The organism is Anaerotruncus massiliensis (ex Togo et al. 2026) (genome assembly GCF_900199635.1).
Classification (GTDB): domain Bacteria; phylum Bacillota; class Clostridia; order Oscillospirales; family Ruminococcaceae; genus Anaerotruncus; species Anaerotruncus massiliensis.
This window is the reverse complement of sequence record NZ_LT962687.1, coordinates 2,897,975-2,953,319: the sequence shown is the minus strand read 5'-3', so window position 1 is coordinate 2,953,319 and position 55,345 is coordinate 2,897,975. Positions and strand designations below refer to the sequence as shown.

58 protein-coding genes and 2 tRNA genes are annotated in these 55,345 nt (G+C 61.6%); 24 read left to right on the top strand and 36 right to left on the bottom strand.

All coding sequences use genetic code 11. From position 1 onward, the window contains the following. Positions 1–630: 630 nt before the first annotated feature. The 6 genes from C1A13_RS14715 to C1A13_RS14200 all read right to left on the bottom strand — a co-directional run bounded on the left by C1A13_RS14715 (position 631) and on the right by C1A13_RS14200 (position 6,046). A complete protein-coding gene (locus tag C1A13_RS14715) occupies positions 631–2,667 on the bottom strand; it encodes a hypothetical protein (protein ID WP_146021738.1) in 2,037 nt (678 codons plus the stop codon). After that, positions 2,654–3,136, bottom strand: coding sequence for a hypothetical protein (locus tag C1A13_RS14710; RefSeq protein ID WP_146021737.1), 483 nt, complete (start codon positions 3,134–3,136; stop codon positions 2,654–2,656). Before C1A13_RS14710 ends, C1A13_RS14715 begins: the two co-directional genes overlap by 14 nt. Positions 3,137–3,138: 2 nt before the next feature. Next, the gene (locus C1A13_RS14215) at positions 3,139–4,098 is read right to left on the bottom strand and encodes a hypothetical protein (protein WP_242970884.1); all 960 of its coding nucleotides are present in this window, start codon (positions 4,096–4,098) and stop codon (positions 3,139–3,141) included. 285 nt (positions 4,099–4,383) lie between these two features. Beyond that, on the bottom strand, positions 4,384–5,001 hold the full coding sequence (locus tag C1A13_RS14210; RefSeq protein WP_242970883.1) for a KilA-N domain-containing protein: 618 nt from the start codon (positions 4,999–5,001) through the stop codon (positions 4,384–4,386). 62 nt (positions 5,002–5,063) lie between these two features. Beyond that, on the bottom strand, positions 5,064–5,699 hold the full coding sequence (locus tag C1A13_RS14205) for a recombinase family protein (protein WP_101553082.1): 636 nt from the start codon (positions 5,697–5,699) through the stop codon (positions 5,064–5,066). Positions 5,700–5,957: 258 nt separating this feature from the next. Then, positions 5,958–6,046 (bottom strand) — tRNA-Ser (locus tag C1A13_RS14200). A 213-nt stretch (positions 6,047–6,259) separates the two neighbouring features. On the opposite strand from C1A13_RS14200, the gene C1A13_RS14195 reads away from it, so the two are divergent. Both C1A13_RS14195 and C1A13_RS14190 read left to right on the top strand, forming a co-directional pair. Further along, positions 6,260–7,102 carry a transketolase gene (locus tag C1A13_RS14195; RefSeq protein WP_101553081.1) on the top strand — a complete coding sequence of 281 codons (843 nt, stop codon included), beginning with the start codon at positions 6,260–6,262 and terminating at the stop codon, positions 7,100–7,102. Positions 7,103–7,104: 2 nt separating this feature from the next. Then, on the top strand, positions 7,105–8,052 hold the full coding sequence (locus C1A13_RS14190) for a transketolase family protein (protein WP_101553080.1): 948 nt from the start codon (positions 7,105–7,107) through the stop codon (positions 8,050–8,052). A gap of 531 nt (positions 8,053–8,583) precedes the next feature. Here C1A13_RS14190 and C1A13_RS14185 read toward each other — a convergent pair. Beyond that, positions 8,584–8,820, bottom strand: coding sequence for a helix-turn-helix domain-containing protein (locus tag C1A13_RS14185; RefSeq protein ID WP_101553079.1), 237 nt, complete (start codon positions 8,818–8,820; stop codon positions 8,584–8,586). Between the two features lie 102 nt (positions 8,821–8,922). Here C1A13_RS14185 and C1A13_RS14180 point away from each other — a divergent pair, with 102 nt between their 5' ends. Next, positions 8,923–9,150 carry a helix-turn-helix domain-containing protein gene (locus C1A13_RS14180; RefSeq protein WP_101553078.1) on the top strand — a complete coding sequence of 76 codons (228 nt, stop codon included), beginning with the start codon at positions 8,923–8,925 and terminating at the stop codon, positions 9,148–9,150. Positions 9,151–9,506: 356 nt separating this feature from the next. On the opposite strand, the gene C1A13_RS14175 is transcribed toward C1A13_RS14180, so the two are convergent. From C1A13_RS14175 to C1A13_RS14155, 5 genes are read right to left on the bottom strand one after another with little or no spacing between them, the layout of a single operon-like run. Continuing rightward, positions 9,507–11,261 carry an NADH-dependent [FeFe] hydrogenase, group A6 gene (locus C1A13_RS14175; RefSeq protein ID WP_101553077.1) on the bottom strand — a complete coding sequence of 585 codons (1,755 nt, stop codon included), beginning with the start codon at positions 11,259–11,261 and terminating at the stop codon, positions 9,507–9,509. Positions 11,262–11,280: 19 nt separating this feature from the next. Beyond that, a complete protein-coding gene (locus C1A13_RS14170) occupies positions 11,281–13,068 on the bottom strand; it encodes an NADH-quinone oxidoreductase subunit NuoF (RefSeq protein ID WP_101553076.1) in 1,788 nt (595 codons plus the stop codon). Between the two features lie 18 nt (positions 13,069–13,086). Beyond that, on the bottom strand, positions 13,087–13,467 hold the full coding sequence (locus C1A13_RS14165; RefSeq protein ID WP_101553075.1) for a (2Fe-2S) ferredoxin domain-containing protein: 381 nt from the start codon (positions 13,465–13,467) through the stop codon (positions 13,087–13,089). A 43-nt stretch (positions 13,468–13,510) separates the two neighbouring features. Next, on the bottom strand, positions 13,511–14,065 hold the full coding sequence (locus C1A13_RS14160; protein ID WP_101553074.1) for an ATP-binding protein: 555 nt from the start codon (positions 14,063–14,065) through the stop codon (positions 13,511–13,513). A 4-nt stretch (positions 14,066–14,069) separates the two neighbouring features. Further along, positions 14,070–14,564, bottom strand: coding sequence for an NADH-quinone oxidoreductase subunit NuoE family protein (locus tag C1A13_RS14155; protein ID WP_101553073.1), 495 nt, complete (start codon positions 14,562–14,564; stop codon positions 14,070–14,072). Positions 14,565–14,871: 307 nt separating this feature from the next. On the opposite strand from C1A13_RS14155, the gene C1A13_RS14150 reads away from it, so the two are divergent. From C1A13_RS14150 to C1A13_RS14095, 12 genes are all read left to right on the top strand, one after another. Continuing rightward, on the top strand, positions 14,872–15,228 hold the full coding sequence (locus C1A13_RS14150; protein ID WP_101553072.1) for a DRTGG domain-containing protein: 357 nt from the start codon (positions 14,872–14,874) through the stop codon (positions 15,226–15,228). Continuing rightward, positions 15,221–15,646, top strand: a complete 426-nt coding sequence (locus C1A13_RS14145; protein WP_101553071.1) for an ATP-binding protein — start codon at positions 15,221–15,223, stop codon at positions 15,644–15,646. The genes C1A13_RS14150 and C1A13_RS14145 overlap by 8 nt, the downstream gene beginning before the upstream one ends. 48 nt (positions 15,647–15,694) lie before the next feature. Then, complete coding sequence (locus C1A13_RS14140; RefSeq protein WP_101553070.1) at positions 15,695–17,017, top strand: [Fe-Fe] hydrogenase large subunit C-terminal domain-containing protein; 1,323 nt, start codon at positions 15,695–15,697, stop codon at positions 17,015–17,017. Positions 17,018–17,031: 14 nt separating this feature from the next. Further along, positions 17,032–17,370 (top strand): hypothetical protein, encoded by a 339-nt coding sequence (locus C1A13_RS14135; RefSeq protein ID WP_172439302.1) that lies wholly within the window; start codon positions 17,032–17,034, stop codon positions 17,368–17,370. 34 nt (positions 17,371–17,404) lie between these two features. Next, positions 17,405–18,115: a PHP domain-containing protein gene (locus C1A13_RS14130; protein ID WP_101553068.1), complete on the top strand. Its 711-nt coding sequence runs from the start codon at positions 17,405–17,407 to the stop codon at positions 18,113–18,115. Further along, on the top strand, positions 18,112–18,516 hold the full coding sequence (locus C1A13_RS14125; RefSeq protein ID WP_101553067.1) for a NusG domain II-containing protein: 405 nt from the start codon (positions 18,112–18,114) through the stop codon (positions 18,514–18,516). Before C1A13_RS14130 ends, C1A13_RS14125 begins: the two co-directional genes overlap by 4 nt. A gap of 463 nt (positions 18,517–18,979) precedes the next feature. Beyond that, the gene (locus C1A13_RS14120; RefSeq protein WP_101553066.1) at positions 18,980–19,204 is read left to right on the top strand and encodes a hypothetical protein; all 225 of its coding nucleotides are present in this window, start codon (positions 18,980–18,982) and stop codon (positions 19,202–19,204) included. Next, a complete protein-coding gene (locus tag C1A13_RS14115) occupies positions 19,191–19,415 on the top strand; it encodes a hypothetical protein (RefSeq protein ID WP_101553065.1) in 225 nt (74 codons plus the stop codon). The genes C1A13_RS14120 and C1A13_RS14115 overlap by 14 nt, the downstream gene beginning before the upstream one ends. Positions 19,416–19,441: 26 nt before the next feature. Then, entirely contained in the window at positions 19,442–20,350 is a 909-nt protein-coding gene (locus C1A13_RS14110) for a DMT family transporter (protein WP_101553064.1), read from the top strand. Between the two features lie 12 nt (positions 20,351–20,362). Next, positions 20,363–21,493 carry an AI-2E family transporter gene (locus C1A13_RS14105; RefSeq protein WP_101553063.1) on the top strand — a complete coding sequence of 377 codons (1,131 nt, stop codon included), beginning with the start codon at positions 20,363–20,365 and terminating at the stop codon, positions 21,491–21,493. Positions 21,494–21,635: 142 nt separating this feature from the next. Continuing rightward, positions 21,636–22,016 (top strand): DUF2089 domain-containing protein, encoded by a 381-nt coding sequence (locus C1A13_RS14100; protein ID WP_207654199.1) that lies wholly within the window; start codon positions 21,636–21,638, stop codon positions 22,014–22,016. Further along, positions 22,009–22,443 carry an SHOCT-like domain-containing protein gene (locus C1A13_RS14095; protein WP_101553062.1) on the top strand — a complete coding sequence of 145 codons (435 nt, stop codon included), beginning with the start codon at positions 22,009–22,011 and terminating at the stop codon, positions 22,441–22,443. The genes C1A13_RS14100 and C1A13_RS14095 overlap by 8 nt, the downstream gene beginning before the upstream one ends. A gap of 149 nt (positions 22,444–22,592) precedes the next feature. On the opposite strand, the gene C1A13_RS14090 is transcribed toward C1A13_RS14095, so the two are convergent. From C1A13_RS14090 to C1A13_RS14060, 8 genes are all read right to left on the bottom strand, one after another. Further along, the gene (locus C1A13_RS14090; RefSeq protein WP_101553061.1) at positions 22,593–24,098 is read right to left on the bottom strand and encodes a catalase; all 1,506 of its coding nucleotides are present in this window, start codon (positions 24,096–24,098) and stop codon (positions 22,593–22,595) included. Positions 24,099–24,226: 128 nt separating this feature from the next. Then, positions 24,227–25,765, bottom strand: coding sequence for a serine hydrolase (locus C1A13_RS14085; RefSeq protein ID WP_101553060.1), 1,539 nt, complete (start codon positions 25,763–25,765; stop codon positions 24,227–24,229). 191 nt (positions 25,766–25,956) lie between these two features. Next, positions 25,957–26,670, bottom strand: coding sequence for a DUF4405 domain-containing protein (locus C1A13_RS14080; RefSeq protein WP_242970882.1), 714 nt, complete (start codon positions 26,668–26,670; stop codon positions 25,957–25,959). A 29-nt stretch (positions 26,671–26,699) separates the two neighbouring features. Beyond that, positions 26,700–27,113 (bottom strand): cupin domain-containing protein, encoded by a 414-nt coding sequence (locus C1A13_RS15285; RefSeq protein WP_146021736.1) that lies wholly within the window; start codon positions 27,111–27,113, stop codon positions 26,700–26,702. 81 nt (positions 27,114–27,194) lie between these two features. Beyond that, the gene (locus C1A13_RS15280) at positions 27,195–27,512 is read right to left on the bottom strand and encodes a carboxymuconolactone decarboxylase family protein (RefSeq protein WP_146021735.1); all 318 of its coding nucleotides are present in this window, start codon (positions 27,510–27,512) and stop codon (positions 27,195–27,197) included. Between the two features lie 40 nt (positions 27,513–27,552). Continuing rightward, entirely contained in the window at positions 27,553–28,287 is a 735-nt protein-coding gene (locus C1A13_RS14070; RefSeq protein ID WP_101553058.1) for a flavodoxin, read from the bottom strand. Between the two features lie 54 nt (positions 28,288–28,341). Then, positions 28,342–28,701, bottom strand: a complete 360-nt coding sequence (locus C1A13_RS14065; protein ID WP_101553057.1) for a MerR family transcriptional regulator — start codon at positions 28,699–28,701, stop codon at positions 28,342–28,344. A 95-nt stretch (positions 28,702–28,796) separates the two neighbouring features. Beyond that, positions 28,797–29,687 (bottom strand): LysR family transcriptional regulator, encoded by an 891-nt coding sequence (locus C1A13_RS14060; RefSeq protein WP_101553056.1) that lies wholly within the window; start codon positions 29,685–29,687, stop codon positions 28,797–28,799. A gap of 221 nt (positions 29,688–29,908) precedes the next feature. Between C1A13_RS14060 and C1A13_RS14055 the strand changes: the two genes are divergently transcribed. Continuing rightward, on the top strand, positions 29,909–32,650 hold the full coding sequence (locus C1A13_RS14055) for an AAA domain-containing protein (protein WP_101553055.1): 2,742 nt from the start codon (positions 29,909–29,911) through the stop codon (positions 32,648–32,650). A gap of 94 nt (positions 32,651–32,744) precedes the next feature. Here C1A13_RS14055 and C1A13_RS14050 read toward each other — a convergent pair whose 3' ends face one another. Beyond that, positions 32,745–33,629 carry a LysR family transcriptional regulator gene (locus C1A13_RS14050; RefSeq protein ID WP_101553054.1) on the bottom strand — a complete coding sequence of 295 codons (885 nt, stop codon included), beginning with the start codon at positions 33,627–33,629 and terminating at the stop codon, positions 32,745–32,747. 140 nt (positions 33,630–33,769) lie between these two features. Between C1A13_RS14050 and C1A13_RS14045 the strand changes: the two genes are divergently transcribed. From C1A13_RS14045 to C1A13_RS15165, 3 genes are all read left to right on the top strand, one after another. Further along, positions 33,770–34,042: a hypothetical protein gene (locus tag C1A13_RS14045; RefSeq protein WP_101553053.1), complete on the top strand. Its 273-nt coding sequence runs from the start codon at positions 33,770–33,772 to the stop codon at positions 34,040–34,042. Further along, positions 34,039–34,908: a DUF3737 family protein gene (locus C1A13_RS14040; RefSeq protein ID WP_101553052.1), complete on the top strand. Its 870-nt coding sequence runs from the start codon at positions 34,039–34,041 to the stop codon at positions 34,906–34,908. Before C1A13_RS14045 ends, C1A13_RS14040 begins: the two co-directional genes overlap by 4 nt. A gap of 79 nt (positions 34,909–34,987) precedes the next feature. Next, the gene (locus C1A13_RS15165) at positions 34,988–35,932 is read left to right on the top strand and encodes a cyclophilin-like fold protein (RefSeq protein WP_242970881.1); all 945 of its coding nucleotides are present in this window, start codon (positions 34,988–34,990) and stop codon (positions 35,930–35,932) included. Positions 35,933–36,013: 81 nt separating this feature from the next. Here the strand turns inward: C1A13_RS15165 and C1A13_RS14025 are convergent. From C1A13_RS14025 to C1A13_RS13980, 10 genes are all read right to left on the bottom strand, one after another. Then, positions 36,014–36,100: transfer RNA gene (locus tag C1A13_RS14025), tRNA-Leu, on the bottom strand. A gap of 79 nt (positions 36,101–36,179) precedes the next feature. After that, on the bottom strand, positions 36,180–37,400 hold the full coding sequence (locus tag C1A13_RS14020; RefSeq protein WP_101553051.1) for a cofactor-independent phosphoglycerate mutase: 1,221 nt from the start codon (positions 37,398–37,400) through the stop codon (positions 36,180–36,182). 30 nt (positions 37,401–37,430) lie between these two features. Continuing rightward, entirely contained in the window at positions 37,431–38,924 is a 1,494-nt protein-coding gene (thrC, locus tag C1A13_RS14015) for a threonine synthase (RefSeq protein WP_101553050.1), read from the bottom strand. 468 nt (positions 38,925–39,392) lie between these two features. Beyond that, on the bottom strand, positions 39,393–39,728 hold the full coding sequence (locus C1A13_RS14010) for a branched-chain amino acid transporter permease (protein WP_101553049.1): 336 nt from the start codon (positions 39,726–39,728) through the stop codon (positions 39,393–39,395). Further along, a complete protein-coding gene (locus C1A13_RS14005; protein WP_101553048.1) occupies positions 39,719–40,480 on the bottom strand; it encodes an AzlC family ABC transporter permease in 762 nt (253 codons plus the stop codon). The genes C1A13_RS14010 and C1A13_RS14005 overlap by 10 nt, the downstream gene beginning before the upstream one ends. Positions 40,481–40,616: 136 nt before the next feature. Beyond that, positions 40,617–41,024 carry an RbsD/FucU domain-containing protein gene (locus C1A13_RS14000; RefSeq protein ID WP_101553047.1) on the bottom strand — a complete coding sequence of 136 codons (408 nt, stop codon included), beginning with the start codon at positions 41,022–41,024 and terminating at the stop codon, positions 40,617–40,619. 19 nt (positions 41,025–41,043) lie between these two features. Beyond that, a complete protein-coding gene (locus tag C1A13_RS13995) occupies positions 41,044–41,631 on the bottom strand; it encodes an SIS domain-containing protein (protein ID WP_101553294.1) in 588 nt (195 codons plus the stop codon). A 62-nt stretch (positions 41,632–41,693) separates the two neighbouring features. Continuing rightward, a complete protein-coding gene (gene rbsK, locus C1A13_RS13990) occupies positions 41,694–42,695 on the bottom strand; it encodes a ribokinase (protein WP_101553046.1) in 1,002 nt (333 codons plus the stop codon). Between the two features lie 47 nt (positions 42,696–42,742). Next, entirely contained in the window at positions 42,743–43,759 is a 1,017-nt protein-coding gene (locus C1A13_RS13985; protein WP_172439301.1) for a LacI family DNA-binding transcriptional regulator, read from the bottom strand. Positions 43,760–44,128: 369 nt separating this feature from the next. Then, the gene (locus tag C1A13_RS13980) at positions 44,129–44,998 is read right to left on the bottom strand and encodes a helix-turn-helix transcriptional regulator (RefSeq protein WP_101553044.1); all 870 of its coding nucleotides are present in this window, start codon (positions 44,996–44,998) and stop codon (positions 44,129–44,131) included. Between the two features lie 136 nt (positions 44,999–45,134). Here C1A13_RS13980 and C1A13_RS13975 point away from each other — a divergent pair, with 136 nt between their 5' ends. The 4 genes from C1A13_RS13975 (at position 45,135) to C1A13_RS13960 (ending at position 48,922) form a co-directional block, all read left to right on the top strand. Continuing rightward, positions 45,135–46,247, top strand: coding sequence for an ABC transporter ATP-binding protein (locus C1A13_RS13975; RefSeq protein ID WP_101553043.1), 1,113 nt, complete (start codon positions 45,135–45,137; stop codon positions 46,245–46,247). Positions 46,248–46,323: 76 nt separating this feature from the next. Beyond that, on the top strand, positions 46,324–46,998 hold the full coding sequence (locus tag C1A13_RS13970) for a YesL family protein (protein ID WP_172439300.1): 675 nt from the start codon (positions 46,324–46,326) through the stop codon (positions 46,996–46,998). 171 nt (positions 46,999–47,169) lie between these two features. Beyond that, complete coding sequence (locus C1A13_RS13965; RefSeq protein WP_101553041.1) at positions 47,170–47,874, top strand: hypothetical protein; 705 nt, start codon at positions 47,170–47,172, stop codon at positions 47,872–47,874. Positions 47,875–47,878: 4 nt separating this feature from the next. Further along, complete coding sequence (locus C1A13_RS13960; RefSeq protein WP_101553040.1) at positions 47,879–48,922, top strand: nitrilase-related carbon-nitrogen hydrolase; 1,044 nt, start codon at positions 47,879–47,881, stop codon at positions 48,920–48,922. 244 nt (positions 48,923–49,166) lie between these two features. On the opposite strand, the gene C1A13_RS13955 is transcribed toward C1A13_RS13960, so the two are convergent. Continuing rightward, entirely contained in the window at positions 49,167–49,622 is a 456-nt protein-coding gene (locus tag C1A13_RS13955; RefSeq protein WP_101553039.1) for a nucleoside deaminase, read from the bottom strand. A gap of 5 nt (positions 49,623–49,627) precedes the next feature. Further along, positions 49,628–50,620 carry a CPBP family intramembrane glutamic endopeptidase gene (locus tag C1A13_RS13950; RefSeq protein WP_172439299.1) on the bottom strand — a complete coding sequence of 331 codons (993 nt, stop codon included), beginning with the start codon at positions 50,618–50,620 and terminating at the stop codon, positions 49,628–49,630. 308 nt (positions 50,621–50,928) lie between these two features. Between C1A13_RS13950 and C1A13_RS13945 the strand changes: the two genes are divergently transcribed. Then, a complete protein-coding gene (locus tag C1A13_RS13945; RefSeq protein WP_101553036.1) occupies positions 50,929–52,233 on the top strand; it encodes a cytochrome c biogenesis protein/redoxin in 1,305 nt (434 codons plus the stop codon). A gap of 204 nt (positions 52,234–52,437) precedes the next feature. Here C1A13_RS13945 and C1A13_RS13935 read toward each other — a convergent pair whose 3' ends face one another. The 3 genes from C1A13_RS13935 to C1A13_RS13925 all read right to left on the bottom strand — a co-directional run bounded on the left by C1A13_RS13935 (position 52,438) and on the right by C1A13_RS13925 (position 55,319). Next, entirely contained in the window at positions 52,438–53,604 is a 1,167-nt protein-coding gene (locus C1A13_RS13935) for a CCA tRNA nucleotidyltransferase (protein ID WP_101553032.1), read from the bottom strand. Between the two features lie 252 nt (positions 53,605–53,856). Next, entirely contained in the window at positions 53,857–54,699 is an 843-nt protein-coding gene (locus tag C1A13_RS13930; RefSeq protein WP_101553030.1) for an NYN domain-containing protein, read from the bottom strand. A 194-nt stretch (positions 54,700–54,893) separates the two neighbouring features. Continuing rightward, the gene (locus tag C1A13_RS13925) at positions 54,894–55,319 is read right to left on the bottom strand and encodes an Hsp20/alpha crystallin family protein (protein WP_101553028.1); all 426 of its coding nucleotides are present in this window, start codon (positions 55,317–55,319) and stop codon (positions 54,894–54,896) included. Positions 55,320–55,345: the final 26 nt, after the last annotated feature.

Here is a 55,345-nt window from a genome sequence, read left to right as displayed (position 1 = left end):
CTCCTTATCTGATTTACGATCCGAGTTTTAACCGCCCGCCAGGGTCCTCCCCTTCCCGCGTTTTGCGCTTTATCGATTTGAAGCCGATATTTGTTAAATTATACCATATTATTGTGCTGTCGTATCTGGCAGAATACAGCTAGCCGTGGAAACGCGCGGTTTTTTCCGGCATGGCAACGCTCTTACAAGCGGGACCCGCCGATCATGGGGACCTCCGGAAAAACAGACACGCTGCGTTTCGCCTGCGGGCCGCCGCCCCGCTCGACCAAAAAGAAAAGGCGCCAGCCGCAGGCTGGCGCCTTTTCTTTTTGCGTGAGTGTTCCGTTTGGATTCCCGGTTTCCACTGGGAGGCAACGCCTGGTCGGGGAGGGGATAACCTGCCGCAGAGGCGCCAAATAAAAGCAGCCAGTCTTTCGACTGGCTGCTTTTATTTGCCACTACCATGCAAAATCGATATTTGCTCAAAAGCATTGGGAGTTAATGATTATGCCTTTAAATTGATGCATCTCATATTAAACATAATGAGAAACTACTGCCAAGAGAAATACGCTTAAAAAGGACTTCGAAATTCGCTGACCTAAAGATGAAAAATTTTCAATTCAAAAACTTCCGGAGGGCAAGTCTTTTGCGCTATAATAGTTTGAATGCCTTTCCTTCAATAGTAATTTTATGGTAGCTTGAAATATCCAACTCATTGATGATGTCAATAAGCTCTTGACTGTTTAAAGTAATAGCAACAATAATTTGTAATGATTTGCTAATATCTGCGACTGAAGCAATAAAGCTTTTCATGTCTTCTGACACGATGCTTTGCTGTGCTGGTTCATCAAAGACAATCACACCGGGATGGTTACCATTTTTCTCGATAGACACTTGTAAAAGTGCCATCGTGAAAGCCCAAATAACACGAATACCGTCGCTGGCAGACGAGTCGAATTTCATATCGAAGCCGTCTATAGTTGGAAGAAGTGATGAATCAATAGAGATATCAATCCCCTCAAAACTCGACAAACTGCTGTAATGATACCGCTTGAGATTGTCGATAAAATTCTTTTTTAGTAAAGCTATTTTCTCCGCATCCGACTCAGTAATATCTTTTTTCGGCAACTTACCCCGTTGGTCAAGATATGTATTCCATTCCCTTGACAACTCCCTTAGCCGTTCAGTCAATGTGGTAATGGTGTTTTCTAACTTTGATAGCCGCTCGATGCGATTGGTAATCTCAATCCGCTTGAGCATAATTGCTTCCGATGCTTCTGTATCGGTGGTGGTAAAAATATCTGAACGGAGTGTATATGCCAAACGCCGAAGTGCTTGTAGCCGTGCCTCAAGGTTTTCTTTTTCCCTATGCAACTTATCGCGGGATTCTTTGCGACTTCCCAATGTGAATTCCAGCATTTTTTTTTGTTCCTTGAGGTGTCTGATGTTATCTTCAATGCTCATAAAGCCACTTATGGCTTCTACATTAAGCAAATTATCTTGAATATGCTGTTTACAAACAGGGCATACATCTACTGAAATATCGCCTTCTGTTGCTTCGGAGCCAAATTTTTGAAGCCGTGCTGCATCGTTATTATTGCGTATATCTGAATTTACGATTTCTAAATCAGCATTCAGTCGCTTAATCGCCTCGGTGTGACTTGCTAAGTTTCTCAATATGTCTTGAAGTCGACTTTCAAAAGCGAGTATTTGAGTTTGCGTTTCGGAAAGTTCACTGTTAAGTGCTTCAAAATTATCATGAACGCGAGGCTTTAATCGATGCAAGTCATTGTACTCAGCGGTCAGCACCTGTATTTCGTCTGTAATGGATAACGAACCTGAAACAGTAACAATTATTCTCGAATAATCAGTGTCTGATAAAACCCGTGGATGCATTGGGAGATTTGATATTTCACAAAATTCTGAATAAACAGATTGCTCCATGTCAGAAATCAACTGCTCCCATTCCCGTTCAAGCTGTGCTTTCACAGCGTTAAGTCGATCTCGTTCCTTTTCATTTTTCAAAGTGTCCAAACCTAATACATATTCTACAATCCGTTTTTTAGATTCTCGGATTCCAAATATGGGCATCCCGGAAAGGATGTCGGACCAACCATGTTTTTGCTCAATAAACATAGATGCAAAGACTACCTGAAGGTATAGCTTTCGCTCATTGCCATCTGATGTCCGAACCAGTGGAAGATTCATATGAAGGAATTCTTCGAGAAACGTATGAAAGCCCTTTTCGCTTATTGCGGCATTCTGAATATTAACATAATAATCCTCGGATACTGTCTTGTGATCGCCAATCGAATCGTAACTGCCATAATAAACAGTCATAAGGCGGTTATCTTTGCTTTCTGATTTAATATTCCTGTAAATTGTTCGAGTCTCATTTCCGTTACTGATTTCAAGATAACAGCCAGACTCAGTCACCGTCCATGGCGTACCGTTATCCTCAATAGTTGTTTTAAAAGCAGATGTTAGAACTTTGCTACCAATACCGCCTACACCACCGAGAATTTGTTCAAAGCCAAGGCAATAATAAATAGCTGCTAGAATGGAGCTTTTTCCACAAGTATTATCAAGACTTGCAACAAAATTCAATCCATCTCGAAATGACTCGTCAATCCCGTACACACCGTTGGCTGTGTTAATCTCAACCCTTAGCCTGTTAATTCTCAGCATCTTTAACTCTCCATTTATCGACTATTTCGTTAACTTTAGTTTCTGTTAGCTTTTTTGCAAGCAATTTTAAATTGCTTATTTCAACGACCATGAGATCACCAACAACTGCTATCTGTTCTGCGAGTCTCTGACCACGATCAGTTAGTTTATATTTTGCGGTTTGTTGTCGTTCAATTAATCCATAAGCTATTGCGTATGTAAGGGCTCTGTTAACAGCTGGGTCAAAACGAACAATGGGCACACTGCCTGTCCCTTCGGCAAACTCAATGAGTCTCATCAAATTGACCTGCGAGATTAAGGCAAATGAAATCATATGAAGCTTTATTAGTGAACAAACGTTTCCCCGACCGCAAATGCGCATGATTAAACAAAGCTGGGTGACTTTATAGCTAATACGATAATTAAAAGGAACTGCATCTGGCTTTGCGTCAAAAACAATATTGTCGTATTGTAAAGATATATCCTCCATACTCAATCACTCCTAAACTCCATTGAACAATCAGCCAGCCAGCTTGCCACCAAGTCCTGCTTTAATTCGCCAATTGATGCTTGAGTAAATCTTCTGGAAAAATCCCGTTCTAACTTAGATTGAAAATCGTTGAGAATATTATCAAATAATAAACGATTCATAGCTCTGTCTGTGTTCATGAGCGTTTTTAATGACACTTCACGTTTATAACTTTGTTCAAGCTGAAAAATGTCTTCGTATATTTCCGGGAAATTAATACGCAGACTATTCATTATTTCCAGCCCACTAATATAACAATCAACATAAATACCCACCACCTGGTTAAGCGCTTCATTAGTGTCATCATAGACAAGCATTACCGCCTTGATTTTCCTTCGTATGTTCTCCACTTTTTCAGAATCACATTTTGACCAATCAGGTGTATCCGAATGCTGAATAGCTAAATTGAGTCTCATGTCTGTTAGCGTTGTACGGATAATTCGACTGATTTCTGGTGTGAAGTCCTCCGCTGTTTTAATGACAATACGAAAACTGTCTGCAATGTGTACATAGTCTGTGGGCTTGTCTTTCTTTGCTTTTATCACTTCCTGCCGCTTGGCTTCTGCATGGGCAAGAATTCGAGAGTCCTTATACTCAGGAATATTTAAGTGCCATTCAGTAACGGGGGGAACTCCAAGCGCCCGAAGTCTGTTGGCGTTCTTCATGAGTTTTTCAATGTCAGTTGTTAGCTTCTCCCTTTGATGAGTATAAAGTTCATTATCGGAATAAGGGCGCTCTGGGCAGTAACACTGATGAACGATTCCCTTGTTGGTAAACCCTTCAATCCCGGCATCGCCGCCTTGGACTGCAGGAATAGCGGTGTAGTCGTCGCTTTGATAGCGAAGGCGGTAGCACTGAACACATAGAGTTTCCCATGCATTGCCTGTCATATATCCTTCAATGAAGCTCATGATGTCACTCACCGCAATTCCCCCTTAACAATTTCAATGAAATTGAATTTGTGTAGACTGGCTCATTGGTCAGAGCACAGGCATCTACACAAAATTCCTTGGTTTCTTCCGTGTAGCGTACCTTGATAATACTGAACAACGAATAGACTTTAATTACTACTACCTTTTTATGCATTAAAAATAGTCTATCACCTATCTTCGGAAGATTCTGAACAGTCACATCAAAAATCCTCCTTTACAATTGAAAAAACTTATATTACATTCTATGTGCCTTCCTGTCATTGCTATAGTTAGAAGTTACTCAATTGCCTCTCCCGCTATCCTATCACTCTCATGCTGATACATTCGATACCATCTCACAAGTCTGAGCATATACTCCGGGAACAGCCACGCTCGAAAAGCTTCCGCAATCTCCGGATGTGCTATCGTCCCGCCGCCCCTGCCACGGCTCGATTTAATTCCCAATGCATTTGTCGTATTGACCCAGAGACTCGGCGTCATAGTTGTGCTTGTCTTATGGACTTCCTCTATGAGCTGATCGCAAGCATCTTCCTGGAATCTGGGGTTGTAGATTTTCTCCCACACCCGCAGGTACTCAATTGTGGTACTGCTCCGCAGCCAACTCTGAATCAGGTAACTGGGGCTGGAAGATTTCTTTTCTCTTGCAATCTCAGTTAGTGATACATAAGGGTTCACGCGGATGTCCTCCATCCGCATTTTCTCGCCGAGATGAGAGAGGCGAAAGTCAGGGATATCATCCGTATTAAGCTGTTCAAAAAGCCTTTCAGAAAATTCATCCGCTTCTTCCTGGGTAATGAAGCCTTTTTTCACTGCCCGCCGGAGCACCTTTTCGGTAGATACCTCATAGGTCCACAACGCCTCAATCTGCGTCTCACGATCCGTGATGGCAAACACCCCTCTCCATGTAAAAATGCTTATAGGGATATTATACCAGACGAGTTCCTACAAAGATAGTCTCAGTCTCTCATAGTTTGAGAGAATTCCTGCCTTTTGTACTCTATTTTCAGAACGCCATCTCCTTGAATGAGAATCGTGTCTATGGTTCCTGCAACCATCCATTCATCATAGCTACCCATTTCCAATCTTCTGCACAGCTCCTCCTTGATGCTCTCCTCTGATATAGAGGGGGAGTGCTTGCAGATTCGTTTACCATGCTCCACACGATTTGCACAGCGCCAAGCAACGTCACCTGAAGGGCAGGTGATACGTCGATAGTTGGCACCACACTCCGCGCAAACCAAAAGGCCGCTCAGTACGTTCTGTGAACTGTACCGAGCGGCCCTTCGTTTGCCTGTGTCTTCGTCTATATTACTGCGTCTCCCCTTTTCACCTTGCACCATGAAGAAACTTCCGAAGTCAATAATGTGGCTGATGTACTTTTGATTAGAAAGCAGGTTATTGATTACCGGGCGAGTCCATCGTTCTTTCCCTTGTGGGGAGGGGATACCCTCCTGAAAAAGAAAATCAGCGATACCTTCGAGGCTGTCGCCCTCCAGATATCGCTGATAGATTTGCCGGACTATTTTTGCCTGCTGTGGTTCGACGAAAATGCCGGTAGGTTTCTGCACAAATCCATACGGGATAAAACCCATGATTGATCGACCTTTCTCCTAAATGGTACGAATAAGCATATTATAATGGTCTCCAAATATAATTATCTGCGTGTTTGAAGATTCTCAGAGACTATATAGGCAGACGCTAAATTAAATAATGGTGAAATTCAAAAGTTAAATAAAATGTTTTTACATGTGGCAGAACGTGATCGTTATACTATAGTTTCTCCAGAACAATGTTATAAAATAGCAACAGACCTGTCTTTTATCTTTCAATAAAAAACAGGTCTGTATTGTTGGCGGAAGCGGTGGGATTCGAACCCACGAGACGTTGCCGTCTACCTGATTTCGAGTCAGGCCCGTTATGACCACTTCGATACGCTTCCATAACAGGATATTATTATATCAGATCGCATGTCCGAAGTCAACGCATTTTTCACCTTCCGGGGCGGCCGGCGCGCAAAAAATAGACGCCCGCGCGGGGGAATTCTATTGATTCTTCGGGGAATCTGTATTATGATAAAGGTGCTGTCATTTGGCGGCGCCACGGTGCCGGCGCCGCAAAGATTGGACTTGTATGGTGAAAGGAATGAACGTGAATGGATCAAAAACGCGCGAAGGAACTGGCCATTATCGCGACCAGAATCCGCCTCGCGGGACTGGACGCGGTACATACCGCCGCTTCGGGACACATCGGCGGATCGCTGTCGGTCGCTGATATTCTGGCGGTCCTCTACTTCGAGAAGATGAGGGTGGACCCCAAGGATTCCAAGAATCCCGACCGGGACCGCTTTGTCCTTTCCAAGGGACACTGCACCCCCGCTCTCTACCCCACGCTCGCTCTGCGCGGCTTCTTCCCCGAGGAGGATTTAAAGCTCTTCCGCAGCATTGAGGGCCATATTTCGGGACATGCCGAGATGCGGCACGTCAACGGCGTCGATATGTCCACCGGCTCGCTCGGACAGGGCCTTTCGGTCGCGGTCGGCATGGCGCTGGCGGGCAAGCTCGACAAGAAGGACTACCGCGTCTACGCGGTCATGGGCGACGGCGAGATCGAGGAGGGCCAGATTTGGGAGGCCGGCATGGCCGCGGCCAAATACGGCCTGGACAATCTCTGCGGCGTCATCGACGTCAACGGCCTGCAGATCGACGGCTCCACCTCCGACGTCATGCCCACCGAGCCGCTTGATAAAAAGTGGGAAGCGTTCGGCTGGAACGTGATCAAGATCGACGGGCACGACTACTGCGCGATTTCCGACGCGTTTGACGCGGCGGCGGCCTGCAAGGGCAAGCCCACGATGATCCTGGCCAAGACGGTCAAGGGCAAGGGCGTCTCCTATATGGAGAACAACGCGGGCTGGCATGGCAAGGCGCCCAACGACGAGCAGTATGAGATCGGCCGCGCGGAACTGGAAGCGGCCCTGAAAGGTCTGGAGGGTTAATCATGGGAGAGGTAATTGCAACCCGCGCCGCATACGGCAAGGCGCTTGTGACATTCGGCGGGAGCGATCCCGACCTGATCGTGCTCGACGCCGACCTTGCGGGCGCGACGATGACCAACAGCTTTGCGAAAGCGTATCCGGAGAAGTTTTTTGATATCGGCATCGCCGAGGCGGACATGATGGGCATTGCGGCGGGCCTCGCGACCTGCGGCAAAAAACCGTTTGCCAACTCGTTCGCGATGTTTTCCGCCGGCCGCGCCTATGAGCAGGTGCGCAACTCGATCGCATACCCCCACCTCAACGTCAAGGTGATCGGCTCCCACGGCGGCCTCTCGGTCGGCGAGGACGGCGCCACCCACCAGTGCATCGAGGACTTTGCCCTCATGCGGGTTATCCCCGGCATGACGGTGCTCTGCCCCTGCGACGGCAACGAGATGACCGCCGCCGTCGAGGCGCTCCTCAACTATGATGGCCCGGCCTATATGCGCCTTGGCCGCCTTGCGGTCGAAACCGTAACCGACGCCATCCCCGGCTATCGGTTCGAGATCGGCAAGGGCATCCAGCTCGTGGACGGAAGCGACGTCACGATCATCGCCATCGGCATGATGGTCCAGGAGGCCCTCAAGGCCGCCGACCTGCTTAAGGCCGAGGGCGTCTCCGCCCGCGTGATCGATATGCACACGATCAAGCCCCTCGATACCGAGCTCGTGCTCAAGGCCGCGAAGGAAACCGGCTGCATCGTCACGAGCGAGGAACACAACGTCATCGGCGGCCTCGGCTCCGCCGTCTCCGAGTTCCTCTCGGAGACCTGCCCCACTCCGGTCGTCAAGCACGGCGTCAACGACGTGTTCGGCCGCTCCGGCAAGGCCCCCCTCGTCATGAAGGCCTACGGCCTCACCCCCGAGGGCATCGCCGAAAAAGCCCGCGCCGCGATTGCTTTGAAAAAGTAACAAAAAATAATGAGCCGCCCGTCAGGGCGGCTCTTTTCTTTGCCGCTCGGGGAGCGGCGGAGGTTGTCGGCGGCCAGCCGACAGCGATCCTTAGACTTACCGCTCAGCGAGCGGCACAGTTTGCCGGTAGTCGACCGACAGCGAGTTCCTTTCTTGCTTGCCCAAGAAAGGAACCAAAGAAGGGCACGAGGGGCTTAGGCGGCCTGCCCGGGCTGCGCCCGGAGCGCGCTACGCGCGACGGCCGCTCGCGGGCGCTCCGCCCCGCGGCCCCGGCTTGAGTCCGCTTCGCGGACCCGGCCCTGCGGGCCGGATTCTCTATAAGGATGGCCTGCGGCCAAATCCCTTTGACCCCCGCGCCGCCTCCGGTTGGCCTTCGGCCAAAGTCGGCGGCGCCCCGCCACGGATGAGCGAACAAGCCTACAGCATCCCGCCAGCCGCCTAGCCGCAGGCGCAACGCTTCTGCGGGTGAGCCCCCGGAACGCTTTTACCGGTGCGGCTGGGGAGGCACGGCTACCCCGCTTGGCGCGCGGATTAGCTATTTCGCTTTGGGGCCCGCGGATGGGGCTTTTGGGTGTCCGTCAGGTCCATCAGGTAGTCGGTGCTTGTACCGTAAAAATCCGCCAGCGCGTCAATATGGCTTACCCGAATGCCGCCCCGCCGCTCATACCGGCCATAGGTGCCCTCGGAAACCCCGATGACCTCGGCGATTTTCTTTTGCGTCAGCCCCCGCTCCTTCCGAATCTCCGCCAAATGATGATAAACTTTCATAACGCCCTCCTTATGCCAAATAGGTATAATTTTATGTTATGACATACAGGTATAAATGTCAAGAATAAAATATGACATAATGGCATAAAGGGGGCGGAGGATATGAAAAACTTGCGGTATATCCGGGAACAAAACGGTCTGTCGCAGATCCAGCTCCAGATGAAAACCGGGATTGATCAGGCGATGCTCTCCCGATATGAGAGCGGAGAGCGTACCCCATCGGTAGAAAAGCTCCTAATTCTGTCCCGTTATTTCGGGACAAGCGTGGACTATCTGCTTGATTTGACGGACGAGCCGACCCCATATCCGCCGAAGAAGGCGGAGGGCTGAGTCCTCCGCCGGCGACAGGGGCCGTTCCCCTCCCGTTGGGAGCGTCCGCAACCTGAATTGAGCCTTCAGCTAGTGACCTGTGGGGAGTGACGGTAACCGGCGGGTACTGGCAAGGTACTCCCGGGGGATTCTCAAGGGGACTGGCGGAAGTCCCCTTGAGCGTCCTTCTTTGGGTACTTTCTTTGACGCAAAGAAAGTACCCCGCCCGCCGGGGCGGGACCCGGCAATCCCCGCCGCCGAAGGCGGCACATTCAGAGCGCCTCTATGAGGCGCGAAAAAGCCCTCCGCCCCACTGGGCGGAAAATCTAAGAAAAGCCCCCGAGAGCAGTCGCTCCCGGGGGCTTTTCACGTAAGAATCAGAAGTGGGGCCGCTCCACATAGGTGGTGTGGAGGATGCGGTGCGCGAGGTGGCTGCCGAACTCGCCGAAGTACTCCTCATAAATTTTGAGCAGCTCGGGGTTCTCATGGCTCTTGCGCAGGGGCTTCGCCTCGTCGGCGTCGTAGAGCGCCTTGGCGCGGAGCGACTTGAGATCGACGAAGTTGCGGACGCTCGCGGGCTGGACCGGCTGGCCGCCGCCGTTGACGCAGCCGCCCGGGCATCCCATGATCTCGATGAAGTGGTAGTTCTTCATCCCCGCCCGGACCTGTTCCAGCAGCTTGCGGGCGCAGGCGAGGCTGGACGCGACCGCCACGTTGACCGTCAGGTCGCCGATCTGGTAGCTGGCCTCCTTGATGCCCTCGGTGCCGCGGACCTCCTTGAACTCGACGTCCTGGAGAGGCTTGCCGCCGACCCACTCGGCCGCGGTGCGCAGCGCCGCTTCCATGACGCCGCCGGTGGCGCCGAAGATGACGCCCGCGCCGGTGGATTCGCCCATGGCGGAATCGAAGTCCTCGTCGGGCAGGGCGGTGAAGTCGATGCCCGCGCGGTCGATCATGCGGGCGAGCTCGCGGGTGGTCAGCGAGATATCCACGTCGGGGATGCCGGAACCGGCGGCGTCCTCGTTGTCGCGGCGGACCTCAAACTTCTTGGCGGTGCAGGGCATGATGCCGACCACAAAGATGTCCTTGGGATCCCAGCCCATCTTCTGGGCATACCAGGTCTTCACCGTGGCGCCGAACATCTGCTGCGGCGACTTGCAGGTGGAGAGGTTGGGGATCATGTCGGGGAAGTAATGCTCGCAGTAGTTGACCCAGCCGGGCGAGCAGGAGGTGATCATCGGCAGCACGCCGCCGTTCTGGATGCGCTCCACCAGCTCGTGGGCCTCCTCGACGATGGTCATGTCGGCGGCGAGGTCGGTGTCGAACACCTTTTCAAAGCCCATGCGGCGCAGGGCGGCGACCATCTTTCCGGTGACGTTGGTGCCGATCGGCATGCCGAACGCCTCGCCGAGCGTGGCGCGGATGGAGGGCGCGGTCTGGACGACGACATGCTTGGTCGGGTCATGCAGCGCGCGCCAGACCTCCTTGGTCTGGTCCTTCTCATAGATGGCGCCGGTCGGGCAGACGACGATGCACTGCCCGCAGGAGACGCAGGCCACCTCGCTGAGGTTCTGCTCGAAGGCGCAGGCGATGTGGGTATTGAAGCCGCGCTCGTTGGGGCCGATGACCCCGATGCCCTGCCATTTGGAGCAGGCGGCGACGCAGCGGCGGCAGAGGATGCACTTGTTGTCGTCGCGGACCATGTGGACCGCACTGTCGTCCTTGGGCCACTCGGGGTTGGAGCCCTCATAGCGGTGCTCATCCTCGACCTTGAAGTCGTGGCAGAGCTTCTGCAGCTCGCAGTTTCCGCTGCGCACGCAGGAGAGGCACTCCTTCTTGTGGGTGGAGAGGATGAGTTCGAGGGTGATCTTGCGGGAGGCATAGACCTTTTTGGAGTGGGTGAGGATTTCCATCCCCTCGTTGACCGGGTAGACGCAGGCGGCCACAAGGGATTTGGCGCCCTTGACCTCAACCACGCAGATGCGGCAGGCGCCGATCGCGTTGATCTCCTTGAGATAGCACAGGGTCGGGATTTGGATGCCGGCATAGCGGGCCGCTTCCAGAATGGTGCTGTCTTTCGGCACGGACAAGGGCATACCGTTGATCTTTATATTAACCATTTCTTTTTCCATATCCAGGCACGCTCCTTTCTTACTTTCTCACAATCGCGCCGAACTTACATTTCTCGATGCAGGCGCCGCATTTGATGCACTTGGACTGGTCGATGACGTGCGGGTTCTTGACGGTGCCGGCGATGGCCCCGACCGGGCAGTTGCGCGCGCAGAGGGTGCAGCCCTTGCACTTGTCGGCCACGATCTGGTACTGGAGCAGGTGTTTGCAGACGCCCGCCGGGCAGCGTTTTTCCTTCACGTGGGCCTCGTACTCGTCGCGGAAATACTTCAGCGTCGAGAGCACCGGGTTGGGAGCGGTCTGGCCGAGTCCGCACAGCGCGTTCTCCTTGATGTAGTAGCAGAGCTCCTCCATCTTGTCGAGGTCCTCCATCTTGCCCTCGCCGCGGGTAATGCGGTCGAGCATCTCATAGAGGCGCTTGGTGCCGATGCGGCAGGGGGTGCATTTTCCGCAGCTCTCGTCGACGGTGAACTCGAGGAAGAACTTGGCGATATCCACCATGCAGTTGTCCTCGTCCATGACGATGAGTCCGCCCGAGCCCATCATCGAGCCGATGGCGATGAGGTTGTCGTAGTCGATCTCGGTGTCGATGAGGGAGGCCGGGATGCAGCCGCCGGAGGGGCCGCCCGTCTGGGCCGCCTTGAACTTCTTGCCGTTCGGGCAGCCGCCGCCGATCTCCTCGACGATCTCCCGCAGGGTGGTGCCCATCGGGACCTCGACGAGGCCGGTGTTGTGGATCTTGCCGCCGAGCGCGAAGACCTTGGTGCCCTTCGATTTCTCGGTGCCCATCGAGGCGAACCACTCGGGGCCGTTCAAGATGATCTGGGGGATGTTGGCCCAGGTCTCGACGTTATTCAGGATGGAGGGCTTGCCGAAGAGGCCCTTGACCGCCGGGAAGGGCGGACGGGGGCGCGGCTCGCCGCGGTGGCCCTCGATCGAGGTCATGAGCGCGGTCTCCTCGCCGCAGACGAAGGCGCCGGCGCCCAGGCGGATGTCGATGTCGAAGTCGAAGCCGGTCTCAAAGATGTTCTTGCCCAAAAAGCCCATCTCGCGGGCCTGGTTCAGCGCGATCTCGAGGCGCTTGACCGCGATGGGGTACTCGGCGCGCACATAGATGTAGCCCTGGCTCGCGCCGATCGTATAGCCGGCGATCGCCATCGCCTCGAGCACCGAGTGGGGGTCGCCCTCGAGCACCGAGCGGTCCATGAACGCGCCCGGGTCGCCCTCGTCGGCGTTGCAGCAGACGTATTTCTGTCCGGGGGGCTGGGCCTTGGCGAAGTTCCACTTGAGCCAGGTCGGGAAGCCCGCGCCGCCGCGGCCGCGCAGCCCGGAAACCTTGAGCGTCTCGATGACGTCCTCGGGGGTCATCTCGGTGAGGACCTTGCCCAGCGCCATATAGCCGTCGTAGGCGATGTATTCGTTGATGTCCTCGGGGTCGATCACGCCGCAGTTGCGCAGCGCGACGCGCTTCTGCTTCTTGTAGAAGTCGGTCTCGTCAAGGGATTTGATCTTGTCCTCGACGACCGTCTCGGTGTAGAGCAGGCGCTTGACGATGCGGCCCTTGAGCAGGTGCTCGTCGACGATCTCCTTGACGTCCTCCGGCTTGACGCGGGAGTAGAAGGAGCCCTCGGGATAGACGATGACGACGGGGCCGAGCGCGCAGAGGCCGAAGCAGCCGGTCTTGACGACCTTGACCTCCTCGGTGAGCCCGGTCGCGGCGATTTCCTTTTCAAACTCTTCGATGATCTTTGCCGAGCCGGAGGACGTACAGCCCGTACCTCCGCAGCAAAGCACATGGGAACGATACATGGTGCGCTTCCTCCTTTCTTACAGCTTGCTGCCGGCGACCGCGCCGATGGTGTACTCCTGAACGACCTGCCCGTTGATCAGGTGCTTCTGGACGATCTGGGAAGCCTTTTCAGGGGTCATCTTGACGTAGGTGACCTTCTCCTTGCCGGGCTCGAAGACCTCGACGACCGGCTCGTACTGGCAGATGCCGATGCAGCCCGTCTGGGCGATGGTGACGTTCTGGAGGTTCTTTTTGGCGACCTCCTCGGTGAACGCCTGGAGCACGGGGCGCGCGCCCGCGGCGATGCCGCAGGTGGCCATGCCGACCACGACGCGGGTGTTGCCGCTGTCGTCCGCGCGGATGCCCATGTTGGTTTTGACCTTGTCCCTCAGAGCCTGAAGCTCCGCTAAGCTTTTCATATGTAAGATTCCTCCGTCCACAATGTGGTTGCGCGTCCTGCCGTCAGGACGCCTGCGTGTCTAAAACCTCCTGCGTGTTTTCGTGGATGAACGAGCCGATGAACCCGACCACCGACGGCTCCGAGAGGGGCACGCCGTCGAGCACCTGCCGGAATTCCCGCGTGTCGGCGGTGAACTCCCCCGCCCCGTGGCGGAAGGTGTAGGTGAAATCGATGTCGGGGTTGCACTGCACGAGCGAGGCGACGGTCGCCGCGATGTCGCCGAGCGGCATGCGGTCGATGTGGGTGAGGCCGAAGACCGCCGTCACGGCGGTGCCCCTCCCCGGCTCCGATTCGATCGAGAGGCTTCCCCCCGTCATCTCGGCGCCCATCTTGAGGAACGGCACCCCCAGCCCCACCCTGCGGGTGGTGCGGGTGGTGAAGAACGGGTCGGTGACCCGCCGCACCTGTTCGGGCGTCATGCCGCAGCCGTCGTCCCTCACGGTGATCGTGAGGGTGTCGGCGGCGGGCTGTTCGTCCACCGTGATCTCGATGAGCGAGGCGCCCGCGCGGACCGAATTCTGCGCGATGTCCAGCACGTTCAGCGAAAGCTCCTGCATGGCGTTACTGGTATTTGGCGAGGATGGTGTCGACGTCGTCGACCGTCAGGCGGCCGTAGACCTCGTCGTTGACCATCAGGACCGGCGCAAGGCCGCAGGCGCCCACGCAGCGGCAGGCGTCGAGGCTGAATTTCCCGTCGGGCGTGCACATGCCGGACTGGATGCCGAGCTTCTCCTGGAGCCTCTGGAAGATATCGCCCGAACCCTTGACGTAGCAGGCGGTGCCCAGGCACACGGAGATTTTGTACTGTCCCTTGGGGTTGAGGGTGAACTGGGAATAGAATGTCGCGACCCCGTAGATTTCCTCCAGCGGGATGTCGAGCCCGAGGGAGATCATCTTCTGCACCTCGATCGGAAGGTACCCGTAGATCTCCTGAGCGCCCTGCAAAACCGGCATCAGAGCGCCCTTCTGGCCCTTGTGCTCCTCGATCACCTTCTGCAGCCGCTGTTCCTGCTCAGCGGTGCCGGTGAAGGGGACCACGGTTTTCGTGTTCGCCATCTGTCTTACCTCCTTGGCATTGCCATACGCTCAGGGCGTACGGCACCATTATAGAATTGTTATGATTATAACAGAAAATCATAATGCCGTCCAGATGAATCCCCCTGAATTTTCGCAAAAACGCGGCGTTTTTCATGACAATTCGACAAGCCCTTCCGGACTTTTCCAATTCCCGCCCCCTCCGCAGATTCCACAGCTTTTGGCGGGGGATTTTGGTGGGCCGGTCATTGCGGCCCCGCGCGCAAAATGATATAATATTCAGGTATAGACCGACCGCTTTTCCGATTTCCGAAAGGAGCAATGGCCCATGACAGTCAGCGATATCGCCAGGATTCTCAAGGCCGAGGTCCTCTGCGAGGGGGACTCGATGGAAGCCGAGGTACATACCGCCTGCGGCAGCGACATGATGAGCGACGTGCTCGCCTATGTCAAGGACCAGAGCGTGCTGCTCACAGGGCTCGTCAACTCGCAGGTGGTGCGCACCGCCGAAATGATGGATATGGTCTGCATCGTCTTCGTGCGCGGCAAGCGCCCCGACGAACAGATCCTCTCCCTCGCGCGCCAGCGGGGGATCGCCGTGCTTTCGACCCCCTACCGCATGTTTACCGCCTGCGGGCTGCTTTACGACAACGGCTTGAAGGGTGGCTGTGAAACCGATGTCTGATACGATCAATCTCACCTACGACGTCCCGGGCGACGACTTCACCCGCGCGGGCGAGGCGTCGAGCGACGTCAAGGGGGTCCTCAAAAAGCTGGGCCTCTCCCCGCAGGTGGTGCGCAAGGTCGCCATCGCCATGTACGAGGGGGAGATCAATATGGTGATCCACGGCGGCGGCGGGCAGATCACCGTCGAGGTGACGCCCGACGCGGTCACGATGCGGCTGGCCGACCACGGCCCGGGCATCCGGGACATCTCCCTCGCCATGCAGGAGGGCTGGTCCACCGCGCCCGAGGAGGTGCGCAACCTCGGCTTCGGCGCGGGCATGGGCCTGCCCAACATGAAGAAATACTCCGACGAGATGGAGGTCATCAGCGAGGTCGGCGTCGGCACCACCGTCAACATGAAGGTGTACGTCGCCTGATCCGCGTTCCCCCCGGAGCGGGCAGGATTTATCTGGGAGGCCGTCATGATGGATACCACAAACTTTTTCCACTCGGTGACCCTCGACCGGGACAAGTGCCACGGATGCATCAACTGCGTCAAGCGCTGCCCCACCGAGGCCATCCGCGTGCGCAACGGCAAGGCGAAGATCATCAAGGAGCGGTGCATCGACTGCGGCGAGTGCATCCGGGTCTGCCCGCACCACGCCAAGCAGGCGATCTTCGACCCCATCTCGGTGATGGACAGCTTCGAATATAAGATCGCGCTGCCCGCGCCGAGCCTCTATGGGCAGTTCAACAACCTCGACGACATCGACCTCATACTCGGGGCGCTGACCCTCATGGGGTTCGACGACGTCTACGAGGTCGCGCGCGCCGCGGAGCTCGTGAGCGACGCGACCCGGCGGTACATGATGCGCGAGGACATCAAGCGCCCGGTCATCTCCTCCGCCTGCCCGGCTGTGCTGCGGCTCATCCGGGTGCGCTTCCCCGAGCTCATCGACAACATCCTCCCGCTGCATCCGCCCATCGAGGTGGCCGCGCGGGTGGCCAAGGCGCGCGCCGCCGAAAAGACGGGCCTTCCGCCCGAAAAGATCGGCGCGATCTTCATCTCCCCCTGCCCGGCGAAGGTGACGGCGGTCAAGATGCCGCTGGGCACCGAGAAGAGCGCCGTCGACGCGGTGCTCGCCATCCGGGAGGTCTACCCCAAGCTGATCAGCCTCATGCGCAAGGTGCCCGCCTCGGTCGACATGGCGGGGGCCGGCCGGATGGGCATCGGCTGGGGCAGCAGCGGCGGCGAGGCCGCCGCCGCGCTCAAGGAGCGGTACCTCGCGGCCGACGGCATCGAAAACGTCATCCGTGTGCTCGAGGACCTCGAGGACGAGAAGTTCTACGATCTCGACTTCGTCGAGCTCAACGCCTGCTCGGGCGGCTGTGTCGGCGGGGTGCTCGGGGTGGAAAACCCCTACGTCGCCAAGGCCAAGCTCAAGCGCATCCGCAAATACCGTCCCGTCTCCTGCAACCACCTCGAGGAGGAGAGCCTCGCCCCCTACACCTGGGACGCGCCGGTCGAATACGAGCCGGTGCTCGAACTGGACGCGGACATCCGCACCGCGATGGAAAAGATGAAGATGATGCGGGAGATCGAGGGGCGGCTCTACGGCATGGACTGCGGGTCGTGCGGCGCGCCCTCCTGCAAGGCGCTCGCCGAGGACATCGTGCGCGGCTTCGCCACCGAGGAGGCGTGCATCTTCAAGCTGCGCGAGGAGATCCGCGGGATGGCCGAGGGGCTGCGGCGGCTGTCGAGCGTGATGCCCAAGGTCGCGGCGGAGGAAACCGAAGAAAAGGAATGACCGGGGGGACCAATATGACGGTAAAACAATTGGCCGCACAGGCCGGGCTTAAAATCCTCGCGGGGGAGGGTTCCCTCGGCCGGGAGATCGAAAGCGTCTACAGCTGCGACCTGCTCAGCTTTGTGATGGGGCGCGCCCCCGCGGACAGCGCGTGGGTGACGGTCATGGGCAACGTCAACGCGATGGCGGTGGCGCTGCTGGCCGACGTGGCGTGCGTGGTGCTTGCCGAGGGCGCGGCGTTCGACGACGACGCCAAAAAGAAGGCGGAGCAAAACGACATCGCGGTGCTCTGGTCGGAGAAGCCGGTCTTCGACGCCGCGCTGGACATCCACACCCGCATGGCCGGGGCCTAGCGGGAAGGGCGATTTTGGGAGAGGAGGCGAGCCGATGCGTCCGGTATTCTACGACCTGCATATCCACTCCTGCCTCTCCCCCTGCGGGGACATGGACATGACCCCCAACAACATCCTCAACATGGCGCTCCTGAAGGAGCTCGACCTCATCGCGCTGACCGACCACAACTCCTGCAAAAACTGCCCGGCGCTCATGCGCGCCGCCGAGGGGTCGGGCCTTGCGGTGCTGCCGGGCATGGAGCTGACGACCGCCGAGGAGGTGCACGTCGTCTGCCTCTTTCCCGCGCTGGAGAACGCGATGGATTTCGACGGGTATGTGCACGGCCGCCTGCCCGACATCGATAACGTCCCCGAGATCTTCGGCGCGCAGCAGATCCTCGATCGGCGGGATGAACCCACCGGCATCGAGCAAAAGCTGCTCATCAACGCGACGACGATCGAAATCTCCGACCTGCCCGCGCTCGTCAAGGGGTACGGCGGGTTCTGCTACCCCGCGCACATCGACCGCGCGAGCAACAGCGTGCTCTCCAACCTCGGGTTCATCCCGCCCGAATGTGCCTTCCGCACCCTCGAGGTCGCGGACCCGGAGGCGTTCTTCGCGGACGGAAGGAATCAGGCGTACAAAGAGGGGTACGCTATCGTTACAAGCTCGGACGCGCACTACCTCGAAAACATCTCCGAGCGGGAACACTGCATCCATCTCGACACGGTGGATTTTGAAGGGCTGGCGAAGCGCCTCGCATGAAAATGAAAAAAACCGAATGGATCATCCTCGCGGCGGTGGTCGCCGTGTGCGCCGGACTGGCGCTTTTCTTTTATTGGCCGCGCTCGGGCGACACGGTGGCGGTCGTCTCGGTGGATGGGACGGAATTCTGCCGCATCGACCTCAGCAGGACCGCGCGGCCCTACACCTTCCGCATCGAGGAGGAGACGGGCAGGCCCGTCTCCTTTGAGGTCGCGGACGGGCGGGTGCGCTTTGTCGAGGTCACCTGCCCCGACCACATCTGCGAGCGCACCGGCTGGTGCGGCGCGCCGGGCGAGCGGGCGGTCTGCATGCCCAACCGCACCGCCCTCGTCTGCTATGCGCGCGGGGAGCTGCCGCCCGACGGCGGGGTCCGGTGGATCACCGAATCGGACCACCCCTAGACGACGCGCCTCCCGGACGGGACGGCTGACGGAGCGCGCGGCGGGAACGCGGGCCGGGCGGAAAACCGCGCGGCTTCGCCGCGCGCGCGAAGGCGCCGCCTTCACGGACGCCCCCACAGGGGCGTCGTTTTCCGCCGCCCGGCCTTTTTCGCCGCGCTCAAAATTTGACGTTTGAACCGGCCGCCGGGCGGGAAAGCTAGAGGTAAGCGGTTCCCCCGAGCGCCCCTCCCCGCCGCACCGCCCGCGCCTGCGGTTTCTCCGGGCACCCCGCCTGCGCCAAAAGTTTTCGGAGGGGGTCCGGGGGGCCCTTTTTTCAAAAGGGTCCCCCCAAGCGCTTTGAAGGGGTCTGGGGGGAACCTTCTCAAAAGTTCCCCCCGGTTGAAAAAAGGGACAAACTGTGATAGACTTTCCATAGGGGCGGGGACTGCCCGCCGGGACGACTGTCAAAGAAGGAGGCATTGCCATGGACGCGGTGCAAAGGGTGATCGACTGGGGAATGGAACGGTACCGGGGCTTTTCCGTCCGGGACGTTGGGATCTTCAAGACCTGCCTGCTGTCGATCGGCGCGCTGCTCGGGGTATATTTCGGAAAGCCCCTGAAGAAGCTCGCGCCGGTTTTGTGGGTCGTGGCCGTCGCTTCCTATGCCTATTTGATCTGGAGGATGTTCTTTGCCGATGAACAACAGTGACCCCGACCGCAAGATCATCGATTTCGATAAGATTAAACGCCGGGAGCAGAACCGCCACCGGGCGCGCCGCCGCGCGGGCTGGATCACCGCCGCGGTGATCGCGGGGGCGGTGCTGATCGTTGGCGTTTTTCTGTTTATCCAGTTCCGCGAGGCGGTGGAGGACAAGGGCTTCTGGCAGAACTTCAACTCCGCCGCGGTCGCCGCGCTTTGATTTCCGACGGAAAGAATGGACCGCAGATGAAGAAAAACAGACTGTATACCCTGCTCGCGCTGCTTGTGATCCTCTTCTGGGGGACGACCTTCGTGTCGACCAAAATTTTGCTGACGCGGCTCTCCCCCGTGCAGATCATGCTGCTGCGCTACCTGATCGCCTATGCGGCGCTGCTCGTCATCCATCCGAAATTTCACCGCCCGGAGGGGCTGCGTCAGGAGCTGTGCTGCATCGCCGCGGCGCTCTGCGGCAGCACCCTCTATTTTCTGGCGGAAAACACCGCGCTCTCCTATACGCAGGCATCCAACGTGAGTCTGCTCATTTCGGCCGCGCCCATCCTCACGTCGGTCGTGGCGCACCTCTTCACGCGGGACGAGCGCCTCACCCGCCACGCGTTCTACGGCTTCTTCCTCGCGATGGCGGGCATTTTTCTCGTCGTCTTCAACGGGCGCTTCGTGCTGAAGCTCTCCCCGGCGGGCGACCTGCTCGCCCTGGCGGCCGCCCTCTCGTGGGCGTTTTACACGGTCATCCTGCGCAAGATCGACAGCCGCTACCAGCCGGTCTACATCACCCGGCGCATCTTCTTCTATTCGATCGTCACCATGCTGCCCTGTCTGCTCTTTGACAGCACGCCCTTCGACCCGGCGGTGCTGCGCCTGCCCGAGGTGTGGGGGAACCTGCTCTTTCTCGGGGTGGTGGCCTCCTCCCTCTGCTACGTGCTCTGGTACCATGTGGTCGGGCGGCTCGGCGCGGTGCGCGCCAACAACTTTGTCTATCTCAACCCGCTCGTCACGATGCTCGCGTCGATCGTCGTGCTCCACGAGCGGATCACCCTGCTGATGCTGGCCGGCGCGGTGCTCATCCTGATGGGCGTCATGATCGCCGAGGGGACCTTCCCGCGCAGGAACCAGCCCCAGCCCGCCAATACGCCGTAAGGAGGGCGCGCTTTGGACAAACAGAAGATCAGGGGCTACTGTATCGTCTCGGCGTTTACCGTGGTCCTCTACCTCGCGCTGAGCAATATGGACCGCCTGACGGGGGCGCTGCGCGTCGCGGGCGGCCTGCTGGCCCCCTTTTTTGTCGGCGTGGCCATCGCCTTCATCCTCAACAATGTGATGGTCCTCTTTGAAAAGAAGGTCTTTTACCGGCTCGCGGAGGGGAGGAACCCCCGCTCCGCCCGGATGGTGCGGCCGCTTTCGCTCGTGTCCACCTACCTGGTCACCTTCGCCGCGTTCGGCGTGCTGCTGTGGGTCGTCGTGCCGCAGCTGGCGGCGAGCGTCGTCACGCTCGGCAACAACATCCCCGCCTACCTGGAATCCCTCCGGGTGCTCGGAAACCGGCTGCAGGGGGAGCTCACCCTGCCCGCCGAGGCGCTCGAGCAGATCGCCGCCTGGTTCTCCCAGGCGGCGGACGTGCTGCTCAACTTCCTCGTCGACTTTGTCCCGCGGATGCTCGGGTACGTCGTCTCGTTTGGCGGCGGCATCGTCACCTTCGTCATCGGGATCATCGTTTCCATCCACCTGCTGATGAGCAAGGAAAAGCTCCTCTCCCAGGTCGGCCGCCTCGGGCGCGCCTTCCTGCCCGAGCGGGCCGCCGGATGGCTGGGCGGCGCGGCGCGGGTCTCGGTCGAGACGTTCGGCAACTATGTCTCCGGCCAGCTGCTGGACGCGATGATCGTCGGGATCGTGAGCGTGATCGGCCTTTCGATCTTCCGCTTCCCCTACGCGATGCTGATCGGCGTCGTCATGGGCGTCACCAACATCATCCCCTTCTTCGGGCCGTTTATCGGCGCGGTTCCGGGAGTCTTCCTCCTGCTCATGATCGACCCCCTGCGCGCCCTGTGGTACATCCTCTTCGTGGTCGTCGTTCAGCAGGTCGACGGCAACATCATCGCCCCCAAGGTGATCGGCGGCTCGGTCGGGCTGCCGCCGCTGTGGGTGCTCTTCGCCGTGACGATTGGCGGCGGGCTCTTCGGGGTGGCGGGCATGATCCTCGGGACGCCCGTCTTCGCGATCATCTATATCCTGCTCGGGCGCGCCACCCGCGCCCGGGAGGCGCGGCGAAACGCCGACGGATAACCGACGCTCCCAAAGGGGCCGACGCGTCCCGGCCCCTTTTTGAATCAAAAATAAATAAAATCAAAATAAAACTTAATAATATTAATATTTATATTGACATTATCAAAAAATAGGTTATAATAACATCAAAAGGAGGGATACCATGGCAGGAAGCATACCGACAAAGTGCCCGGCCTGCGGGCAGGAGATGCGCGTCTGCCTGCTGCGCTGCCCGGCCTGCAATACCGAGGTCGCGGGGGATTTCCCGCTCGGGCGGTTCGCGCGGCTGACGGAGGAGCAGCTCCGTTTTCTCGAGACGTTCATCCGTTGTCGGGGAAGCCTCAAGGACGTCGGGACGCGGGTGGGCGTCTCCTATCCCACCGCGCGCAACCGCCTGGACGAATTGATCCGGGCGCTGGGCCTTTCCGAGGAAGCAGACACCGAATCCGCCCGCAGGCTGGAGATCCTGAGCCGGCTCAAGGAGGGCGGGATCACCGCCGAAGAGGCGTTAAACCTGTTGCAGGGAGGAACAAACTATGAATGAAGAACGCAGAATGATTTTAGAGATGCTCCAGGAGGGCGCGATTTCGGTTGAGGAGGCGGAACGCCTGATGGAGGCGCTGCCCGCCGAGGAGTCCCGCCAGCTGACGACCGCCGCGCCCGCCCGCGCGGGCGTGTCCCCCAAGCGGGTGGTCGTGCTCGTGACCGAGAACGGCAAGCAGAAGGTCAACGTGCGCGTCCCCTTCTCGCTCGTGCGGGTCGGGCTCAAGATGGGCAAATCGATCGGCGCGATCAGCCTCAAAAGCGCCAAGGACGACCCGCAGGCGCAGCAGGCGCTTGACATCCTCAACAACATCGACGTCGACGAGCTGCTCGCCAGCATCGACGACGGCGAGATCACCCTGCCCTACGCGATCGTCGACGTGGACGACGAGGATTCGGGCGACCAGGTGCGCGTGGTGCTCGAATAGGCGAAGACGGACGGCACGGATAAACCGGGCGCCGGACCCCCGCGGGGGTCCGGCGCCCGGTTTCATTTCCGCGGCCCCATGGGCCCCGGGGATGGAAAGATACGCCGCGTAATGGCGCGCTTTTCAGGAAATCCGCGCGAGGCGGGCGCTCAGGCGCGGAGCGTGGCCGCGATCAGGCTTTTGTGGTCGCCCTTGGCCAGCTCCTTCACCTTCTCCAGGTCGAGCCCCATGGCGGCGGTGATGCGCTCGCCGTAAGCGGGGTCCGCCCAGTAGCAGTGGACGGCGTGACGGTATTTGACGTTCTCGGTGACCGGCTCGATGTTGCGCGCGGTGTTTTCGATGAGCAGCGCGCGCTTATCCTCCGTCATCACCCTCCACAGGTCGCCGCCCGCCCGGAAGCAGTCGTCGGTGGGGTCGTCCTGCGGGTCGTAGGCGTACATCGCGCCCGAAAGATCGAGCGGCGGCTCCATCACATCCGGCTGGGCCGCCCATTCGCCCTGGCTGTTGGGGGAGTAGGCGGGCGCAGCGCCGTAGTTGCCGTCGGTGCGCATGAACCCGTCCCGGTGGTAGTCGTGGACCTCCACCTTGGGCCGGTTCACCGGGATCTGGTTGTAGTTCACCCCGAGGCGGTAGCGCTGTGCGTCTCCGTAGACGAAAAGCCTGCCCTGGAGGAACTTGTCCGGCGAAAAGCCGATGCCGGGCACCACGTGCGCAGGGGTAAAGGCGGCCTGCTCCACCTCGGCGAAGTAGTTTTCCGGGTTGCGGTTGAGCTCAAGCACGCCCACCTCGTGGAGGGGATATTCGGCATGGCGCCAGATCTTCGTGATGTCGAAGGGGTTCTCGTAGTGCTTGAGGGCCTGCTCCTCGGTCATGATCTGCACGTACATCGTCCAGCGCGGATAGTCGCCCTTCTCGATCGACTCAAAGAGGTCGCGGCCGTGGCTCTCGCGGTCCTTGGCCACCAGCGCCTCCGCTTCCGCGTCGGTCAGGTTTTTGATGCCCTGCTGGGTCTTGAAGTGGAATTTGCACCACACACGCTCGTTCTTCGCGTTGTAGAGGGAGAAGGTGTGCTCCCCGAAGAAGTGCATATGCCGGAAGGTCGCGGGGATGCCCCTGTCCGACATGACGACGGTGGTCTGGTGGAAGGTCTCGGGCAGCAGCGTCCAGAAGTCCCAGTTGTTCTGGGCGGAGCGCAGGCCGGTGCGGGGATCGCGCTTGACGGCGCGGTTGAGGTCGGGGAAGTTGTGAACGTCCCGGAGGAAGAAGGTGGGGGTGTTGTTTCCGACCAGGTCCCAGTTGCCCTCTTCGGTGTAGAACTTGACCGCCACGCCGCGGATATCCCGTTCGGCGTCCGCCGCGCCGCGCTCGCCGGCCACGGTGGAAAACCGGATGAAGAGGTCGGTCTTGGCGCCCGGCTGGAGGACCTTCGCCCGCGTCCATTGGGAGATGTCGTGGGTGACGGTGAGATTGCCGTAGGCGCCCCAGCCCTTGGCGTGCATCCGCCGCTCGGGGATGACCTCCCGGTCGAAATGGGCCAGCTTTTCCAGCAGCCACACATCCTGTAACATTACCGGCCCGCGGGGTCCCGCCGTCAGGGAGTGTTCGTTCTCCGCAACGGGAGCGCCCACCTCGTTGGTCAGCTTTTTATTCTCCATAATATGCACTCCTTCCTTAAATTGATATCGGTTACTATTCCTATGATTTTATCTTATCACAGTTTCTCCCGGGAAACAAGGAAAATTTCTCCTGGCGCAAAAAAAGTCGCTTTTGCGGCCCGGACCGCTCAGAAGGGGCGCGCCCCATAGACGTTGCCCGCCCTGCGGACGAGCTCCTCCATCAGGGCCTCCATCCTGGGGACCGCGGGGTGCGCCTGCAGCCCGTACTCCGCCGTCAGCCTCCCCAGCCGCGGGAAGGCGAGCCAGGTGCTGCCGGCCTCGTCCTCCCACACGGAGATGCGCAGCGGGAGCTCGAGGGAGACGCTCTGGTCGGCCTGCATCAGCGCGGTACCCACGCTGGGGGAGCCAAAGACCAGCACGGTGGTGGGGCGCAGCTCCAATCCCGCCTCGCGGGCGTTCTGCGCGTGGTCGTACTTGGCGAAGAGGGGCACGCCCTTTTCCCGAAGCGCCTCCTCCAGCCGGGACACGGTGTCCGCGGCGGGGAGCTGCCCCTCCAGCAGGAAGAGCTTGTTGTCGTCGTAATTGGTGGAGAGCAGGTCCCCGAAGGCGCCGGCGATCCGCCTGCCCAGGTTGGTAAAATCCACCCCTTCCCGGTTGGCCATCAGGGTCACGCAGACCAGTTCCTCCGAGTGGGTGAACCGGCTGAGGAAGGAGGAGAACCCGGGCGCCGAACCCTTGATGTCCATCAGGCCGCGGTGCTTGTAGAACTGCCAGCCCGCCACCGCCGGGACCTCGCGGCCGTCGGGCAGCTTCCAGGGGGCGTAGACCAGCGCCCGGTTCTCCGGCTTGTGGATCAAAACGGAGCCCGCGAGGCCGATGTCCCAGAAGGAGATGTCCTGCGCGGAGGCCCAGATGTCCGAAAAGCCCCGCAGCGCGGAGGAATCCTGACGGCGGACGGCGGCGCCTTCGCCGTCGTAGCTGGCGGCGGGCTCGGTCGGATCGATGTAGAGCCGGTCGGCCTTGAAAAGCTGGTGGACGTTGTCCGTCCGGCCCACGTCCTCATGCGGGAACCCGTCCAGGTCCTCGGCGAACCCGGTGCGGCGCAGCCCCAGGAAATCGATCTGCCGTTTCGTGACGAAGTCGTGGTAGCTCATGCCGCTGATCCGCTCCACCATCTCGGTGAGGAGGAGGAAGTTGGTCGCGCTCTGCTCCACCCGGGTGCCGGGCCGGAAGGAGAGCGGCCGGCCGGCGACCAGCGCGACCAGCTCGGAAAAGCTCCACCTGCGGTAGGGGCAGAAGCCTTCGGCCCCCCGGATGTCCGGCAGGCCGGCGGCGTGGCGCAGGAGCTGCCTGGCGGTGACGTTCCGCCACGTTTCCGGCAGGTCGGGCAGGTAGTTTCCGGCGGGCGCGTCGAGGTCGAGCGCGCCGTCCTCGAAGAGCTGTATCACCGCCACGGCGGCGAACGCCTGGGAGATGGGGCCGGCGGGCCACATCGTGTTGGCGGAGGCAAGGCGGCGCTGCTTTTCGTCGGAGAGCCCGTAGCCCACCACCCGGGGGATGTAGGGCGCCTGGACGATGGCGAGCGTCAGGCCCGGGATGCCCTGCTCCTCCATAAAGCGCCAAACCATCTCGTCCACGGTCCGGCCCAGGTAAGACGTGTCGGCGCTGCCGCGCATCTTCATGGTCTCATGTTCGCGTGTATTCATCTGGTACCTGCCTTTCTGTTCTGCGCGGGATTGCCGTGCGGTCGTAATGTCCTTTCTGTAACTATTTTAGTTACACTTACCTTTTTTAGAATAGCAGGCCCGAAGGCGTTTGTCAAGGAATCTGCGAAAAAAATCTGCGGAGGACGAAAATGCGGCCCGGAGACTGCCTCCGGACCGCATTTTTTTATCATCTAAGCCGCCTGGCCGGGCGGGGCGCATTTCCGGCGGCCCCGGGCGGGGACCCGGCGGGCCAGCTTCCCCGCGCAGTGGGCCGCGAAGGCCCAGAGGCAGGCCATGGACAGGTAATCGGCAAAAAAGGAGAGGGGGGACTGCGCGTGATCGAAGAACACGAACCGGGCCTCCAGCAGCATATAGGAGAGCAGCCCGTGCCGGGCGAAGGCGGCCGCGCCGTACAGCGCGGTCAGCGCCGCCCCCAGGCGGGCAACCAGGCGGAGCGGCCCTTCCGAAACGCGGACGGGGAGCATCCGCCGAGCCATGCCCAGCACAAGGTCCCAATGCAGCCCCACGTGCAGCGACATCAGGACAAAGCCCCAGTAGGCCCCCAGCAGGTGCATCATTCTTGCGGGGGCGGCGTACCCGGCGATCCCGAGAAAACGAAACGCGTACCGGGAGAGCAATACGCCGCTCGCCAGCTGGACGAGCATCGAGAGCAGGACCAGCAGGTTGACCGCCGTCTGCAAAACGCGCAAGGAGGTGTACCGCCCCCTGCGCAGGCCCGCGTACCATCTCCGGTTGAGCAGGCTGTGAAGGAGGAACAGCAGGAACATGCCCGCCCCGATCCACTCGTGTGCGGCCCGCCCGGTCAGATGGAAGGCCATCAACGGGAACAGGAGGGCCGTCATCAGGAGGTCGACGGCCATTTTGATCATTTGGCGCGGCTTCAAGGGCGTCCCTCCCCCCCGGTGACCGGCCGTTACGCCAGCCCACCGTACTGGGCGCCGTCCACCGGCTCCAGCCATTCGTTTTCCGTTTGCTCCCCGGGGACCTCCACCGCGAGGTGCGAAAACCAGCTGTCCTTCGCCGCGCCGTGCCAGTGCTTGACCCCGGCGGGGATGTTCACCACATCGCCCGCGCGGAGCTCCCGGGCGGGCCTTCCCCACTCCTGGTACCAGCCGCGCCCGCCGGTGCAGAGCAGGATCTGCCCGCCCCCCGCCTTTGCCCGGTGGATGTGCCAGTTGTTGCGGCAGCCCGGCTCAAAGGTGACGCTGGCGATCCCCACCCCCTCGGTGGAGAGCATGCGGAGATAGGACTTCCCGGTGAAATACCGGGCGTAGGCGTCGTTTTCCTCCCCCAGCGGGAAGATCGCGCCGCTGCTGAAATCATTCATACGGAAGACTCCTTTGCAGATCTGTTTTCAGCCCGTGGAGCGTGCTCCATGACGGGCGTTTTCCCGGCCCGGCCGGGCCCTTCAGTCCTTCCAGACCTCCTTCGCCATCCGGAAGGCGGCCCAGGCCCTCGGCCACCCGCAGTAGAAGGCGAGATGGGTGAGCGCCTCGGCGATTTCCGCTCTGGTGATCCCATTTTTCTTCGCCGCGTCCAGATGGTATGCAAACGAAGAATCGATTGTCCCGCCCGCCATCAGCGCCGTCACGGTGATGAGGCTGCGGTCGCGCGGGGAAAGTTGCTCCTCCCGCGCCCACACCTCGCCGAACAGTACGTCGTCGTTGAGCGCGGCGAATTGGGGGGCGAAATCGCCCAGGGCGTCCCGGCCCGCTGTCTGTTTCATAACCGGCCTCCTTATCAAATCAGGGTTTTATCGTGCCTTTTCAGGCCAGTCCGAGCCCGTCCAGCCATTCGGCCACGGCGGCGCCGGGGTCCGCGGCGGCGGAGCTGCCGAGGGAGAGCCCCTCCGCGACGCTGGCGTCCGGTTCCATCGACTGGATGGCGCCGATCGTCCCGGAGAACCCGCTTCCGCCGCTGGTGACAAAGGGCGCGACGGTCTTTCCGGAGAGGTCGTAGCCGTCGAGGAAGGTATAGAGGATCATCGGCATGTCTCCCCACCAGTTGGGATAGCCGAGGTAGATTACATCGTACCCGCTGAGGTCGACGCTGCCGGAGATGGTGGGACGCGCGCCGGCGCGCTGTTCCTCCTGCGCGACGTCGAGCAGGGCGTTATAATCGTCGGTGTAGGGGGTCAGAGGGACCAGCTCGAACAGGTCTGCGCCGGTTTGGGACTGGATTTCGTTGGCCACCGATTCGGTGTTCCCCGACCAGGAAAAGTAGACCACCAGGGATTTCATCCTTTCATCCTCCTTGTTTTCTTCCGCCGCAGCGGTGCTTTCAGATGTTTCCTCCCCGCCCTGCGGGTCCTCCGCCGCGCCCGGGGCCCCGCTTTCCGCCGCGACGGACTCGGGGCCGGAAGGTTCCAAGGAGGCGGCGGGCGCTTCGGCCTGCGGCTGGGAGAGGGCCGCCGGGTCCTCCCCGGCGGCCGCTCCGCCCCCACAGGCGGCGAGAGCGAAGGTCATGGTACAGGCCGCCAGGACGGCAAACCATTTTTTCATGTTGCATGACTCCTTTCTGAATCCCGGGCATCCGGTCAGACCGGCTGCCCGGCGCTATCCGTGTTGTTTTGCTGCCTGCTGGATCTTGTAGCGCAGGTAGTCCAGCCGGTCGAGCTGCTTTTGCTTAAAGTGGAGCTCGTCCATGGCGCAGTCGCGGAGCCGGTTGAGCATCCGCATCCGCTCCTGCTCGGTGTCCCGGCCGGAGAGCAGCAGCCGCATGTAGGTCTCCACCTCCCCGTTGCTGAAGCCCACGTCGTGCAGCGTCATGATCATGCTCAGCCGTTCGAGGTCCCGGCTGTCATACTGCCAGGCGCCCATGACCCTTTTGACCTCGCCGCACAGTCCCCAGCTTTCGTATTCCCGCAGCACCTCAATCGGGATGCGGTAGCGTTCGCTCGCTTCGTTGATCGTCATTCTGCCACCTCTTCACAGCGCTCATTCAAAAAAGAAAGGCGCTCCCTTTCGGGAACACCTTCATTGTAATTGCCCACGCGTGAAATGTCTAATACTTATCTTTTATCACTAGAAATGCTGGAAAGGTATTGCCGGGCGTAGTCGATGAACGCGGCCGTCGCGGGCGCAAACACCTGGTCCTTTTTCCACGCCAGCACCGTGTTGGTTTCCAGCGCGGGGGCGAGGGGGATGAAACGGAGGTTTTGATAGGTGCAGTTGAGCCGAATGCACAGGACGACGCCCATGCCGCTCTCCGCCAGCATCGCCTCGTTATACAGCAGGTTCCCGGTCGCCACGATGTTGATCCGGTCGTAGAGCGGCCCAAACCATTTCCCGAAGGTGCTCTGGACAAAATCCCCCGCCGACGTGATCAGCGGCACGCCCGCCAGGTCCTCCGGGCGGACCGCTTCCCGCTCCGCCAGTTCGGAGTCCGTCCGCACCAATACGCCCCAAATCTCGTTGAGCGGCATGGGGACAAAGTCGTATTTGCGGATATCGACCGGCTCGGTCATCACGCCCAGGTCCAGCAGGCCCCGCTCGATCGAGTCGCGGATGTTGTCGGCGTTGCCGCTGTAAATCTGGTACCGGACGAGCGGGTGCTCCTGCCGGAAGGAACCCATCATGCGGGAAAAGACGCTGGTGCTGAGGAATTCCCCGCTGCCGATGGCGATCTCGCCGGCGAGCTCCTCCGCCTTGTGCCGGAAGTCCCTTTTCGTCTTGTCCGCCAGGGCGACCAGTTCCTGCGCCCTGCGCTTGAGCAGCATGCCGGCCTCCGTCAGGATGATGTTGTGGTTGCTCCGGACAAAGAGCTTGACCCCGAGCTCCTCCTCCAGCTGCATGATCTGGCGGGACAGGGTGGGCTGTGTCACATGGAGCATCTGCGCGGCCCTGGTGATGTTTTCCTCCCGGGCGATGGCCAGGAAGTAGTTCAAAACGCGAAGTTCCACCGCTCTCACCTCCTGCCCCCATGATAGCATACTTTGAAAGCGCCTCCAAGGGGGCGGGGAGGGGAAAACGGGAAGCGCCGACGCTGCAATAACGGCTCGGCGGTAAAAACAGGGGGGATTCCTCATGCGGCGGTACGGGCGGGCTTTACCCGCCGGCGTCTGTGTGATATGATGATTTTACAAATTCTGTATCATCGCCGTGAAAAGGGGTGAGCGGTCAAATGGAAAGAACCGAGCTGTTGCGCTATTTGGATTTCGCCCGCGAGCATGGCGGTCTGCTCGCGGTAACCGGGACCTCCGAACGGGTCTCCAAAATCCATGTGGACGGTTATCAGGCGGGAAAGCTGCGGGGAAGGTTTGCCGGTTCCGGCCGGGAGATGTCCTACCGGTTTGAAAATATCCGCTCCTGTCATTTTGCATCCCCGCAGGAACAGCGGCGGTTCGAGGAGTACCGGACCTGCCTTGACGCGTATGGCGCCGGGATGGAAGAGGTCGAGCGTCTTTTCACGCACTATCAGGAGTATTATAAACAGATTGTCTCGCAACGGAAAGAACAGCCGCACGAGGAGGCGCTTGGAGAACCCAAAACGGATCTGAAAAAGCTGGCGGCGGACCGGCTGGAGACCATTTTTCATCAGGCCTACCTCCAGCCGGAGAGCCTGCTGACGCATTACCTCCTTGCAACGCCCGCGGACCCGCCTGAAACGGCAAAGGAGCAGCCGATCCTATTGCTCAGCCGTTCCAACTTTTCGCAGAAGCAGGCGATCGAGAAGGCGCTGTCCGAACGGATCTCCGTCATTGAAGGACCCCCGGGGACCGGCAAGACGACGACGATTCTGAGCATCCTGGCGAATCTGGTGATCAGCGGAAAGCGCGTCGTCGTTGTTTCAAAAAACAACTCCGCGATCGAAAACATCAAGGAGGAGCTGGACGGCCTGCGATTGCCCCCCTTCTATCTCCGCTTGGGGAACCAGCAGATCATGCGGGAGCTGGATCACACCCTCAGGTCGAGCGTGCAGGAAACGCTTGACGGCGCGTTGGGAATCCCGGAGCGCGCGCCCGACGAAGAAACGCTGCATTCGCTTTATAAGCGGCTGAAGGCGATGGAAGCGGACATCAACCGTCTGGTTGAAATGAAAAACAGGCTGCAGGAAGATGAGAATGCGCTGCGGCATATGGAAAAACGGAGAGAGGCGTTCCGGGAGGAGCCCGTATTTCGAAACATCGACAGGTTTCAGAACCGCGGCCTTGAAAGCATGCGCCGCGAGATCGACCGCATCGCCCACGCCCTGCAAAGGCTGGACTATACCGGCCGCTATTCCATTTGGGACCGCATCAAAAACAGCTTTATCTGGAGGCTGGATGTCGACAGCTTCAAATCCGAGGGACTATTGCTGCAATTCCGGCTGGAATCCATTTACTTGCAGCGTGAGATCGAGCAGCTGTCCGCGGAGTTGGAGCGTGCCGGGCTCCGGGAGAAGCAGCGCGAGCTGGCCGAGCTGTACGACCGCCGTTATATCAACGTCTCCACACAGGCGCTGGCGCAGTTTTTGCGGGCGTTTTACACAGATCCCGAACGGCGGAAGGCGGCGGAGGTGATGCAGCGCCAGGAAGGAAACCTGTATAGAGGCTGCAAGCAGGCAGTCCGGGCGTTCTATCCGGTGATATTGACCACGGCGGACGCCCTTGTTTACAATTTCAGCGATATGCTGAAGGGCGCGGACAAAATTGACTGCGTCATCATGGACGAGGCGTCGCAATGCGATTTGATCACCGGGCTTCCCGTTCTCCATCTGGCGGAGCGCTGCATCATTGTCGGGGACCAGAAGCAGTTGAGCGCGATCACCGACGGGGCCTCCGGCGCCCTGCCGGCCGTGAAAGAACCGTATGACTACTTCCGGGAGAACCTTTTGAGCTCCGTGCAAAAGGTTTGGTCCCTGGAGCCGACCCTCCTGCGGGAGCACTACCGGTGCGACTATATGATCATCAACTACTGCAACAAATTTTACTACAACGGGGAACTGATCATCTATACCGAGGCCCATCAGAACGCGATGCAGATGGTGACGGTGGACCAGGGCAAGTATGCGCAGCCGGACAGATCGGGAAGCTCTTTCTGCAATGAAAGGGAGATCCGGGCAATTGAAGAATTGACCGGCCCGGCGCTGGAAAAGACGTATGTCATAACGCCGTTCAAGGCGCAGGGCGAACATTTGAGAAGCCACTTCCACTGCGGGAAAGACGTGTGCGGTACGATCCACACCTTCCAGGGAAGGGGGCAGGATACCGTATTCTTTTCCACCGTGCTCAACGATCTGCCCTTTGCCAACAACCACCTGTCCGGAGAGCACTGCCTGTTCAAGAAAGAACTGCTCAATGTCGCCGTTTCACGGGCGAAAAAGCGGTTCGTCATGGTGGCGGACGCGCCTTTCCTGCACCGCAAAAGCGAGGAAATGCGCGATCTGATCGATTATATCAACAGCTACGGGCAAAGAATCCCGGACAAGACGGTCTGCCTGTTTGACGGTTTGTACCGAAAGATGCGCGCCTACACGCCGCACGACAATTTAGACAACATTTTTGAGGAAACCGTCTACCGGCATATCGATACATATATCAGCAGACATCCTCAGATGTACTGCCGGGTGAAGCTCCCCCTGGCAAACCTGATAACCGATCAGGCATATTTGGATCAGGACCCCGCCATGCGTGCTTTTGTCCTGCACCACAACACGCACGTGGATTTCACCCTTTGCAACGCGATCGATAATCCCATCCTGGCCATAGAGCTGGACGGGCGCTTCCACAATACCCCCGAGCAGAGAACGAGGGATGAGAAAAAGGATGCGGCGATCCGGCATATGCGGATCCCGCTCTGGCGCTTGTCCTCAAAGGCCGCGTTGACCGCGGGCGAGTTTGAGCGGCAGATCGATACCCTGCTGAATCAAAGCGTTCTTACCTGAGGAATTTTTATCCGGGCGGCCGTTCGTGCGGGAGCCCCGGGGACCGGCTTTGCGGGCCGGTCTCCGGGGCTCTTGTTCTGTCCGCCGGCACCACCTATAAGGCGTTGCGGAGCGTCTGCAAAAACTTCTCCGCGGCCTTGGAAAGCACCTGATACCGTTTCCAGATGATGGACGCCCCGGACTCCAGCCCGGGGCTGAGCGGACGAAAGCAGAGACCGCTTTCCCCCGACGTATTGATCAGCTTATCCAGGCAAAGCGCGTACCCCAGCCCCTCGTCCACCAGGAGGGAGGCGTTGAAGACGAGGTTGTAGGTTGCCGCCACGTTCCATTCGGCGATATCCCGCTTCATCCAGCCGGTGAGCGGCCAGTCGTCGCTTTTCTGGCTGGAAATGATGAGCGGCTGATCCCACAGATCCTCCGGGACGACGGCCTCCTTGGCCGCGAGCGGGGCGTCCTTGCGCATCAGAACGCCCCACGTGTCCTTTGCGGGGAGCTTCAGGGACTGGTACTTTCCCGAATCGACGGCCCCAAAGACCAGCCCAAAATCGATGAGGCCCTTGTCGAGCTGTTCCAGCACGTAAACGGCGTTGCCGCTGGAGATGTGGTAATGGATTTCCGGGCAGGTTTCCCGGAGGCTTCGCGCCGCCCGCGCGATCATCCGGACGATATCGGTTTCCCCGGTCCCGATGTGGATGTCTCCGGCCACCACCCCGTCCGAAAGCGACAGCTCGCTTTCGGTTTTTTTCACCAGGTCCAAAATCTCTTCCGCGCGTTTGCGCAGGATCATCCCCTCCTCGGTCAGGGTGATCCTGCGGGAGCCCGGCGTCCCCCGGATCATCAGCCGCTTTCCCAGCTCCTCCTCCAGATTCTTCAGCTGGATGGAAAGGGTCGGCTGCGAAAGATGCAGCGACTCCGCCGCCGCGGAGATGCTCTGTTCCCTTGCCACTGCGAGAAAATACTGTAAGACTCTCAGTTCCATCACGCGCCCCCCTTATGCCACCAGTATAAGACATATTTGAATAGGTTTCAACTATGGTTATATATTTGACATAAGTATTTGCTATCGTTTCTTCCCCGGCCTATAATGAAACCAGAATAGCCGCCGGAGGGGAGATGCGGATGACGACGGAACGCGACACGCCGCGGGAGGAACTGGTCCGGAACCTCATGGACGCCGGCTGCGGCCCGGACTTGATCGCAAGGTTTCTGGACTGCCTGAGGGAAGGCGGCAGGAAGGACCAGCTCAAGATGCTTTCCGGGCACCGGGACGCGCTGCTCGACCGGATCCACCGGGACGAAAGGCGGATCGACTGCCTGGATTACCTGATTTACCGGATCGAACGAGACCTCATTTCAATACCGCCCGGATTGGGCAGGGAGGAACCGATATGAAACAGATCAGCAACCGGACCTTTGACCAGGAACGGGCGCTCTACGGCAGCAGGGAGCTGCTCGTGAAGGACTGCGCCTTTGACGGCCCCGCCGATGGGGAGAGCGCGTTTAAGGAGTCTTCCGAAATCCGGGCGGAGCATTGCTTTTTCAACCTGCGTTACCCGTTCTGGCACGTCCGCGGGCTGCAAATAACGGACTCGGAGATGACCGGGCTCTGCCGCGCGGCGCTCTGGTATTCCGACGGCATCGAGATCTCCGGGACGAAGCTGCACGGGATTAAGGCCCTGCGGGAATGCAGCCGGGCCGTCCTGCGCGGCTGCGACATCGTCTCGCCCGAGTTCGGCTGGTCGGCCAAGGGCGTCCGGATGGAGGACTGCGCCGCCGAGGGCGAATACTTCATGATGCGCGCCGAGGACCTGTATTTATCCGGCGTGCGCTTCAAGGGAAAATATTCCTTCCAGTACGTGCAAAACGCCGTCCTGGAAAACTGCATGCTCGATACGAAGGATGCCTTCTGGCACGCCCGGAATGTTACGGTAAAGGACAGCGTGGTCAAGGGCGAATACCTTGCGTGGTACTCGGACGGCCTCACCCTCATAAACTGCAAGATCATCGGGACCCAGCCGCTCTGCTACTGCAAAAACCTCAAGCTCGTCGACTGCGAGATGACCGGCACGGATCTCGCCTTCGAGAAATCCGATGTGGACGCCACAATCACCACGCCGGTCGCCAGCATCAAAAATCCGCGGTCCGGGCGCATCCTGGCGCCCGCCGTGGGGGAGATCATCCTGGACGACGAAGCGGCCAAGGGGCAGGTCGTGACAAAACGGCCGGCTGGCGGGGAGGCGCGGGCGTGCTGTGCGTAAAGGCCCCGGGGCCTTGAAACGAATTAGAACCTGCCCGGCGCGGCAAGCCCGCCGGGCCCGGAGAAAGGGGGCGCCCCGATTGAAGCGGGAATTCTCATTGATTTTGGCCCTGCTGCTCGCCTTGAATCTCGCGGCCTGCGGCGGGAACGCGGGGCAGGCGCCCGGGGAAGGCCTTTCCGATCCACCGTCCCACGCGGAGGCGGCCCCGGCCGCTTCCACGGGAGCGGATCTGCCGGAGGAGGACGCCGCTGCCCCAGCGGCGGAGCCGGACGGGCGCGCCCTGCGGGTCACGGTCGGCGGGCAGACCTTTTTGGCGCGGCTCTACGACAGCGGGGCCGCGCGGGCGCTGGCGGAACGCCTGCCTCTGACGCTCGAAATGAGCGAAATGAACGGAAACGAAAAATACTGCTATCTCGACGACGGCCTCCCCACCGATTCCCGGGTCCCCTCCCAAATCCGCGCGGGAGATCTGATGCTGTACGGCGCCGACTGCCTGGTGTTGTTCTATGAGAGCTTCTCCACCACGTACCGCTATACGCCGCTCGGGCGGGTCGAGGACGCGCCGGGCCTTGCGGACGCACTCGGCAGCGGCGGCGTGGCGGTGTCCTTCGCGTTCGAAAGCGCGGCTGGCCCCGCGCCGGGGAAAGAGGAAGCCGACCGGACAAAGGAGGCGGAAACGATGCGGATAAGCGTAACGGCAAGCGGGAACACGGTGCTGTTTGAACTCAACGACAGCCGGGCGGCGAAAACGCTCTATGCACAGCTCCCCCTGACGGCGGAGATCGAGGACTTCAGCACCAACGAGAAGGTCTTTTACCCGCCGGACAAGCTGGACACGGCGGAAACGCCCCTGGCGAACGCCGGGAAAGGTACGCTGGCCTACTACGCGCCCTGGGGGGACGTGGTGATGTTCTACGATCGCTTCGGCAGCGGCGGCGGCCTTTATGCGCTGGGGCAGGCGGTCTCCGGGGAGGACCTGATCGAGACGTTTTCGGGGACCGCCGAGATCACGGCGGTGGAATAGGATGCGCGGCCATGGAGCGGATTTGCGCCGGCGCGGGCAATAAAAGAAATCCGAACCCATTGGGTTCGGATTTCTTACTTTTGGTGCGGGTAACAGGACTTGAACCTGCACAGCCTTGCGACCATTAGAACCTGAATCTAACGCGTCTGCCAATTCCGCCATACCCGCATATCAGCACGATTCAGCAATCGTGCTTGATTATTATATCATTGGGCTCCCGGCTTGTCAACCGCTTTTCCGGAAAATTTCAGATGCGCTCGTCGAGGAGGAGCTTCTCCATCAGGCGGTGCCCCTCGGGGATGAAAAGCCCCGTCTTTTCGGCGAACGCCTCGGTGTACGCGCCTGCGTGCAGCGGCGATTCGCGGTCGCTGCGGTAGAGGACGAAGGGCACGGGATCGCCGCTGTGGGTGCGGATGGAAAGCGGCGTCGGGTGGTCGGGCATCAGCAGGACGGCATAGTCCTCCCCGCTCGCCTGCAGCGCGGGCAGCAGCCGTCCGAGGATCTCCCGGTCGATCAGCTCGATCGATTTCACCTTGTTCTCCACCTCGTGGCGGTGGCCGCACTCGTCGGGCGCCTCCACATGGATGTAGACAAAGTCGCAGCCGTTTTGCAAGAGGCCGATCGCCGCCTCCGCCTTGCCTTGGAAGTTGGTGTCCACATTGCCGGTCGCGCCGGGCACGTCGACGCTCTTGAGTCCCGCGCAGATACCGATCCCCTTGATGAGGTCGACGGCGGAGATGACGCCGCCTTTCACGCCGAACCGTTCCTCAAAGGAGGAGAGCGCGGGGCGGGTCCCCTCGCCCCAGAACCAGCAGCAGTTGGCTGGGCGCAGGCCGCGGGAAACGCGCGCCAGGTTGACCGGATGGTCGCGCAGCAGGGCATAGGACCGCTTCATCATGTCGAGCAGCTGTTCGCCGTAGCGGCCCTTCGGAAGGCAGTCCCGCACGGGCTTTAAGGAGATGTCGTGCGGCGGCGTGCAGTCGGTGCCCGTCTCGGCGTGGCGCAGCACGAGGCAGTGGCGGTAGCTGATGCCCGGATAGAGGTCGCGCGTTTCGGTGTGGAACTCCCGGTTCAGGAAGGCTATCAGCTCGGTTGACTCGGCCGTCGTGATCTCATCGGAGGAGTAATCGACCATCGTCGCATCCTCGAGCGCCCCCTCCTCCGAGAGATTCACGAGGTTGCAGCGGAAGGTCACGTCGTCCGCCGCGAGCGGGATGCCCATGCTCACCGCCTCGAGCGGCGAGCGGCCGCTGTAGTAGATCCTGGGGTCGTAGCCCATCACCGAAAGGTTGGCGGTGTCCGAGCCGGGAGGCATTCCCTCGGGGACGGTGCGCGCCATGCCCACGGTGCCGTGCTGCGCAAGGAAATCCATATGCGGCTTGACCGCCGCTTCGAGCGGGGTCCTGCCGCCGAGCTCGGGGACGGGGCGGTCCGCCATGCCGTCGCCGAGCATTACCACATATTTCATACGATCACCCGTTCTGTCAAAATGGGGCGCTCAAATGCCCAGCCAGCCGCTTACGGCTTCCTTCATCTTCGCGGGTTCGACCGTCGCGGTAAACCGCTCCGTCTTATCCTGAAGGCCCGCGAGCGCCTGCGGCGCGGGCTGCCCCGAAAGCTCCGCCAGCTTTGCGAGCAGGGCGAAGTCCCCGCCGTCCGCCGCCCTGCCGAAGGCCGCGGGCAGCACGCTGTTCGCGAATTTGAAGGGGCTTGCGGTGGACGCGATGACCGTCGGCGTCCGGTCGCCGGTTTTGGCGGCGTAATCCCGGTAGACGTTCACCGCCACCGCGGTGTGGGTGTCGCAGAGGTACCCCGTCTCCCGGTAGACGCCGCGGATGGCCGCGGCGGTCGCCGCGTCGTCGGCGCAGCCCGCCGCGAACTCGCTTTGCAGCTTCGCGAGGACGTCCGCCCCCACCGTGTATTTCCCCGTCTTCGCAAGCGCCTCCATATAGCCGCGCAGGACCTTGTCGTCCCGGCCGCAGAGCAGGTAGAGCAGCCGCTCGAGGTTGGAGGAGATGAGGATGTCCATCGACGGGGAGGTCGTGACATAGAAGCCGCGGTTGCGGTCGTAGGTCCCCGTCGTGATGAAGTCGGTGAGGACGTTGTTCCGGTTGGAGGCGCAGACGAGCTTCCCGACCGGCAGGCCGCAGTGCTTCGCGAAATAGGCCGCCAGAATGTTGCCGAAATTGCCGGTGGGCACCACGACGTTGACCGGGTCGCCGGGCTTGACCCTGCCCGCGTTCAGCAGCTCGCAGTAGGCGGAGAAATAGTAGGCGATCTGCGGGACGAGCCGCCCCCAGTTGATCGAGTTGGCCGACGAGAGGATGTACCCCCTGTCCGCGAGCTCCTCGGCGTAGGCGCGGTCGGTAAAGATCCGCTTGACGCCGTTCTGGGCGTCGTCAAAATTGCCCTCGGCGGCGAAGACCATGACGTTCTCTCCCGCCTGGGTGGTCATCTGGAGGCGCTGGATGTTGCTGGTGCCGCCGTCGGGATAGAAGACGCAGATCTTGGCGCCCGGCACGTCGGCGAACCCCTCGAGCGCGGCCTTGCCCGTGTCGCCCGAGGTGGCCACGAGGATGACGACCGTCTTGTCGCAGCCGGTCTTGCGCAGCGAGGCGGTCAGCAGGAAGGGCAGCAATTGCAGCGCAAAATCCTTGAACGCGCAGGTCGGGCCGTGGAAAAGCTCGAGGATGTGGGCGTTTTCGTCGAGCGGGACAACCGGCGCGACCGCCTTGGGCGGGAACTTCTCCGGCGCGTAGGCGCGCGAGACGTATTCCCGCAGCTCGTCTTCGGAAAAATCGGTCAGGAAGCGGGAGAGCACGGCCACGGCGCGGCCGGCGTAGCCGGTCTTTGCCATTGCCTCGATCTCCGAAAGGGAGAACTGCGGCAGGCTTTCGGGCAAAAACAGGCCGCCGTCGGGCGAGAGCCCCGACACGATCGCCTGCGCCGCGCTGACGCGGTGCCCACTGTCGCGGGTGCTGATGTAATCCATGGAAACCAAACTCCTTTAAACTGTGCGCCAATGACACACAACTGTATTCAACTCAACTATCATATCATATTCAGCGGGCTTTGAAAAGCCTCCGGGGGGAACTTTTGAAAAAGTTCCCCCCGGACCCCTCTCAAAACTTTGGGTTCAGGCGGGGCGCGTCGCTCCGCCCTACCCGCGTCCCGTGAAAAACGTTTCGCCCGCCATAAAGAAACGTTTTCGCCCGCCTTCTCCCAAAAGGCGGCGGGCGGAACGCCCTGTCCTTCCGGCGCATTTTCTTTGCCGCTTTCTTTTGCAAGAGAAAAGAAAGCGGGGCCGGGCGGGCGGAAAACGGCGCGCCGGAGGCGCGCCACGCGCGAAGCGCGCGTGCGGCCAGGCCGCACGGTTTTCCGCCCCGCCCGCGGGAGCGCCGCGCCTTCCGGGGGGCGCCCGCACCTGCCCGACAACTTCGCGCGGAGGCTGCGCGGAAACTCACACGAACACGACCTGCAGCAGGAACATATAGACGACGGTCGAAATGCCGATGGAGAGCAGGTTGTTGCGCTTCCAGACGTGGATGGCGGCGGCGAGCGCCACGGCAATGATCTCGGGCGCGCCGAAGGGCGCGGCGGTAAAGCTGGTATTCCGCAGGCAGTAGATGACTAGAATCGAGATGATCGCGAAGGGCAGGATGCGCCCGAGGTAGACGACCAGCCCCGAGACGGGGCGGTCGTCGCGGAAGACGAGGAAGGGCAGCGCGCGGCAGCAGACGGTGACGGCGACGACCGTCGCAATGACGGCGACTGCCTGAAGCGGACTCAGCGGCATGATCCCGGCGCCTCCTTTCCATCCGAAGCATCCCCGGCGGGTTCCTCCGCCGGGGGACCGATCTTCCGTTCGATCGTGCGGCGCCCGGCGACGAGCACCGCGACGGTGAGCAGCAGCGCGGGCGGCAGGAAGCCGTCGGTGCCGAACAGCAGCAGGCAGACCGCCGCGCAGGCGATCCCCACGAGGGCGGGGATGTGGCTTTTGGCGGTGAGCCACTGCTCGACAAAAATGACGATGAAGAGGGCGGTCATCGCGAAGTCGATGCCCGTCGAGTTGAAGGGCACCAGCTCGCCGATCGTCGCGCCGAGCACCCCGCCCACGATCCAGTAGCTCTGGTTGAGGGCGGAGATCAGCAGGTAGAACTTCCCCCGGTCGCAGCCCTCGGGCGTCTTGACCGAGCAGAGCAGCGAGTAGGTCTCGTCGGTGAGCGCGAAGATGAGGTAGGGCTTCTTTTTCCCGAGGCCCTTGAACTTGTCGATGAGGGAGAGCCCGTAGAAGGCGTGGCGCGCCTGAACGGCGAGCGTGACGACCGCCGTCTGCGCCAGCCCCACCCAGCTGGTGAGCAGTTCGACGAGCACGAACTGCATCGACCCGGCATAGACGGTCAGGCTGCACCCGAACGCCCAAAGCGCGTTGTACCCCGCCTTCTGAAGCAGCAGGCCGAACGCCATGCCGACAAAGATGTAGCCGAAAAAGACAGGCGCCGTCGCGGTGAGCGCGGCGCGCAGGGTTTTACTGGTATCCTTTGCCATGGAAACAACCTCGAAACATCAGATTTTGATCTTTCCAATGGTAGCACAATACAGCGCAAAATTCAACCGCAGGCGTGTAAAAAAACCGCGCGGGCAAGGCTGCCCGCGCGGTTTTTTTCTTTTTTACACCGGGCACTCACGCGACCCCCACGGTGAGCAGGATGTTTGCAAAGACGCGTTTTTCGCCGGTGGAGATCGCCAGCCGGACCTTCGGTTCGCAGCAGGCGCCGTAGAAGGCCCAGCGGTCGAGCCCGTCGAGCGCCATCCCGCCGAGCAGGCGGGTGAAGTCAGAAAAAATTTCCGGGGTGCTGCCGTCCTCGGGCAGCATGACCTCCGCCTTTTCCACATTGATGTTCTGGAGCAGCGTCTCGAGCACCTGCGTGACCTCGGGAACGCCCGCCGTCAGTCCCAGATAGACCTTCTGCGCGCCGCCCGTTTTGGCGTCGAGCGGGTAGTTGCCGTCCGCGATCAGAATCTGGTCGCCGTGGCCGCAGAGGGAGATCGCCTTCATGATTTCCGGGTTGATACAGCCGCCTTTCAGCATGGCGCTTGCCTCCTGTCGGTTATTTTTCGTTGTCGCGGAACTGGCCGAGCGTCCCGCCCGGATGCCACATGACATACTGCTTCGGGTCGAGCCCGCGGTTCGCCTGCAAAAGCACGCTCAGCCGCTGGAGCACGAAGTTCTCCGCGAGGATCGAGGCGCGCGGCGCGCGGTTGAGGGGGCCGCCCTCGCAGCAGACGCCCGCGAAGAGGTGGGCGGCGCTCTGCTTGGCGAGCCACGAATCGGGATTGCCCGAGACGCCGATTACCTCGCAGCCGTTATTTTTGATCGCGGTGACGGTCGTCTTCATTTCGGCGGTCTCGCCGCTGTTGGAGATGCAGATGACCACGTCGCCCGGCACGAGCTGCCCGCAGGAGCCGTGCACCGCCTCGGTGCCGTGCAGAAAGTAGGTGGGGGTGCCGGTGGAGGAGAGCAGCGACGCGCCGTAGCCGCTCACGTGGCCGGGCTTGCCGATGCCGGTGATGTGCAGGCGGCCGCCCTTCTGCCGGGAGGCGAGGATGAGCTCCGCCGCCTTCACATACTCGGCGTCCTCCACGCCGTCGACAAATTGGTCGAACGCCTCGCGCGCCCTGGCGGTGAACTCCCGCATCGCCTGGATGGATTCCTGTTTCAAGCTGTTGTCGCTCCTTTATCGTGAATTCTGTTTCCGGATTATTTGAGCACGTCGAGCACCGACAGGTCGAAGCTGTCGAACTTCTGCTCCTTCATCAGCGCGATTACCTCGTCGAGGGTCGGCAGCGAGGGCTGCGCGCCTATTTTGGAGACGGTGATCGTGGCGGCGTAGCTGGCAAATTCGAGCGCCTGCGCCGGGGTGAGCCCCGCGCAGACCGCCGTCGTATACGCGCCCACGAAGGAGTCGCCCGCGGCGGTCGGGTCCTTGACCTCCACCACGTCGATGCAAGGACAGTAGTGGCTCTCCCGCGCGTTCGCGACGATCGCGCCCGAGCTGCCCAGCGTGATGATGACGTTCTGCACCCCCTTGGCGAGCAGCGCCTGGACCGCCGCGTCCACGTCGGCGCGGTTGACCTCCTTGCCCTGCTTGCGGATCTCGACGCCCGTCAGGTCGGCGGCCTCGTGCTCGTTGGGGGAGATGTAGCTCAGGTGGGAGAGCAGCTCCGCCGAAAGCGGCGCGGAGGGCGCCGAGTTGAGCATGACCGGAACGCCCTGCTCATAGGCGTATTTCGCCACGAGCTCGTTGATCTCCATCGGGATCTCGAGCTGGAGCATGACCATGTCGTAGGCGGCGATCTCCTCCTTCAGGAAGGCGACCTCCTCCGGCGTGATCGCCATGTTCGCGCCCGGCACCACGATGATGCGGTTGCGGCTCTTCTGGCCCTCCTCGACCTCGAGCGTGATGCTGCCCACGCCCGAGGCGTGGTCCGGGTCGGCCAGGATGTGCTGGGTGTGGATGCCGGAGGCGGCCACCGAGGCGGTCATCTCCCGGCCGAAGCCGTCGTCGCCCACCTTGCCCACCATCGTCACGTCGGCGCCCAGCCGCGCGGCCTGGACCGCCTGGTTGGCGCCCTTGCCGCCGGAGGCGGTGTTGAAGCTCTTGCCGATCACCGTTTCCCCGGAGTTCGGGAACCTGCCGGTGGAGACGATGAGGTCCATCATGAAGCTGCCGACCACGAGGATCTTCGGTTTTTTGTACATAGCTGCATCTCCTTTATCAAGTTGGTCCGATCAGACAATACCTTTCGTCACGGCCGCGCGGGGCCGTGGGATTCGCGCAGAGTCAGCCCGGCGGGCAGGAGGACCGTCCGTTCGGGCGGCTCGCGCCCCTCGATCAGCCCGATCAGCATCTCCGCTCCCTTCGCGCCCATCGCAAAGGCGCTCTGGCGCACCGCCGTGATCGGCGGGGTCGCGATCTCGGTCCAGTCGTAATCGTCGAAGCCGACGACCGCCACCCGGCCGGGAATGGCGATCCCCGCCCCGCCCAGGTATTTGACCAGCCCCATCGTCAGCACGCTGTTGGCGGCAAAGACGGCGTCCGCCCCCTGTCCGACGAGCTCGCGGGCCGCTTCCCGCCCCGCCTCGATCGAATAGTCGAGCCCCAGGCGGACAAGCCCGGGGTCGAGGGGGAGCCCGCGCTTTTCAAGCGCCCTCCGGTAACCGGCATAGCGGTCGTAGGCGGTCGAGAGGTCGAGCGCGCCGCCGAGGTAGCCGATGCGCGCGCGGCCCGAATCGGCCAGCAGGCCGACGGCCTGCTCGGCGGCGGATTCGTTGTCGCAGCAGACGAGCGGCAGGTCGCAGCCGTCGAGCCGGCGGTCGAGCAGGACGGTGGGCAGGTCGACGCCCGCGAGCAGCTCGTCGTAACGGCTGTGGCGGCTGTTGGGGACGAGCAGGAGCCCGTCGATCCAGCTCTTTTTGAGCACCGAGACGCTGTCCAGCCGGATATCCGACCTGCGCTCGGAATAGGTGGAGACGATCAGGTCGTAGCCTAGCCGCTGGAGGGTGTCCTTGACGCCGCCGAGCACGTCGAAAAAGAAGCAGTTGGTCGAGTTGCCCGGCTCGGTGGAGGGGATGATCAGCGCGATGATGTTGGATTTCTGGGTCTTGAGCGCCCGGGCGGCGAGGTTGGGCCTGTAGCCGGTCCGGCGGATGGCCTCCTCGACGAGCCGGCGGCTCTTTTCCGACACGGGACGGGTCCCGTTGATCGCGTGGGACACGGTGGTGATCGAAAGCCCCGTCATGCGGGCGATTTCGCGGATGCTCACGCCTTTCCTCCTCCTTCCCGCGCGGGCTTTTTCCGTGCCAAACGTTTTCGCGCAAACGTTTGGCATCCGTATTTATCTTACACGCTTCCGCGGTTCCCTGTCAACGGACAGCCTGCACAAGAATCCCGGGGGCCTCTTGGCGGAAACGCCCGAATCGGGAGGCCTCCGCATGGTGAAAGGCCCGGCGTTCCGGATGGAACGCCGGGCCTTTTTCGTTGGGCAACGCGGTGGCTGTGGTGGGGCGGCGCGACCGGCCCGAGCCAAAGCCTCCCCAAAAGCGCCAAAGGGCAAACGGCGGACGCATTCCCACACGGGCGGCGGCTCCGGTGGGGCTGGGAGGCCGGTCTGAGCCAAAAGCTCCTCCGGGGGCTAAACGTAATGCACGCCCTCAAAGGCGTCGAGCCGGGGGAGGTCCCGGCCGGGGAAGGGGGCGGAGGCTCGGGCGCGGTATTCGCCGGGGGATTCGCCGGTTAGGCGGCGGAAGACCTTGCAGAAATAGTTGGCGCCCGCGTAGCCGGTCATGTTGGCCACCGTCTCCACCGGGTATTCGCGGTTGAGCAGGAGGAGCTTGGCGGCGTCGATCCGCTCCCGCTGGAGGAACTTGCCGGGGGACTCCCCGACCTCCGCCGTAAAGGTGCGGATGAGGTGGGACTTGCTCACCCCGAGCTTTTCGGCAAGCTCGTCGACGCCCGCGAGGAAGGCGGGCTCGGACCGGATGAGGCCGATGGCGCCCTGCACCAGCTCGCTGCAGGCGTCCGCGCGGGGCGCCGCCGCGCAGAGCTCCATGAGGATGCGGTAGGCCGCCTCGCTCGCGGCAAAGGGGTTCTGGAAGCCGCCCGTCTGCGCGCGGCGGCAGAAGTTCCACAGCAGGCCCGCCGCGCGGCATCCGGCGTGGGGGCGCAGGAGCGCGCCGTCGCGCGCCAGCAGCGCGGCCAGCTCCCGCGCGTTTTTGAGGAGCAGGTAGGCGCAGTCGGCCTTCCCCTCGGGCAGCAGGCGCAGGGCGGAGGCATCCCGCGTGACGAGGAAGCACCCCGGCTCAAGGCGGAGGGACTCCTCCCCGAGCAGGGCGGACGCGCGCCCCCCGCAGAGGTGGAGCAGCAGGACCGCGTGCCCCGTGAAGGAGAGCGGCGCGCCCGCCTCCAGCCGCCCGCACTCTGCCGGAAGCACGCCGGGAAAGCCCGCGGGGGCGCGCAGCCCGAGGGGACAGCGTCCCGGCCTGATCTCATCGATCGCAGACATCAATAAATCACCATCAATATCAATAAACTACCATTGTATTTGACAGAATCCCCGATATAATAAGGATTATAGGGGATATCCAAAGAATAACACATCCATGATAAAAAATCAACATTTTACCATAGGGGGCTATATTATGGCAAGCATTTCCCTCCGCCACATCTTCAAGGTCTATCCCGGCAACGTGACCGCCGTGAGCGATTTCAACCTCGAGATCGACGACAAGGAGTTCATCATCCTCGTCGGCCCGTCCGGCTGCGGCAAATCCACCACCCTGCGCATGATCGCGGGGCTCGAGGAGATCAGCAAGGGCGAGCTCTACATCGGCGACAAGCTGGTCAACGACGTGGCCCCCAAGGACCGCGACATCGCGATGGTCTTCCAGAACTACGCGCTCTACCCGCACATGACCGTCTATAAGAATATGGCGTTCGGCCTTCAGCTGCGCAAGACCCCCAAGGAGGAGATCGACCGCAAGGTGCATGAGGCGGCCAAGGTGCTCGACATCGAGCACCTGCTCAACCGCAAGCCCAAGGCGCTTTCGGGCGGACAGCGGCAGCGCGTCGCGCTCGGGCGCGCGATGGTCCGCGACCCGGCGGTCTTCCTGCTCGACGAGCCGCTCTCCAACCTCGACGCCAAGCTGCGCACCGCGATGCGCTCGGAGATCACCAAGCTGCACAAGCGCCTGGGCACCACCTTCGTCTACGTCACCCACGACCAGACCGAGGCGATGACGATGGGCGACCGGATCGTCGTCATGAAGGACGGCTTCATCCAGCAGGTGGACACCCCGCAGAACCTCTACGACAAGCCGTGCAACATCTTTGTCGCGGGCTTCATCGGCTCCCCGCAGATGAACTTCCTCGATGTCACGATCCAGAAAAAGGGCGGCGGCTACGCCGCGATGTTCGGCGATCATGAGATCAAGATCCCGGCGGGCAAGGCCGACGCCGGTACCCTCGACGCCTATGTGGGCAGGACGGCGACCCTCGGCATCCGCCCCGAGAACCTGCACGACGAGGAGGCCTATTTCGGGCTCGATACGGCGAGCGTCATCGACGCGGACGTCGATTTGGCCGAGCTGATGGGCTCGGAGATCTTCCTCTACCTCACCAGCGGCGAAACCAAGCTGGTCGCCAAGGTCCCGCCCCGCAGCGGAGCCAAGGACGGCGACCGCATCAAGATCGCGATCGACTGCACCAAGATCCACCTCTTCGACAAGGAGACCCAGCAGGTCATCTTTAACTGACATGCACTGCGGCTCCCGGCGGCGGTTTTACCCGCCGCCGGAGCCTTTTTCCATCTTCAGAAAGCGAGGTGTTCCCGTGGGACTCTTCGGAAACTACGCCAAGCCCGGCCCCGGCATCCCCAAGGACGCGCCCCCAAAAAGGGGGCTGGCACTCTTTTTCGACGTGCTGTCCCGCGAGTTTTTCGAGCTCGTCAAGCTGAACCTGCTCTACCTGCTCTTCTGCGTCCCCGTCGTCACCATCCCGGCGGCGACCACCGCGATGTGCCGGGTCACCCTCACGATGCTCCGCGACCAAAACCACTTCCTCTGGCACGATTTTTTTTCCGCCTTCCGGCGGGAGTTCAAATGGTCGACCCTGCTCGGCCTGCCGCTGCTCGCGCTGATTTTGCTCTGCGACGGGGCGCTGCGCTTTTACGGCGCGGCCGCCCTCGCCTCGCCCGTCTATGGTATCCCCCTGTTCGCCGGCGGGGTGCTGCTCCTGCTGCTGCTCTGCGCGGCGCTCTACCTCTTCCCCATGCTCGCGCTCGTCGACCTGCCGCCCCGGCAGGCGCTGAATAACACCCTGCTGCTCGCCCTGCTCTGCCTGCCGCGCAACCTGCTCGCGCTGGCCGTCATCGGCGCGCTCGGCTTCCTCCTGGCGGCCACCCTGCCGATGTCCCTCATCTACCTGCTGCTCATCGGCTGCTCCCTCACCTGCCTGGTCGCCTGCTTCTGCGCCTACGGGGGGATCCGGAAGCATGTCCTCCGGTAGCCTTCGTCATATGCCCGCCGTCCGCCTCAAAGCTGCGAAAGAAAGGGGCCGCCCGAATGGGCGGCCCCTTTCTTTTCCAGCGCCTCCCGCGTTTGCAATCCGCGGGCGCGGATGGTATGATAAACGCAAGAAACCAACGGCGCCGCCCCGCGGCGAAAGAAAGGAATCCGCATGGAGCTTTTCCCGATTGAAATACGCCCCCCCTTCCAGCCCCCCTCGGAGGACGCGAAGCTGGTGCTGCTGGCGGACGGCGGCATCCATTTTGACGGCGCGGACCTGCGCCGCCACCTGTCGCGGTGCGTGCGCTATGCCAGGGAGCACCGCGTCCACCTCGTGAGCGGCCTTTTCGTGCACGAGGGGAACCTCTGCCTCTGCCTGCTCGGGCCCGACGGGCAGGCGCTCTGCCGCCAGCCCGCCCTGCACCTCTCCCTCCCGCTGCGGGGCGCGCTGCGCCCGGGGGAGCGGGCCGAGGTCGTGCACACCGAGCTGGGAAACCTCTTCCTCTGCGTCGACGCGGACATCTACCACCCGCAGGTCCTCCGGACCGCCGCGCTCAAGGGGGCGGACGCCGTCCTCTCGGTGCAGTGCCTCGACCCGGCGGAGGAGACCCCCGAGCGCGTTCTCTGCACTGTCTGGAACGCCGCGCAGAGCAACAACGTCTATGTCGCGAACTTCGCGGCGGGCGGCGCGGTGGTCTGCTGCCCCGCGCCCGTCACCCGCGCGGGGGACGGATACCTGGTGCGGCGCACCGACGCGCTGCCCGTGCGGTTCGCGCTCAACATGGAGCGGCTCGACGAGATCCGCGCCCGGTTCGAGCTGATGGAACAGATCAACCCGGCGCTCGTGGAGAACTACGCCGCCGAACTGGGGAGGTAGCCGCATGTGGAAAGCGATTCTGGGGCTGCTGACCTTCCGGCTGTCCTTCGCGGCCACGCCGAAAAAGATCGCCGCCTTCCTCGAGGGCAAGGGGGAGACCGACCGGCGCAACGCCGAATTCGCCGCCCCGGAGGCGGTGCGCGGGGCGGCCGTGCAGCTTGCGCCCCGCGCCTACCGGGACTGGAAGGACTACGCGGGGGAGATCTACCGGCTGGCCAAATCCGCGGTCGACGCGGGCGCGCAGGTCGTCGTCTTTCCCGAGTACGTGGGGCTGGCCCCCCTCACGACCGTCCCCGGCTGGAAGCGGATGCTCCGCTGGATGTTCGGCGGGACCCTGCCCGCCCTAGACGGCCCCTTCCCGCAGCCCGTGGACGGACGGCTGGAGCCGGTTGCCGCGGCGCTTCACGGCTACCTCTACGAGCTCTACATGTATACCTTCAGCACGGTTGCCCGCCTTCAGCACGTCTACCTCGTGGCGGGCAGCGCCCTCTTCTGGGAGGAGGGGCGGCTGATCAACCGGTGCGTCGTCTTCGGCCCCGACGGGCAGCCCGCGGGCGCGCAGGAAAAGATCTGCGCGATCGGGCCCGACCGGGCGCTCGGCGTCGAGCCCTCCGGACTCATCGAGCCGGTCGAGACCGCCGTCGGCCCGATCGGCGTCGTGCTCGGGACGGACGCCTATTACTTCGAGTGCTTCAAAATCCTGCGGGAGCAGGGCGCGCGGCTCATCGCCGTCCCCGGCGTGGGCGGCGGCATCCTGCCCGACCTGCTGCGCTGCCGCGCCAATGAAAACGGCGTCTACGCGCTCTACGCCTGCTACGCCTCCGGCGGCGCGGCGCGGTGCGGCATCTTCGCCCCGCTCGATGCCACGCCGGGCAAAAACGGCGTGGTCGCCCTCGCGGACGGCCCGCAGGCGTGCGCGCTCGCGGCGCGCACCAACCTGGAAAAGCTGCACCTCGCGGTCATCGAGGGGGAGCCGAACGCCTCCTTCCTCGCGGAGGACTACCTGCACAGCTACCGCTACTGCGGCAAGCTGCCGCTGCTCGGCTGAAACAGAAAAAACCGCCTTCCGCGCCGCGGGAGGCGGTTTTCACGCCGCGCCGCCGGAGGGCGCGGAGCAAAAAAAAGACGAGCCTCGCGGCCCGCTGACAGGTGAAGTGATCTGGAGATAAAATCAAGGAGGGGGGATTAACTTAGAAACGCTGAGTTTCTAGGGGTTATTATAACACACCCGCCCCTCCAATTGGTGAACAAATTGTGAACGGACACAAGATATTGTGTCCGTTTTGATATTTTTATCGACAGCTACGCAATCTTTGGAAGAAGGCGGAGAGCTCCGCCGCGCACGCCTCCGCGAGCACGCCCCCGACCACCTCGGGGCGGTGGTTGAAGGGGAGCGCGGCAAAGTCGCTCACCGAGCCGAAGCAGCCCGCCTTGGGGTCGCGCGTGCCGAACACCACCCGGCGGATGCGGGCGTTGACGATCGCGCCCGCGCACATCGGGCAGGGCTCGAGGGTGACATAGAGGTCGCACCGGTGCAGCCGCCAGCCGCCGAGCTTCCGGCAGGCCGCGTCGATCGCCTCGAGCTCGGCGTGCGCCAGCGCGTTTTTGCCCGTCTCGCGGCGGTTGAAGCCGGTGCCGACGACCTCGCCGTCCCACACCGCAACCGCGCCCACCGGCACCTCGCCCAGCCTCGCGGCCTCCCGCGCCAGCTCGAGCGCGAGGGACATGTAGGATTCATCGGTCCGCATGTCGGTCACATCCTTGTAAAGCTCAGGTAAAAGATCCGCAGGTAGAGCGCCAGCAGCAGGAGCATCGGGAAGTTCACGAAAAACCTGCGGTAGCGGGTCCGCTCCCGCAGCGGGCAGCCGCAGGGGCGCAGGGAACCGTCCAGCGCGAGCTTCTGAAAGAGATACCAGAAGCCGAGCCCGCCGGCGCCCAGGTAGACGAGGAATTCCAGCCCCTGCAGGGCCAGCGTCCCAAGGTCGCTCATGTTGACGGTGACGATCGAAAGCAGGACGACCAGGAAATTGTTGAGGAAGTGGATGGCCATGCTCGTCCAGATCGAGTTGGTCTTGACCATGAAGTAGCCGAGCGCCGCGCCCAGCAGGAAGGCGTTGGGGAACTGGACCATATTGCGGTGGAGCAGCCCGAAGAGCAGCGCCGACACGACAATCGCGAACCGGTCCCCAAAGGGGCGCAGGGAGCCGAGCACCACGCCGCGGTAGGTGAATTCCTCGATGAGGGCGGGCAGGGCGGTGGCGTTGAAGATGTAGAGCGCGGCGGCGGCCGGGTCGCCGGGGATCTCCATCGGCAGGTCGGCGGGCAGCAGCCCGAAGAAGGAGAAAAAAATCGACGCGGCCAGCGAAAGGAGCACCCCGATGACCGAAAGCCCCAGCACGACCGCCGCCGAGGCGGCGAGGATGGGCGGATGGGGCGGATCGTGCGGGACCTGCCGCAGCCGGAAGCCGAGCACCTTCGCGTAGGCGAGGTAGGGCAGCAGGAAGACGGTCAGGTAGACCGCCAGCGAGAAGAGCTCGTTGGCGATGGCGAAGCCGCGCTGCCCCGCGCCGGCGCGGTCGAGCGCGCCGACGATCCAGCCGATGACCGTGTCCGACTGGACGAGGTAGAGGCAGAGGATGTTGACGATGATGGTGAGCGAAAGCAGCGCGCTCTGCATCCGCAGGCGCGAGGCCGCCTCCGCCGGGCCAGGCCGGAATTCCGGCGCCTGCTGCTGGTATTGGCACATGGGCTTGTCCCCTTGTCTATCAAAAAGGCCGCGCGGGCGGCCCGGGTTTCTCTCCGCGTCATATCGCACGGCGGCGGGGCTGTGGGGCCTGCGCGCCGCGCGCCGTTCGCCACGGGCGGACGCTGCCGGCATTCGGCCGATCGCCCGCGCTTATTATAACATAAACCGCGCGAAATGCGAACCCTCCCGAGAATTTACAATTCCGTCATCTTTTATCCTGCCCGGGCGGTTGACAAATTTCCCGCGAGCGGATATAATATCACTATCCTAACTGCAATAATTTAAATTACAGATTGTGAGGAATCCGCATGCAGGGCTTTGCCACCACCGAACACATCAGCTTTCTCCTCGTCTTCCTGGAGGGGCTGCTCTCTTTCTTTTCCCCCTGCGTCATCCCGCTCATCCCCATCTACGTCAGCTATCTCGCGGGCAGCGGCGAACGGGACGAAAACGGAAATCCCATCTACAGGCGGAGCCGGGTGATGCTGCATACTCTCTTCTTTGTGCTGGGAATCTCCTTTGCCTTCTTCCTGCTGGGCATCGGCTTCACCGCTGTCGGTACCTTCTTCAGCGGCCACCGCACCCTCTTCTCCCGCATCGGCGGCATCGTCATCCTCCTGCTCGGCCTCGTGCAGGTCGGCTTCTTCGAGCTGAAATTCCTCCAGCGGGAGCACAAGTTCCACCTCAACGTCGCCGGCAAAAAGATGACCCCCGTCGCCGCCTTCATCATGGGCTTTACCTTCTCCTTCGCGTGGACCCCCTGCGTCGGGCCCGCCCTCTCGTCGGTGCTCATCCTCGCCTCGGGCGCGAAAAGCGCCCTCGCGGGCAACCTGCTTGTGCTCGTCTACGCGCTCGGCTTCGTACTCCCCTTCCTCGCGCTCGGCCTCTTCACCACCCAGGCGCTCGGCTTTCTGCGCCGCAACCAGAAGCTCATGAAATACACGATCAAGGCGGGCGGCGTGCTGCTCATCATCATCGGAATCATGACCTTCACCGGCTGGATGAACGGCATCACCAGTTACCTGAGCGCCCCGCGCATCCCCGATTCCGGAACCACCCAGAGCGAGCCCGCGGCGCCCGTCTCGTCCGAGTCTCCCGCGCCGAGCGGGGCGCCTTCCTCCGGGGCGTCCTCCCGGGAGGACGCCCCGCCCGCGCCGGTCGCGCCCGGCTTCACCCTCGTCGACCAGGACGGCAACACCCATACCCTCTCCGACTACAAGGGCAAGGTGGTCTTCCTCAACTTCTGGGCGACCTGGTGCCCGCCCTGCCAGAAGGAGATGCCCCACATCGAGGAGCTCTACAAGGAGTACGGTGAAAATACCGGGGACGTGATCTTTTTGGGCGTCGCCAACCCCAAAACGGACGAAAACCCCTACGGGCAGGACAAATCGCCCGAGGAGATCGCGGCCTTCCTCTCCGACAAGGGCTACACCTTTCCGACCGTGATGGACACGACGGGCGACGTCTTCGCGCAGTACGGCATCAGCGCCTTCCCGACGACCTTCATGATCTCGGCGGACGGCACCGTCTTCGGCTACGCGCCCGGCGCGATGACCAAGGAGATGATGCAGAGCGTCATCCAGCAGACCCTCGACGGCAAGCGCACGGAATAATCGAAAAAGAGATAAGGGGCGGTTCCCGATGGGAACCGCCCCTTATGATCTCCCCTTTTTTCTTGAAAAAGGGAAGCGGAAAAAGCGCCTGAAGCAGGGCCTGCGGGCCCGGGTTAAGGGCTCCGCCCTCGAAAAAGCCCGGCATCCTCTGGATGCCGGGCTTTTTCTCACCCGCCGCCTTTTGAAAAAGGCGGACGAAAACTTTTATTGAGGGGGAACAAGCTCCAAGAGCGCGGCGCGCTCGTTCGGGCAGCGCCCGTCGATCACCGCGTCGAGCAGCGCCGCGAGCGTCCGGCCGAGCTCCGGCCCGGCGGGCACGCCCGCCGCGAGCAGGTCCCCGCCCTTCACCGCGAGCGCGTCGAGCGACCAGCAGTCGCCCTCCTCCAGCACTTCGCCGAGCGCGCGCTCCACGCCGGCGAGCGGTTCCCCGTACGCCGCGCGCATCGCGAGCAGGCGGCGGAAGGCCGCCGGCCCGAGCTTCCGCAGCATCCGCCGCACCGCCGGGCGGTCTTCCGTGAGCGGCGCTGTCCGGAAGGCGAGAAGGGCCTTTGCGGCGCGGATCGTTCCGCGGTCGAATTTGAGGCGGCGCAGGGCCGCTTCCGCGTCTGCCTCCGTGGAAAAGAGCATCGCCAGCCGCACGGCGGGATCGGCCGACGCACGCCCGAGCGCGTCCGGGTCGCAGTCCCACCCGGGCAGGACCCGCGCGACCACCTCGGGGAACTCCCGCAGGACGCGGGGGGCGCCGGCTCCGCACACGAGCTTGACAAGCTCCGCCGCGATCCGCTCCGCCGACACCTTCTCGAGCCGCGCGCGGTCCGCGCGCAGGGCGGCGGCGGTTTCGGCCTCGATGGAAAAGCCGAGCGACGAGGAGAAGCGCAGGGCGCGCAGGATGCGCAGTGCGTCCTCCTGAAACCGCCGCGCGGGGTCCCCGACGCAGCGGATCGATTTTCCGCGCAAGTCGTCCACCCCGCCGAACGGGTCGACGAGGCCGGTTCCCGGCGACCACGCCATCGCGTTCACCGTGAAATCGCGGCGGGCGAGGTCCTCCTGGAGGCTGCGGGTAAAGGCGACCGAGTCGGGGCGGCGGCCGTCGGAATAGGGGCCGTCCACCCGGTAGGTGGTGATCTCGACGGGCTCTCCGCCGACGAGCACGGCCACGGTGCCGTGGCGGACGCCCGTCTCGATGACGGGCGCCCCGGAAAACACCGCTTTCGTCTCCTCCGGCAGCGCGGAGGTGGTCACATCCCAATCGCCCGGCCTGCGGCCGAGCAGGCTGTCGCGCACGCAGCCGCCCACGACGTACGCCTCATAGCCCGCCGCGCGCAGGGCGCACAGCACATACGCCGCGCCGCGCGACAACGCCAATTCCATCCTTTTACCCCCAATCAAAAATTTCGCCCGCCTTTTTACACTGAGCCGCAGCGAAGCGTGTCGGAGGCCAACCGCCCGCAGGGCGGCTCTTGGGCCGGAGACAAGGCGGCGAGGCCGCAGGGCAGAGCCCCGCGCCGCGCTTCGCAAAGCACGGAACGCCCAATCCTTCAGGCATATTTTTCGCTTCCCTTTTACAAGAGAAAAAGGAAGATCAAAACAGGCCGCCGCGCGATGCGGCGGCCTGTTCCCGATTCATTTGAGCTTCACATAGATGAGCTTGACGCTGCTGTCGCGGGTGCGCACGCTCTTGATGTCGAAGAGGTCGAGCGACTCGATGAAGGGGGTGAGCTTGGAGAAGCCGAAGTTGCGCACGTCAAAATCGGGGTACCGCTTGACGAGCAGGTTGCCGATCGTGCCGATGAAGAGCCAGCCGTCCTCGTCCGAGTTTTCCGCCACGATCGTGCGGATCGCCTTTTTGATCGTGCGCAGGCCGGTCATCTGCTTTTCCTCCGGCTCAGGGCAGGGCTCGGGCGCGGGCTCCGGTTCCGGCCTGGGCTCGGGCTTCGGCTCCTGCTTGGGAGCGGGCCGGGCCTTCTCCTGCTTGGGCTGCTGCTTGGGCTTTTCCGGCTGGGCGGGTTTTTCCGGTTCCTTCTGCTCGGCGGTCGCGAGGATATCGAGGTATTTGAACCGGTTGCAGGCGGAGATGAACGATTTGGGGGTCTTGCGCTCCCCCATGCCCACGACGGTCATGCCGCTCTCCCGCAGGCGGGCGGCCAGACGGGTGAAGTCGCTGTCCGATGAGACGATGCAGAAGCCGTCCACCTGGCCCGAATAGAGGATGTCCATCGCGTCGATGATCATGGCCGAGTCGGTCGAGTTCTTGCCGGTGGTGTAGCTGTACTGCTGGATGGGCAGGATCGAGTTGTCGAGCAGGACGTTTTTCCACGAGACGAGCGCGGGGCTTGTCCAGTCGCCGTAGATGCGCTTATAGGTGGCGATGCCGTCGTTGGAGATCTCGTCCAGGATGATCTTGATGTATTTTCCCGATATGTTATCGGCATCGATAAGCACCGCGAATTTGCTGTCGCTTGCCATTCCTTCACCTCAATCGATCTAGTTCGGTCTTTGCGGGCCGTCTTGCGCGGCCGGATATTGGCTTTTGGCTGACGGCCTGCGTTTATTATAGCATAAATTCGCGGCGAAAAAGTCGTATCCGGGAAAATATTTGCACGGGGATGCGAAATCCCCCGCCCGCGGACGCGGACGGGGGATTCCAAAAGCCCGGGGGCTTATTTGAGCTCGATCTGGCGGGCCTGCGGCCGGGCGGGCACCTTCTTGGGCAGCTCGAGTTCGAGCACGCCGTTTTTATACGCGGCGCTGATTTTTTCGACGTCGATGCCGGAGACGTCGAAGCTGCGCGCGAAGGAGCCGTAGCGGCGTTCGCGGCGGACGTAGCCGTCCTCCTTCTTCTCCTCGCTCTCGGCCTTGTGCTCGGCGGAGATCGAAAGGGTGTCGCCGTTGAGGTCGATCTTAATGTCCTCCTTGTCGAAGCCGGGCAGCTCCGCCTGGAGGAGGAACTTGTCGCCCTGGTCGAGGATATCGGTGCGGATCTCAGAGAAGCTCGCCGGGAAATCGCTGAAAAACGTCTTGTCGAAGGCGTCGAAGAAGTTGGAGAGGTTTCTGGTTCTGCGTTCAAAAGGCATCAGGTCAAACATGATAAAATCCCCCTTTAGATGTTGTG

Coding starts and splice junctions, on each gene's coding strand:
- C1A13_RS15280 (WP_146021735.1), bottom strand. CDS start 27,512: ATGAAACAGACAGCGGGCCGGGACGCCCTGGGCGATTTCGCCCCCCAA.
- C1A13_RS14165 (WP_101553075.1), bottom strand. CDS start 13,467: ATGAAAAGCTTAGCGGAGCTTCAGGCTCTGAGGGACAAGGTCAAAACC.
- C1A13_RS14150 (WP_101553072.1), top strand. CDS start 14,872: ATGACAGTCAGCGATATCGCCAGGATTCTCAAGGCCGAGGTCCTCTGC.
- C1A13_RS14710 (WP_146021737.1), bottom strand. CDS start 3,136: ATGGAGGATATATCTTTACAATACGACAATATTGTTTTTGACGCAAAG.
- C1A13_RS14115 (WP_101553065.1), top strand. CDS start 19,191: ATGAACAACAGTGACCCCGACCGCAAGATCATCGATTTCGATAAGATT.
- C1A13_RS14090 (WP_101553061.1), bottom strand. CDS start 24,098: ATGGAGAATAAAAAGCTGACCAACGAGGTGGGCGCTCCCGTTGCGGAG.
- C1A13_RS14205 (WP_101553082.1), bottom strand. CDS start 5,699: ATGGGTTTTATCCCGTATGGATTTGTGCAGAAACCTACCGGCATTTTC.
- C1A13_RS15285 (WP_146021736.1), bottom strand. CDS start 27,113: ATGAATGATTTCAGCAGCGGCGCGATCTTCCCGCTGGGGGAGGAAAAC.
- C1A13_RS14055 (WP_101553055.1), top strand. CDS start 29,909: ATGGAAAGAACCGAGCTGTTGCGCTATTTGGATTTCGCCCGCGAGCAT.
- C1A13_RS14065 (WP_101553057.1), bottom strand. CDS start 28,701: ATGACGATCAACGAAGCGAGCGAACGCTACCGCATCCCGATTGAGGTG.
- C1A13_RS14100 (WP_207654199.1), top strand. CDS start 21,636: ATGGCAGGAAGCATACCGACAAAGTGCCCGGCCTGCGGGCAGGAGATG.
- C1A13_RS13975 (WP_101553043.1), top strand. CDS start 45,135: ATGGCAAGCATTTCCCTCCGCCACATCTTCAAGGTCTATCCCGGCAAC.
- C1A13_RS14130 (WP_101553068.1), top strand. CDS start 17,405: ATGCGTCCGGTATTCTACGACCTGCATATCCACTCCTGCCTCTCCCCC.
- C1A13_RS13945 (WP_101553036.1), top strand. CDS start 50,929: ATGCAGGGCTTTGCCACCACCGAACACATCAGCTTTCTCCTCGTCTTC.
- C1A13_RS13950 (WP_172439299.1), bottom strand. CDS start 50,620: ATGTGCCAATACCAGCAGCAGGCGCCGGAATTCCGGCCTGGCCCGGCG.
- C1A13_RS14085 (WP_101553060.1), bottom strand. CDS start 25,765: ATGAATACACGCGAACATGAGACCATGAAGATGCGCGGCAGCGCCGAC.
- C1A13_RS14070 (WP_101553058.1), bottom strand. CDS start 28,287: ATGAAAAAATGGTTTGCCGTCCTGGCGGCCTGTACCATGACCTTCGCT.
- C1A13_RS14005 (WP_101553048.1), bottom strand. CDS start 40,480: ATGGCAAAGGATACCAGTAAAACCCTGCGCGCCGCGCTCACCGCGACG.
- C1A13_RS14145 (WP_101553071.1), top strand. CDS start 15,221: ATGTCTGATACGATCAATCTCACCTACGACGTCCCGGGCGACGACTTC.
- C1A13_RS14125 (WP_101553067.1), top strand. CDS start 18,112: ATGAAAATGAAAAAAACCGAATGGATCATCCTCGCGGCGGTGGTCGCC.
- C1A13_RS14050 (WP_101553054.1), bottom strand. CDS start 33,629: ATGGAACTGAGAGTCTTACAGTATTTTCTCGCAGTGGCAAGGGAACAG.
- C1A13_RS13935 (WP_101553032.1), bottom strand. CDS start 53,604: ATGGAATTGGCGTTGTCGCGCGGCGCGGCGTATGTGCTGTGCGCCCTG.
- C1A13_RS14010 (WP_101553049.1), bottom strand. CDS start 39,728: ATGCCGCTGAGTCCGCTTCAGGCAGTCGCCGTCATTGCGACGGTCGTC.
- C1A13_RS14110 (WP_101553064.1), top strand. CDS start 19,442: ATGAAGAAAAACAGACTGTATACCCTGCTCGCGCTGCTTGTGATCCTC.
- C1A13_RS14040 (WP_101553052.1), top strand. CDS start 34,039: ATGAAACAGATCAGCAACCGGACCTTTGACCAGGAACGGGCGCTCTAC.
- thrC (WP_101553050.1), bottom strand. CDS start 38,924: ATGGATTACATCAGCACCCGCGACAGTGGGCACCGCGTCAGCGCGGCG.
- C1A13_RS14045 (WP_101553053.1), top strand. CDS start 33,770: ATGACGACGGAACGCGACACGCCGCGGGAGGAACTGGTCCGGAACCTC.
- C1A13_RS14195 (WP_101553081.1), top strand. CDS start 6,260: ATGGATCAAAAACGCGCGAAGGAACTGGCCATTATCGCGACCAGAATC.
- C1A13_RS14185 (WP_101553079.1), bottom strand. CDS start 8,820: ATGAAAGTTTATCATCATTTGGCGGAGATTCGGAAGGAGCGGGGGCTG.
- C1A13_RS14095 (WP_101553062.1), top strand. CDS start 22,009: ATGAATGAAGAACGCAGAATGATTTTAGAGATGCTCCAGGAGGGCGCG.
- C1A13_RS13930 (WP_101553030.1), bottom strand. CDS start 54,699: ATGGCAAGCGACAGCAAATTCGCGGTGCTTATCGATGCCGATAACATA.
- C1A13_RS14140 (WP_101553070.1), top strand. CDS start 15,695: ATGGATACCACAAACTTTTTCCACTCGGTGACCCTCGACCGGGACAAG.
- C1A13_RS14180 (WP_101553078.1), top strand. CDS start 8,923: ATGAAAAACTTGCGGTATATCCGGGAACAAAACGGTCTGTCGCAGATC.
- C1A13_RS14020 (WP_101553051.1), bottom strand. CDS start 37,400: ATGAAATATGTGGTAATGCTCGGCGACGGCATGGCGGACCGCCCCGTC.
- C1A13_RS14190 (WP_101553080.1), top strand. CDS start 7,105: ATGGGAGAGGTAATTGCAACCCGCGCCGCATACGGCAAGGCGCTTGTG.
- C1A13_RS13965 (WP_101553041.1), top strand. CDS start 47,170: ATGGAGCTTTTCCCGATTGAAATACGCCCCCCCTTCCAGCCCCCCTCG.
- C1A13_RS14120 (WP_101553066.1), top strand. CDS start 18,980: ATGGACGCGGTGCAAAGGGTGATCGACTGGGGAATGGAACGGTACCGG.
- C1A13_RS14170 (WP_101553076.1), bottom strand. CDS start 13,068: ATGTATCGTTCCCATGTGCTTTGCTGCGGAGGTACGGGCTGTACGTCC.
- C1A13_RS14715 (WP_146021738.1), bottom strand. CDS start 2,667: ATGCTGAGAATTAACAGGCTAAGGGTTGAGATTAACACAGCCAACGGT.
- C1A13_RS14155 (WP_101553073.1), bottom strand. CDS start 14,564: ATGGCGAACACGAAAACCGTGGTCCCCTTCACCGGCACCGCTGAGCAG.
- C1A13_RS14135 (WP_172439302.1), top strand. CDS start 17,032: ATGACGGTAAAACAATTGGCCGCACAGGCCGGGCTTAAAATCCTCGCG.
- C1A13_RS14175 (WP_101553077.1), bottom strand. CDS start 11,261: ATGGAAAAAGAAATGGTTAATATAAAGATCAACGGTATGCCCTTGTCC.
- C1A13_RS13955 (WP_101553039.1), bottom strand. CDS start 49,622: ATGCGGACCGATGAATCCTACATGTCCCTCGCGCTCGAGCTGGCGCGG.
- C1A13_RS13960 (WP_101553040.1), top strand. CDS start 47,879: ATGTGGAAAGCGATTCTGGGGCTGCTGACCTTCCGGCTGTCCTTCGCG.
- C1A13_RS13980 (WP_101553044.1), bottom strand. CDS start 44,998: ATGTCTGCGATCGATGAGATCAGGCCGGGACGCTGTCCCCTCGGGCTG.
- C1A13_RS13995 (WP_101553294.1), bottom strand. CDS start 41,631: ATGCGGGAGTTCACCGCCAGGGCGCGCGAGGCGTTCGACCAATTTGTC.
- C1A13_RS14000 (WP_101553047.1), bottom strand. CDS start 41,024: ATGCTGAAAGGCGGCTGTATCAACCCGGAAATCATGAAGGCGATCTCC.
- rbsK (WP_101553046.1), bottom strand. CDS start 42,695: ATGTACAAAAAACCGAAGATCCTCGTGGTCGGCAGCTTCATGATGGAC.
- C1A13_RS13925 (WP_101553028.1), bottom strand. CDS start 55,319: ATGTTTGACCTGATGCCTTTTGAACGCAGAACCAGAAACCTCTCCAAC.
- C1A13_RS14160 (WP_101553074.1), bottom strand. CDS start 14,065: ATGCAGGAGCTTTCGCTGAACGTGCTGGACATCGCGCAGAATTCGGTC.